We start from the raw sequence: 40,533 nt of genomic DNA, 5'->3' as shown, positions 1-40,533 counted from the left end.
AAGTTAAGCTTCTTAGCGCCGATTGTAGTGAGGGGTTGCCCCTTGTGAGAGTAGGACGCCGCCACGCTGGTATTATTATTCCGGCATAGCTCAGTTGGTAGTAGCGCATGACTGTTAATCATGATGTCGTAGGTTCGAGTCCTACTGCCGGAGTACTTAAACACAACAGAATCTGTTGTGTTTTTTTGTTGTCTTGAAAACTTGTAAGCTGTTGAATCTAGGGAAAATAAAAAAGACAACGTCTCAACAACGTTGTCTTACTGAAGCCACTTGACGGGCTTGAACCGTCGACCTCTTCCTTACCATGGAAGCGCTCTACCAGCTGAGCTAAAGCGGCATTTTTACTACTTAAATAGGATAACTAATTTCCATTCATTTGTCAATAAGTTTTCTAGATGGATAGGTGACTTTCAAAAGAAATTGAGCCTTTTCTCACAAATATAAAATAACGATGGTTAATTAGTAATTATTTAGAAAATCATAAAAAAGTATTGCGTTATTTAGTGAAAATTGATATGATATTCATGTAGTTTGATTCCGGCATAGCTCAGTTGGTAGTAGCGCATGACTGTTAATCATGATGTCGTAGGTTCGAGTCCTACTGCCGGAGTAATAGCAAAGATCTAGGAGAGTTCTCCTAGATCTTTTTTGTTTTTCCTTTGGTTTAATGAAGAGAGAATCGCATGATTGTTCTGAATTTTCAGAATAGCACATTGTAATTCAAAGGGTTAAAGAGTAAAATGGAGATATATTTTCAATCGGGAAGGATGATTAAATGAACGCGATTACACCAGATATGACCAAAAAATTTGAAGCTCAATTTCAAACAAATAATAAGCAACAAGCTTTACAAAATGCAGTTGTAAAGAATGGGATCACAGCTTCAGCAGAAAATATTTCTTCACATACAAAAAACACACCGGTATTTTCTGTCGATCTAGCGACAGGAAAAGTGTCAAACCAAAAACAATCTGGACGTTGCTGGATGTTTGCGGCGTTGAACACATTCCGTCACAAACTGTTGAATCAATTCCACTTAAAGGAATTTGAATTGTCTCAAAACTATACTTTCTTCTGGGATAAATACGAAAAAGCAAATTATTTTTATGAAAACATCCTTGCTACGGGGAAAGAAGCATTAGATAGCCGTAAAGTCGCTTTCTTATTGGCTGTGCCACAACAAGATGGTGGACAGTGGGATATGATCGTATCATTATTCCAAAAATATGGTGTCGTGCCTAAATCAGTGATGCCAGAAAGCGCAAATAGTTCAAATTCTCGTGATTTAAATAATTACTTGAACAAATTATTGCGTAAAGACGCGATCAAATTGCGTCAATTAGTGGCAGAAGGAAAAACAAGTGAAGAGATCCAAGTAGAAAAAGAAAAAATGCTAGCTGGCATCTATCAGTTTCTAACGATCTCATTGGGAACACCGCCAACTGAATTTGATTTTGAGTATCGTGATGAAGAAAAAAATTATCATATCGATCAACAATTGACGCCTCAAATGTTTTACGACAAATATATTGGTGTAAATTTGGATGATTATGTAAGTATCATCAATGCACCTACAGCGGACAAACCTTATGATCGTTCTTATACGGTTGAAATGCTAGGGAATGTCGTTGGGGGCAAAGAAGTCAAATATCTAAATGTCGACATGACGACTTTCAAAAACTTGGCGATTGCTCAACTGGAACAAGGAGAGTCTGTGTGGTTTGGTTGTGATGTTGGTCAATCTTCTACAAGAGATAGTGGGATCATGGCAACAGATGTTTATGAGATGGATGAATTATTCGATTTAGATTTTTCTATGACAAAAGCGGAGCGTTTAGATCATGGAGAAAGCTTGATGACTCACGCGATGGTCTTGACTGGCGTGGATTTGGTTGATGGAAAATCGACGAAATGGAAAGTGGAAAACAGTTGGGGAGAAAAAGTCGGAGATAAAGGATTCTTTGTGATGAGCGACGAGTGGATGGATGAATACACGTATCAAATCGTTGTCCGCAAAGACTTATTGACGGAAGAACAACTAGCAGCTTTCAATGCTGAGCCAACTTTATTAGCACCATGGGATCCAATGGGTGCATTAGCTTAATTACGAAATCAGTAAAAACAGATACAGAAGCCTCGATGGTTTTCTGTGTCTGTTTTTATTTGTTTTCTTGATTTCAGGTTTTTATAAATACCTGTGTTATACTTTTAACTAATAAAGGAGTTGTTGTGGGCGTACTTGATCGATGAATGATCGATCTTGCGAAATAGCAAGGAGGAGCGAAAATGGATATTCAAGAAGTGTTGGCAGAGATTCGTTTAAGTGGGAAAGTTATACCAATTACTGGGGGAGATGTAAATCAAAACTATCGAATTGAAGAACAACAGAAATCTTATTTTTTAAAAATCCATCCCCATGTGACGAAACGCTTTTTTGAAGCAGAAGTGGATGGCTTAAAAGAGTTGGCACCACATGTACGCGTACCTGAAACGTATATGTTAGGGGAAACAAATGAAGGTGCATATCTATTGATGGAATGGATCGAACCAGGAAAAGGTGATCCACGTGAACTTGCAAAAGACTTAGTGAAGATCCACCGTTCGACTGCACCACAGTTTGGGTTTCGCAAAGATAATTATTTAGGCAGTTTACCACAAATCAATACGTTCGAAGAAGATTGGTGGACGTTCTTTTTTAAAAATCGTTTGGAAGCTCAAATTGATGTGGCTGAGAAAAATAATCGGTGGAATGACACCCGCCAAAAAGAGTATCGGCGGTTGAAAGAAGAAGTATTGAGTCGTGAAGTTCATCAAAAGATCACTCCTAGCCTCTTGCATGGAGATTTATGGAGTGGTAATGTTTTCTATGATAGACAAGGAAGACCAGTGTTTATCGATCCAGCAGTTTCTTATGGGAATCGTGAACAAGATATTGCGATGAGTCAGTTATTCGGCGGATTTCGCCCAGAATTCTTGGAAGCTTATCAAGAAAGCTGGCCATTGGACGAAGGGTGGGAGACTCGCTTGCCACTGTACCAACTCTATTACTTGTTAGCCCATCTCAACATGTTTGGCGAGAGTTATGGCACACAGGTCGATCATATATTAATGAAGAAGTAACTGGAGGTTTTTTCTTTTGGCACAAAAATATACAAAAAAACATGAAGTATCTTACTATGAATGTGATATCAATCAAACAATGACGTTTCCGTCGATGTTAGGAGTTGTTATCAAAACTTCGGAAGATCAAAGTGATCATTTAAACCGAGGAACCGATTTTGTTAGCGGATTTGGTTTGACTTGGGTGATCACAAACTATTCAATGAAAATCAATCGCTTGCCTCATGTAGGTGAAAATATCGCTATCACTACACAAGCGATGCAGTACAACAAATTCTTCTGTTATCGTAATTTTTGGATCCATGATGAGGAAGGCAATGAATTAGTTGAGATCGAATCAGTATTTGTCTTGATGGATCTAGTGAATCGTAAGATGAGCAGCGTTAATGAAGAGATCATTGCACCTTTTGAGAGTGAAAAAATCAAGAAAATCAAACGTCAAGAAAAAATTGAGCCAATCGAATCAGGTTTAATGTTACCTTATCGCGTGCGGTTTTACGATATTGATAGTAATCAACACGTGAACAATGCGATGTATTTCAACTGGATCATTGATGTTCTTGGGTATGATTTTCTTACTACGCACACACCTAAACATGTGTTGATCCGTTTTGATAAAGAAGTTGAATATGGCAATGAGATTGAAAGCCATTATGAACAAGTCGTTTCTGGAACAGAGGTAAAAACAAGGCATGAAATCAGAATGCAAGGACAACTGTATTGTGCTGCGAATATCTTGTGGGAGAAAAAAGAGGTAACAAAATAAATCGAGTAGTACAAGTTTATGACAGAAGTGTTTCATCCTTTTCTAATAGGATGAAACACTGGCTGCTATCATCTTGTACTACTCGATTCGTCTTTTATTGGGTCATAAATTGAATGAGATTTTCTTCTGCTAAGCCACCATTGATGGCGATCAAAAGTTTTAGTCTGGCTTTTTGACTATTGATACTATTACAAAAAATAACCCCCATGTTTGCGAGGTCTTTTCCGCCACCTTCGTAATCGTAGACGGGTTCAGCGATTCCATTGAAACAACGGGATACTAACACGACTGGGATTTTTTGGACCAAAAGTTTCTTTAGCGCAGTCAATGCCTGTGGGGGAAGATTCCCAGCGCCTAATGCTTCAATGACTAAGCCATCAACTTTCGTGTGTGCAAGTGCTTCGAGTAAATCACCTTGCATACCGGCATAGGCTTTGACGATTGGGATCGTTCCTTCGACTGACGCGATATCTAGTCTTTGTACCTCAAGTAATTCTTGCATAAACAAAATGCGATTTTTAGTGATCAAGCCGATTGGTCCTAAGGTAGGGGTACGAAAGGTAGCGACATTTGTCGTATGGGTTTTAGTGACATAACGTGCGGAGTGGATCTCATCGTTCATCACGACCAAAACGCCTTTGTCTTTTGCCTCATCACAGCTGGCTACACGAATGGCACTTTCAAAATTATACAAACCGTCACTTCCTAGCTCATTGCTTGAACGCATGGCGCCTGTCAAGACGATCGGTAGTTTGTCGCCAATGGTTGAATCCAGGAAAAAAGCTGTTTCTTCTAATGTGTCCGTCCCATGAGTGATCACGACCCCTTGGATGTCAGAAAGAAGTGCTTGGTTGATTCTTTCTTTGAGTTGTAACATATGTTTAGGCATGATGTGGGGAGAAGGAAGATTAAAAATGTCTTCCATGATCAGATCCACATTCTCAGGGATTTTTACTTCTGCATCTAATAGTGGGTTTGCTACGTCTGGACTGACGCCGCCTGTTAAAGAATTTTCTTTCATGGCGATCGTACCGCCTGTGTGTAAGATAAGAATTTTTTTCATTTTCAGAACTTCCTCACGAATAATTTTGCATAGGGTTTCTTGATTATTGTATACTATATAAAAGAGTTTTGCTACGAATGAATCAATTGAAATCGATCGGCTAGGAATATAAAATGAAGATAATGAATTTTAAACGAATGGAAGTGATTCGCCGTGATCAAAATTGGCTTGACTTCATTTAAAGAACATGACAAATTAACAGGAAAAAAGAATAATACGCTTTACGATTATGCGAGTGTGCTTTCATTCGTCGAATTAGATACAGCATATTATGGGATCCCTAGGAAATCATCGGTGGAGAAGTGGGTGAATGAAGTACCCGCATCTTTTCGCTTCGTGATGAAAGCTTATCAAGGTATTAGCGGTCAAGGGGACTGGCAGAAGTACTATCAATCAGAAGAAGAGATGATCGACCGTTTTTTAGACGTGATGGCGCCAATGTATGAAGCAGGGAAACTTTTTTGTTTCCTCGTTCAATTCCCCGCTTCGTTCAAGTGTACGAAAGAGAATGTAGCGTATTTAAGAAAACTAAGAAAATGGTTTGCCGGCTATCCGATAGCGATCGAGTTACGTGATTATTCTTGGTATAGTGAACAGTTTCTATCTCGAACAAGACAATTTATGACTAAAGCAATGTTTTCCTTAGCGGTCATTGATGAACCACAACTATTAAATACGACGATTCCTTTTGATCCTTATGTTACAAATCCGGATTTTACGCTTTTTCGTTTTCATGGAAGAAATGAGCAAGGTTGGCAAGCGAATGATCAGGATTGGCGAAAAAAAAGAACGTTGTATCGATATTCTGAAGAAGAGTTGCAAGAACTAGCAGCGGCAATCAAAAAAGTAGAAGGATCAACAAAACAGATCGGTGTGATTTTCAATAATAACTCTGGCGGAGATGCGGCCGAAAATGCCTTGGCGTTACAAAAAATCTTAGGAATCGAACCAGAGGAGCTTAATCCAAAACAAATCGATTTGTTTTGAATATTCGGTTTCTAGCCGATTATTGTCAATATATGTAAAATATGAACGATGTTTATCAATCAGAAATGATAGTATTGGACCATAAATTTAATCAACGAATAATTGAAAGAGGTGATGGAACTACATGATCAAAGCAGTTTTTTTTGATATCGATGGCACATTAGTCAATAATCAAGCCAAAGCGTTGGCTTCAACTAAAGATGCGATTGGACAATTACAAAAAAAAGGCATATTGTGTGGTGTCGCCACTGGACGTAGCCCCGTTAAAATCAAAGAAGTGATCGATGAACTTGAACTAGATATGTTTGTTGTCTACAATGGGCAATTAGTCTTTGATCGTAATCACACGATCGTCGACCAGCCATTTGACAAAAAAGTATTGAACGATATCGTCCACTTTTCGGATGCGTATCATCGACAAATCATTTTTGGTGGACGGGAACAACTGGATGGTTCAACGACGATGATGTTAGGGCAATCGATCGTCATCAAAAAAATAGTGAATCATTTGCCTAAAAAATTTCCGGTACGTCTATTGAAAAAAATCTTACAAGTCTTCAGTCCACATCGGCAACGAAAACGGTATGAAACATTGGCGATATTGAACGAGCCGATCTATCAATGTATTTTATTGAGCCAAACGTCTGAACAAGAAAAACTTGTCCAACGATTTCCAGAATGCTCGTTCCAACGCTCAAATCCTTATACGGTCGATATTATTCCAAAAGGCGGTTCTAAATTGTTAGGAATCAAACAGTTTGCGGAAAATAAAGGTATCGCATTGACCGATATCATGGCATTCGGCGACCATTACAATGATGTTGAGATGCTAAAAGGTGTGGGGATCGGTGTTGCAATGGGCAATGCCCCAACTGCTGTGAAGCAAGAAGCTGATTTTGTTACGGCGACAAATGAAGATGATGGTATTTATAAAGGATTGAAGCATTTTGGTGTAGTACACTGAACGAGTGTCTGTTAGGAGGAAGAATTTCAGTATGGAACCAGAAACACCTTATCAAAAAGTGGAACGATTTCATCGGACGTTTGATCCGAGAATCCCAGATCGACCAACTGCTTTTACTAAAAAACATGCGGATGATCGAGCAGGTTTCAAAATCGAAGAGTTAGTTGAATTTGTAGCAGCAGCGAGTGGTGGCGATGCAGAAAAATTGCATGATTCCGTCCAATATTTGCATCAAGCACTCGATCAAGCAGAGAAAAAAATGCTTACAAAAAAGGCTTGGGGAGAAGAAAGTTTAGTCGAGCAAGTGGATGCGTTGACAGATTTACTTTATTTTACCTATGGCTCTTTTTCGTTACTTGGCGTTGATCCTACCAAGATTTTTGACATCGTCCATCAAGCGAATATGGGAAAACTGTTTCCAGATGGCAAACCTCATTATGATCCGATCACGAACAAAGTAATGAAACCGGACAATTGGCAGAGAGATTACGCGCCAGAAGACAGGATCACAAAAGAAATCCAAAAGCAAATAAGTAGGGCGGATCAGCTAAAATCTTTCGCAGAAAAACCGTCAGCAAGCGATTAGTTGCTAAAAATATAGATTATCCACGTGCAAAAAAGATTTTTTACGTAGGTAGTGTATGAGTGAACAGAGTGTGTTATAATATAAAATAGATGTCTTTTTGCACGAAAGACGTATTAACAATGTTATGCAAAATCAGATTCGTCTGATCATAAACAAATATAGACAGTAGATGCATATTGAAAACGGAGGAACCTTAAATGGGAAATAATGTTATCATCGGGATCGTCATTGCAATCATTATAGTCGCCATTCTGGCTTTTTTGGTTAGTTACGTAATGAAGAAAAAAAACCAAGATCGATTGGACGTCTTAGAAAAACGCAAGGAAGAATTATTCGACTTGCCTGTGATTGAAGAAGTTGACGATGTCAAAAAAATGCATCTAGTGGGGCAAAGCCAAAATACCTTTCGTGAATGGAGTCAAAAATGGAATGACATCTCTACCTCATCATTTGCCGAGTTAGAAAGTCAAATCTTTGAAGTCGAAAATCTCAATGAGAGCTTTAGATTCTTAAAAGGGAAAAAAGCAGTCGAAGAAGCCGAAGCAACAATGAACCAAATGGAAAAAGAAGTTGCTGAGATTCGTGATGGTCTGAAAGAGTTGCGTGAAACAGAAGAACGTAATTCCTTGGCTGTTCAACAAGCTTTAGACGTTTATGAGGAATTAAAAGCAACGATTCGTGAGGAAGAACAACAATACGGACCAGCTTTACCTGAGTTACAAAAACAAGTGAAAACTATTGAGAATGAGTTCACACAATTTGTTACTCTAAATACTTCTGGTGATCCAGTTGAAGCGCGTGAAGTGCTAGATAAAGCAGAAAAACACACGTATGAAGTAGATGCTTTAATGAAAAAAATTCCTCCATTATTCGAAGATTTGAATACGACTTTCCCAGCGCAAGTTGAGGAGATCCAAGAGACGTATGACCGCTTGATCAAAGAGGAGTATGTTTTTCCAGAAGAAAACCTAGTTGGCGATATCGAAACGATCAATCGTCGAATCGAACGTTCGTTGATCAATATTGAGAAAACGGAAGTTGAAACTGTAGAATTTGAAAATCGTGAAACGGCCAATCTGATCGATGCACTATATGATATATTAGAGCGTGAGATGGAAGCACAGGCTTTTGTCGCTAAAAACCAAGCAACGATCGAACAATATATCAAACATGCGACGAAAAACAATCGTCAATTGTTGATCGAATTAGATCATACCGCTCAAAGTTATACATTGAACCATAATGAGATCGGGCGTGTCCGTGGTTTCCAAACAGAAGTGGAAGAGATTGAACGTCAAAACGAGCAGATCAAACCACAGCTGCAACAACACGAAGTTCCTTACTCAGAAGTGAGAACGTTCTACAAAAAAGTTTTCAAAGTGTTAGAAGATATTGAAAACCAACAGGTTGAAATCAGCGATTCTTTACACGAACTAAGAAAAGGTGAAAAAGAAGCGCAAGAAAAAATCGATACATTCGAATTTAAATTGCGTAGTCTTAAACGGTTTGTTGAAAAACAACGATTACCAGGTTTGCCAAATGATTATCTAGAGTTTTTCTTTGTGGCAACAGAACGCATTGAAGAATTGAGTACTGTGTTGAATAAAATCAGAGTCAACATGGATGAAGTCGAACGTCTTGTCGCATTATGCGAAGAAGACTTAGAGTTACTAGATAAGAAAACTCACGATCTAGTGGATGCAGCAGCATTGACCGAACAAATGTTGCAATATGCGAACCGTTATCGCCACACACACGAAGAAGTGAAAGAAGCGATTGAAAAGAGTTATTACTTATTCAATAAAGAATATCACTATCAAGAAGCTTTGGATGAGATCGGCACAGCATTAGAGCGCACAGAACCAGGTGCATTCAAACGAATTGAAGATTTTTACTTCAATCATCCTGATTTAGTATGATCGCGTGATCAAAAAAGACAACACAGGCAATTGCCAAGTGTTGTCTTTTTTTCAGGAACTGAGCCATCATGACCGATCAGTGAGGAGTGTTCAATTGTTTTTATCTTGTCTCAAACAAACGCCTCTTGAAAGCGTAATGGACAACCGTTATAATAGAAAAGAATTTCAAAAAAGAAGGGTTTTATATGATATATTTCGATAATAGTGCGACAACACCGATCTATCCTCAAAGCTTGGATGCGTATGTCAAAACAAGTCAGCGGATCATCGGCAATCCATCAAGTCTACACGATTTAGGGAATCAGGCAAATCGCTTGTTACAGCAAGCAAGAAAACAAATCGCTGAATTAGTTTCTGCCTCTCCTGAAGAAATTTATTTTACATCAGGAGGAACAGAAGGAAACAACTGGGTACTGAAAGGAACGATGCTGGAAAAACTTGGCTATGGCAACCATATGATCATTTCAGGCGTTGAACATCCAGCAGTCAGTGAAACAGCTGAACAATTAACGAAGCTCGGTATCGAAGTGAGTATTGCGCCTGTCGATAAAAGAGGGATCGTACGCGTAGATGAGCTGAAAAAATTAGTACGTAAAGAAACGATTTTGGTTTCAGTTATGGCGGTCAATAATGAAGTCGGTGCGATCCAGCCAATCAAAGAAATCAGTACCTTTTTGAATGATCATCCTAAGATTCATTTTCATGTGGATGCAGTACAGGCAATCGGTAAAGTACCTTTGGCGGAGTGGTTGACTGAACGAGTGGATTTTGCCACTTTTTCTGCACATAAATTCCATGGGCCTCGTGGTGTTGGCTTTATTTATTGGAAAAAAGGTCGTCGTTTATCGCCGCTATTGACCGGTGGTGGGCAAGAAAAGAATCAACGTAGCGGAACAGAAAATGTGCCAGGAATCGTCGCGATGGCTAAAGCTTTACGATTAGCATTAGATATCAAAGCACAAAAACCAAACCAAACAGCGTATCTTAAACAAGCATTGATTGAAGCTTTACATACGTATGATAAAGTAACGATTTTTTCTGAGGGTGACGATTATGCACCACACATTTTGTGTTTCTCACTAAAAGGAATCCGCGGTGAAGTACTGGTCCATGCACTGGAAGAAAAACAAATATTTGTTTCTACGACTAGCGCTTGTTCTTCTCGCAAGCACATGGCAAGTAGCACACTACATGCGATGCAAGTTCCCAATGATCTAGCTACTTCCGCTATTCGTGTCAGCTTGGACGAAAGTAATACGATGGCAGAAGTTGAGCAATTCATGATTATTTTCAAGCAGTTGTATAAGAAATTTTCAGTCATCAATTAAGAATCAGAGGAGTGTTTTTTTGAAGTACAGTGAAATTATGGTTCGCTATGGTGAACTTTCAACAAAAGGAAAAAATCGTAGAAGTTTTATTATGCAGTTGGCACAAAATGTCAGACAAGCATTGAGCGATTTTCCTGAAATCAAGATTCATGCAGAGCGCGATCGTATGCATCTCCTTTTAAATGGAGTAGACGGTCAGCTAGTCATCCCTAAGTTAGCAAAAATCTTCGGGATCCAAAACTTTTCACCGAGCGTGCAAGTGGAAAAAGACGTACAAAGTTTAAAACAAGCAGTTCAGGAGATCATGCAAGAAATCTATACAGGAAAAGAAACATTTAAGATCATTGCAAAGCGTAGTGATCATAGTTTTGAATTGAATAGTAATGAACTGAATCAAGCCTTAGGAGATGCAGTCATCGATGTTTTTCCTGATATCCAAGTACAAATGAGAAAGCCAGATATTGCCTTACGTGTGGAGATACGCCGAGATGGTGCTTATCTTTCCTATGAAACGATCAAAGGTGCCGGTGGTCTGCCGGTTGGTACAAGCGGTAAAGGCATGTTGATGCTTTCAGGAGGGATCGACTCACCTGTTGCCGGTTATTATGCTATGAAACGTGGGGTTGAGATCGAAGCGGTCCATTTTGCTAGTCCGCCTTATACAAGTGAACAAGCGTTGCAAAAAGCCAAAGATCTAACAGTCAAACTAACGCCTTATGTAGGAAAAATCGAGTTCATCGAAGTACCATTTACAGAAGTGCAAGAAGAAATCAAACGAGTGGTACCACAAGGTTACTGGATGACGATCACTCGTCGTATGATGCTTCGCTTAACAGACGAGATCCGCCGTATTCGTCATGGCTTGGTGATTTTAAATGGGGAATCTTTAGGACAGGTGGCTTCGCAAACACTTCAAAGTATGGTAGCTATCAATGAGGTTACGAATACACCGATCATTCGCCCTGTAGCGACGATGGATAAACTAGAGATCATCGAAGTAGCGGAACAAATCGATACGTTTGATTTGTCCATCCAACCATTTGAAGATTGCTGTACGATTTTTGCTCCACCGCAACCCAAGACACGTCCGCGACTTGAAAAAGTCCATCAATATGAAGAACGATTGGATATCGATGGCATGATCGAACGTGCATTGGCAGGATTGAAGATCGAAACGATCCACACGGAAACAACGAAGCAACAAGCAGAAGAGTTTTCTGACTTACTCTAAACGCTGGTAGCAGGCAAAAAAGTCCAACTTCAAGAAATAAGTAAGAAAATCAAAAAATAACTTTTTATATTTTTGATTTTCTTGCTTATTTTATTTGTTTTTAAAAGGAGTTGAGCGTCCGCCTATTGCGAGGTTCCTCGTTCCATGCTAAACTGAGATTATGTGAAATGATTAACAAGGAGAAGCGATATGCGAGAAAAATCAGAAACGTTACCCAAAGCAACAGCCAAACGGTTGCCTTTATATTTACGCTATTTGAATATGTTGAATGATTCTGGTGTTCAACGGATCAAATCAAATGAATTCAGTGAAATCACGCAAGTACCTTCCGCAACGATCCGCAGAGATTTTTCTCATTTAGGGGAATTGGGACGAAGCGGTTATGGGTACGATGTTCCCTATTTGATTGAAGTGTTTGATCGGATCTTGAATACAGAAGAAGAAAAAAGAATCGCCTTAGTTGGTTTTGGTAATTTAGGAAAAGCATTAAAGCATAATAATTTCAGAAGAAATGCGAATTTGAATATTGTTTGTGTCTTTGATAATGATCCAGCCATTGCAGGGAAAGAAATCGAAGGCGTGATGGTATACCCTATGGATCGTTTTAGTGAAATCGTTGAAAAAGAAGGCATCAAAGTGGCGATATCAACTGTGCCGAGTAAGTATTCACAATCAGCCATCGATGAGATCGTCAAAGGTGGAATCACTGCGATCTTGAATTTTGCGCCTGATCGTGTCAGTGTCCCGCCACATGTCCATATGCAATACATCGATTTGACTACTGAATTACAGACATTGATTTATTTTGATGAGAATTATTCACAAGTCTTTTCTTCTAAATAACAGCACAGAGAGCGAACAATGAACGTTCCAAGGGTTTGTTTTTCAGCAAATCGATCAGTGATTCATTAAGAGCTTTTATTGACTTTAGATTCTAACCATTGTAAAATGAGTCAAGATGTTGATCAAGAGGAGTAACTAGTCCGACGTTTAGAGAGAGAGAACGAATGGTGGAACGTTCTTAACGAAAGCTAGTGAAGGTAGCTTGGGAGTTTTTATCTTGAATCGAGTAGAGATGAACGAGTAGTGATCGTTAACTCACTTTGAGAGGTAATAGGCAGCTATTACAAATTAGGTGGTACCGCGTAATCTATACGTCCTAAATACGAAAGTATTTTAGGGCGTTTTTTTATTTTAAAGGAGGAACACAGTATGACGGAAGAAAAGAATCTCTCCACAAAGTACAATCCGCAAGAAGTTGAAGCGGGACGTTATCAAAACTGGTTAGACGAAGATTTGTTCAAACCTAGTGGCGACAAGAAAGCAAAACCTTATTCGATCGTTATCCCCCCTCCCAACGTGACTGGTAAACTCCATTTAGGTCATGCTTGGGATACAACATTACAAGATATGTTGATTCGCCAAAAAAGAATGCAAGGGTACGATACGTTATGGTTACCCGGAATGGACCATGCGGGGATCGCGACACAAGCAAAAGTAGAAGAAAAACTACGTGAGCAAGGCGTTTCTCGTTATGATCTTGGTCGTGAAAAATTCATTGATCAAGTATGGGAATGGAAAGAAGAATATGCGGGTCATATCCGTGAACAATGGGCAAAAATGGGCTTATCTTTAGATTATAGCCGTGAACGTTTCACTTTAGACGATGGCTTATCTGAAGCGGTTCGTAAAGTATTCGTTAGCTTGTACGAAAAAGAGTTGATCTACCGTGGCGAATACATCATCAACTGGGACCCGCAAGCACGGACAGCCCTTTCTGACATTGAGGTGATCCACAAAGAAATCGAAGGCGCCTTTTATCATATGAGCTATGAATTAGCTGACGGTTCAGGTGTGGTTGAAATCGCAACGACACGTCCGGAAACGATGCTTGGTGATACAGCGATTGCGGTTCATCCAGAGGACGAGCGATACCAAGCACTGATTGGGAAAAAAGTTATTTTACCTTTAGTTAACAAAGAGATCCCGATCGTAGCCGATGAATATGTCGACATGGAATTTGGAACAGGTGTTGTAAAAATCACACCAGCCCATGATCCAAATGACTTTGAGGTTGGTAATCGTCATGATCTTCCACGAGTGAATGTCATGAACGAAGATGGCACGATGAATGAATTAGCAGGGAAATATCAAGGGATGGATCGTTTTGCAGCACGTAAAGCGATTGTCGCTGATCTAAAAGAGATCGGTCGTTTGATCAAGATCGAAACGATGATCCACAATGTTGGTCACTCTGAGCGTACAGGGGTAGTTGTTGAACCTCGTTTATCGACACAATGGTTTGTAAAAATGGCGCCTTTAGCTGAAAAGGCAATTCAAAACCAAGAAACAGAGGATGCTGTGGAATTCTTCCCACCACGCTTCAACCAAACGTTCTTACGTTGGATGGAAAATGTTCATGACTGGGTCATCTCACGTCAATTATGGTGGGGACATCAAATTCCTGCGTGGTACCACAAGGAAACTGGTGAAATGTATGTCGGTATGGAAGCACCAGCTGATAGTGAAAACTGGATACAAGATCCTGATGTCTTGGATACTTGGTTTAGTTCAGCGTTATGGCCTTTCTCAACGATGGGATGGCCTGACGAAAACAATGAAGATTACCAACGTTACTTCCCAACAAGTACATTGGTAACAGGATACGATATTATCTTTTTCTGGGTAAGCCGAATGATTTTCCAAAGCTTGGAATTTACAGAACGTCGCCCATTTGAAAACGTCTTGATCCACGGATTGATCCGTGATGAACAAGGACGCAAGATGAGTAAATCCCTTGGAAATGGGATCGATCCAATGGAAGTCATTGAAAAATACGGTGCCGATGCGTTACGTTGGTTCTTATCGAATGGTTCAGCACCAGGACAAGACGTACGTTTCAGTTACGAAAAAATGGATGCTTCTTGGAACTTTATCAATAAAATCTGGAATGCTTCGCGTTTTGTTATTATGAACGTAGAAGGGATGACAGTAGAAGATATTGATCTTTCCGGTGAAAAAACAGTAGCTGATCGCTGGATCTTGACTCGTTTGAATGAAACGATCGCTAAAGTGACTGACTTGTTTGAACAATTTGAGTTCGGTGAGGCAGGTCGTCAATTGTATAACTTTATCTGGGATGATTTCTGTGACTGGTATATTGAGATGAGTAAAGAAACACTTTATGGTGAGGACGAAGCAGCAAAACAAACCAACCGTAGTATTCTTGTCCATACACTCGATCAGATCTTACGCTTATTGCACCCAATCATGCCATTTGTAACAGAAGAAATTTGGCAACACATTCCTCATAAAGGAACTTCTTTAGTGGTTGCTGACTATCCAGTCGTTCAACCGGAATATGATGATGAAGCAGCTTCAAAAGGGATGGAAGTACTGAAAGAACTGATCCGTTCTGTTCGTAACATCCGTTCTGAAGTAAATACACCATTATCAAAACCGATCACGTTATTGATCAAAACAAATGATCCGAAGATCGATCAATTCTTGATCGAGAACACTAATTATATCGAACGCTTCTGTAATCCAGAAGAGCTAACGATCTCTAGTGAAGTGACAGCACCGGATCTAGCAATGTCTGCTGTCTTGACTGGCGCGGAAATCTTCTTACCTTTAGCGGGATTGATCAACATTGAAGAGGAAATCCAACGCTTAGAAAAAGAATTAGCGAAATGGACAGGTGAAGTCAAACGTGTACAAGGGAAATTGAACAACGAACGATTTGTTTCCAATGCACCTGATGACGTCGTTGAGGCAGAGCGTGCCAAAGAAAAAGATTATTTAGAAAAACAAGCAGCTGTAAATGAACGTATCGAACAATTAAAATCGATCAATTAGATAAATTAAGAGAGGTGACGAAAGTTGCCTCTTTTTTTTTTTGAGAAAAAAACTCTTCTGGATTTCATTGTTTCTTACGTGGGCTTTTTTGTTATAATGAAGAGGAATGGGGGAATGGAAACGTGAAAATCGAAGAAGCAATCAATTGGATCCATAGCCGATTACCATTTGGCTCACGTCCTGGGTTAGACAGAGTAGAAGCCTTATTAGAGGTAGTCGGGCATCCAGAAGACAAAGTCAAAACGATCCATATTGCAGGAACGAATGGCAAAGGTTCAACAGTAACTTATTTAAGATATTTATTGGAAGAAGCCGGTTTAACAGTCGGAACATTTACATCCCCATACATTGAATCATTCAATGAACGCATTTCCATCAATGGTCAAGGCATCCCTGATGAATCATTGATCCGACTGGTAAAGAAATATCAACCGCTAGTCGAGCAAATGGATCAATTTGAAGCGGTAGCCGGCATTACTGAATTTGAAACATTGACTGCGATGGCGTTTGATTATTTTCTGGAAGAACAAGTCGACGTTGCGATCATCGAAGTTGGCTTAGGAGGTTTACTCGATTCGACAAATGTTGCAAAACCTTTGTTGACGGGCATCACGACGATCGGCATGGATCATACGGATATCTTAGGCGATACGATCGAAGAGATTGCCGCTCAAAAAGCGGGCATCATCAAACAAAATGTGCCACTAGTCACTGGGAAGATCGTACCAGAAGCGATGGCAGTGATCGAAAAGCAAGCCAAACTAAAAAATGCGCCACATCACGCATGTGGAGAGGATTATACGGTTACCTACAAACATCCGGCAGAAGAATGGGGCGAGATTTTTTCATTCCAAAATGAGTATGGTAAGATCCCCAAGTTGATGATCCATATGATCGGGCAACACCAAGTAGAAAATGCCGGTATGGCAGTTGAAATGTATCAAGTGTATTGCAAATTGATGAATCTCCCATTCCGCGAAAAAGACGTGATGAATGGCTTGAAAAAGGCGCAATGGCCTGGACGAATGGAACGATTAAGTGAAGAACCATTAGTGATTTTAGATGGGGCGCATAATACGCATGCCATGGCACGTTTAGTCCAAAATCTAAAAGAAGAATTCAAAGGGGATCATATCCATCTTTTGTTCTCTGCTTTACGAACAAAAGAGGTTGATAAAATGTTACACCAATTACAAGACATACCAAACGCAACGATCTATGTCACCACTTTTGATTATCCTAAAGCCATCGAGCTGACGGATATCGAAGCAAGCACGGAAGATCAAGTCACCATTGTTTCAATGTGGCAATTTGGACTTGCGGAGATTTTGGAGAAGATGACGGATGAAGATGTTCTTGTAGTAACAGGTTCACTCTATTTTATTTCTGAAGTGCGACATTTACTTGTACAGTTGGGAGGAAAAAATGAAAGTTAATGCAGTGATTTTCGATATGGATGGCTTATTATTTGATACAGAGATCGTATACTATGAGGCATCTCAGACAGTAGCGGATCGAATGGGATTTCCCTACGATAAAGACCTTTATTTACGATTTTTAGGGGTATCTGATGAAGAGGTTTGGGCGAACTACCATACTATTTTTGCAAGTTTTGGTCGAGAAACTGTCCAAAAATTTATTGACGATTCCTATCAAGAAACACTTGACCGTTTTGCTTCAGGGCAAGTGGAATTAAAGCCAGGAGTGTTGGAATTTTTGAACTTTTTGGAAGAACAGGATATTCCAAAAGTGGTAGCATCAAGCAATCAGCGCCATGTGATTGAGCTGTTACTAGAAAAAAATGATCTACGCCATCGTTTTGACACGATCGTCTCCGCTGAAAATGTCAAACGTGCAAAACCAGATCCGGAAATTTTTTTACGTGCCCATGCTTATTTGGGAACAGAAAAAGCAGAGACTTTGATATTGGAAGACTCTCAAAATGGCGTACTAGCCGCTCATGGTGCTGGCATCCCAGTTATCATGGTGCCAGATCTATTAGCACCTTCTGATGAATTAGCTGCAAAAACAACAGCGATTGTGTCTTCACTTCATGAAGTTCCGTCATTGATCGCAAATAAATAAAATAAATGACCTCTTTTTCCGTATCTTATTTTGAGCGCACGGGAAAGGAGGATTTTTTATGGAAACAAATTTACTTCATACAGTTCCATCGACTTCTCTGCCTAGAGAAAGAATGGAGATTTATGGCGAAGATGCATTATCAGACCAAGAGCTTTTAGCAATCTTATTGCGAACCGGTCAGCATCCTTATAATGTATTAGAAATAGCAGGTACGTTATTGAAGAAATTTGGTGGGTTAGCGCTCTTGAGACAAGCAACGTTAGCAGAATTAGAGGCTGTTCGTGGGATCGGTCGCGTCAAAGCTTTGGAAATCAAAGCGTTGATCGAGCTTGGTCGGCGCATCCAAGTCGATCAACTAAGACAAACGAAGACGGTCCATGCCAGTTACGCATTGGCAAAAGAATTGATTTTAGAACTAAAAGATCAAAAACAAGAACATTTAGTTTGTATTTATTTAGATACAAAAAATCAAATCTTGCTAAAAAAAACACTATTTATTGGTTCGCTGGATCAGACGATCGCACATCCGCGGGAAGTGTTCCATTACGCGGTCCGCTATTCGGCTGCACGGCTTGTGATTGCACACAATCATCCAAGCGGCAACGTTCTTCCGTCTAAGCAGGACATGCGATTGACTCGACGCATCCAGGAATGTGGAGAGATGATGGGGATCGAAGTGCTTGATCATCTGATCATTGGGCGCAAACAATATTTTAGTTTGAGAGAAGAAGGATTAATGGAAAAAGAATGATGTAGCTTTCTTGCAAAAAAAAACAACCAAGTGTACAATTATAATGTAATTTTGTTTGGGAATAGAAGTTGAAACATCTGTTGCACCTCTATCGTACACGAGCAATGTTACAATCAAATTAGTGCTTTGGCACGAGGAGGGTATTATTAATGGAAAAAGGAACAGTAAAATGGTTCAACGCTGAAAAAGGATTTGGTTTTATTTCACGTGAAGACGGCAGCGACGTATTCGTACACTTTTCAGCTATCCAAGGTGAAGGATTCAAAACATTAGAAGAAGGTCAACCAGTTACTTTTGACGTAGAAGATTCAGATCGTGGCCCACAAGCTACAAATGTTGAAAAAGCATAATCCATACGAAAATATACTGACATGACGCTTGCTTTCTCATGGAGCGAATCAATTAGTTGATAAAAGGGACTGTGATTACACAGTCTCTTTTTTTTCATCACAAAAAAACCACCAGACGATCGATTTCGTTTGGTGGTTTTGAGTTAGTCTTGATCCGGAGTCATCACCATAGGGATGATCATTGGATGTCTTTCTGTGCGGTCGAACAAGAAAGGTTGCAGTGCGCCGACCATCGCTTCTTTTAGTTTGTGTTCCGAACAATCGGGTGCATTTAGCACATCACGTAATGCGTGGAACAAGATACGTTGCGCTTCATTGATCATATCACCTGATTCTCGCATATAAACGAAGCCGCGAGAAAGGATATCTGGACCAGCAAGGATCTCTTTTTTCTTGATATCGACTGTCGTCACAGCAAGGACAAGTCCTTCTTCAGAGAGCAAATGACGATCTCGTAAAACAACGTTACCGATGTCGCCGATTCCACTACCGTCGATATACACATCACCAGCCACGAATTTACCTGCTAAACGAGCAGAATCACTTGTCAAAGCTAAGACATCACCATTTTCCATGATGAAACAATTCTCCGCTGGGACTCCTGTATCTTGTGCAAGAGAAGCGTGGATCTTCAACATCCGAAACTCACCGTGGACCGGAACAAAATATTTTGGCTTCATCAAACGAAGCATCAGTTTTTGTTCTTCTTGTCCACCATGACCAGAGGTATGGATATTATTGATTTTTCCATGGATCACTTCAGCACCAGCTTCAGACAACAAGTTGATCAAGTGGTTCACGCTTGTTGTGTTACCTGGGATCGGAGAACTAGAGAAAATCACTGTATCATCTGGTTGGATCTGGATTTGACGATGGGTCCCATTCGCAATACGGCTCAAGGCAGCCATTGGCTCTCCTTGAGAACCTGTACATAAAATCATTGTTTCGTTTGCCGGTAAGCGATTGATCTCATGCGCATCAACAAATGTACCATCTGGTACTTTGATGTAGCCAAGACGTTGTCCGTTGACGATCGCATTTTCCATGCTACGACCAAAAACAGCGATTTTTCTGCCAGTTGCTACAGCTGCTTCTGCTGCTTGTTGCAGACGGAAGATATTGGAAGCAAAGCTGGCAAAGATGATACGTCCTTCGATTTTTTCGAAAATCTTCAAAATTGAAAGGCCGATCGTTTTTTCTGATTTTGTGAACGTTGGGATCTCTGCATTGGTACTATCTGAGAGTAGGCAAAGCACGCCTTCTTCTCCGATACGAGCCATTTTATGCAAATTAGCTGGTTCTCCTACAGGTGTGAAATCAAATTTGAAATCTCCAGTGGCAACCACGTTACCAGAAGGCGTTTTGACAACGACACCCAAAGCATCAGGAATACTATGAGTTGTTCGGAAAAAGCTGACTGATGTTTTTCTGAAACGGATCACGGTATCTTCATTGATCTCATTGAGTACAGCATCACGAAGCAGACCATGTTCATCCAGTTTGTTTGTGATCAGTGCTAAAGCTAAAGGCCCAGCATAGATCGGGATATTTGCTTGTTTCAATAAGTAAGGAATCCCACCGATATGGTCTTCGTGTCCGTGAGTGATCACTAATGCTTTTATTTTGTGTATGTTTTGTACGATATAGTTGTAATCAGGAATGACGTAGTCAATGCCAAGCAGTTCATCTTCTGGAAATTTGATTCCAGCATCGATGATGATGATCTCATCTTGGAATTGTACCCCATACGTATTTTTCCCGATTTCACCTAATCCACCAATCGCAAAGACGCCTGTCTCATTATTTTTGATGGAAAGTTTCATCTTAAAACTCCACTAATGTGAATGCTGGGTTTTCTTTTTCGTAGTCTAGATGGTTGCCTTCTAGAAGTTGTACGAATTCGATATTGTATGGGGTATTTTCTTCCACTCGTTGACGTGCTTCAACATCGCTATTTGCCTCGATGTATAGCGACTGTGTTTCTTCACGTTTTGGGTTACGGATTTTTGACTCTTGATAATAAACTTTGTAAATCATTATATATGTCTCCTTTATCTGCATCATGCAGTAATTTAGCGTAGTATTTTTGGACAACACAAAACGAGGGGACTAGCCACCTGTATTTTTTATACTTTAAGAAAAATACTTGATTCTCCTTAAAGAGACAAGCCTCGCATTTGCTTATCCAATTGGAATATTTTTTACTCGGATCCTCTGTATGAAACATACAATAGTTAATTGCTATTCTAGCATAAATCAAGAGATAAGTATAGAAAACGGTCACCGTAAAATGAAAAAAGGTAGCAAAGAAAAATATTTTTCAGAAAAGTTTCTTTTAAAAAAATAGAAGTGTTCTCTAATGGAGGAGAGTGTGCTACTATTGAAAGTAATGGCAAGATAGTTAGAATATTCAAAGGAGATGATAAAGTGAAGTTAATGTGGCATTACACCATGCGCTACAAGAAATATTTGGTGTTGAATTTTATATGTGTATTCGGTTTTATTTTGATCGAGTTAGGTTTACCAACTATTTTAGCACGCATGATCGACGTCGGGATCCTCAATGATGATTTTGACTATGTGAAACAACAAGGGATATTAATGATCGTGATCACGGTGATCGGGATCATTATGAATATATTTTTAGGATATTTTGGTTCTAGGATCACAACGAATATCGTGGCTGACATTCGTGACGATCTATTCAAACATATCCAAACTTACTCACATCAAGAGTATGAAACATTAGGTGTGTCGTCATTGATCACTCGTACGACCAATGATGCGTACCAGATCATGTTGTTTCTACAAAATATTTTGAGAATCGGTTTTATGGCACCGATGATGTTTGTTGTTAGTTTGTATATGGTTATGCGTACCAGTCCATCTCTTGGGCTGTATGTTATTGGCGCGTTGCCATTCTTATTGTTGGCTGTTATTGGGATTGCTAAGTTCTCTGAACCTTTATCAAAAATCCAACAAAAGAATCTAGACAGGATCAATAGTATCTTACGTGAAAATCTATCAGGTTTGCGAGTGATCCGTGCGTTTGTAAATGAAAAATTCGAAGAAAAAAGATTTGAAAAAGTCAATGAGAATTATGCATCAAGTTCTAAGAGTCTCTTTCGTTTGATGGCGGTTGCGCAACCCGGCTTTTTCTTCTTATTCAATATCGTGATGATCTTGATCATTTGGAGTGGTACGCTGCAAATCGCAGATGGTCAATTGCAAGTAGGGAATTTGATTGCTTTTATTGAATATATTTTCCACGCATTGTTTTCATTTATGTTGTTTGCCAGTGTGTTCATGATGTATCCACGGGCAGCAGTATCTGCTAGTCGTATCCAAGAAGCTTTAGATGCTTCACCTGCTATTGTTGAAGATGCCACTGGGGTATCAGAAACAAAAACAAAAGGATACATTGAATTTAAAAATGTAACGTTTGCTTATCCTGGCCATTCGCAAGAACCAGTGATCCGTAATGTGAGTTTCACCGCTTCACCTGGCGAAACCGTAGCATTTATCGGTAGTACCGGTAGTGGTAAATCGACGTTGATCCAATTGATTCCTCGTTTTTATGATGTTACACATGGGGAGATTTTGATTGATGGTGTCGATGTACGTAAGTATCAGTTGAGTAAGTTGAGACAAAAAATCGGTTTTATTCCACAAAAAGCATTATTGTTTACGGGCACGATCGCTGAAAATTTGAGATACGGTAAGGAAGATGCAACACAAGAGGAAATGGAGCGTGCGGCTGATATTGCGCAGGCAACTGATTTTATTTCCAAAAAAGCAGATGGATATGATGAACATCTTTCTGAAGGTGGGGCAAACTTCTCCGGTGGACAAAAGCAACGGTTAGCGATTGCTCGAGCAATTATCCGCCGTCCAGAAATCTATATTTTTGATGATAGCTTTTCTGCACTTGATTATCAAACAGATGCAAAACTTCGCGCAAGGTTGAAAAAAGAAACCACTGACTCAACCGTACTGATCGTGGCGCAACGTGTGGGTACGATCATGCACGCGGATAAAATCATCGTAATGAATGAAGGAGAAGTAGTGGGCATGGGAACACATCGTGAGCTATTGGAAAATTGTCCGATTTATTACGATATCGCCGCTTCTCAATTATCGAAGGAGGAATTAGCATGAAAAAAACCTTCGCTTCTTTTAAACGTTTAGCCCGCTATATCCGTCCGTATCGTTTGACGTTTATCTTAGTACTGTTATTTACATTTTTGACGGTGGCATTCAACGCAGCGCTTCCTTACGTCGTAGGTCTTCCAACGACAGAAATCAGTAAAAACCTAGCAAATAATGAATCCATCAATTTTTCTTATATCATTAACTGTTTGATTTGGATCGCAGTAGTTGGTACAGGGTACTGTATCTCTCAATTACTTTCGGGTGTATTAATGACAAATGTTGTTCAAAGCGCAATGAAAGACTTGCGTAGAGATATTGAAGAAAAAATCAATCGCTTGCCGGTTTCTTATTTTGATAAAAACCAACAAGGAAATATTTTATCTCGTGTAACAAATGACGTAGATGCAGTCAGCGGTGCTTTACAACAAGCATTTATCGGTGTCGTGAATGCGATCTTAGGAATTACGATGGCAGCGGCGATGATGTTTTATATCCAACCAATCATGGCGTTGATCTCAATGATCATGATCCCAGCATCGATTTGGATCTCTAAACGAGTGATCAATGCTTCTCAAAAGTATTTCCAAGAAATGCAAAACTCTTTAGGAGAATTAAACGGCTATGTTCAAGAAAACATGACTGGTTTTAGCGTGTTAAAAGTATATGGCCGTGAGAAAGAAACGTTTGAAGGCTTTCATAAAGTCAATCATAAGTTAAAACATTTTGGATTTAGAGCGGCCTTCATTTCTGGATTGATGATGCCTTTAGTGCAGTTGACGGCGTACGCTACTTACATTGGTATGGCGATTTTAGGAAGCTTTTACGTTATCTCGGGCGTCATCGTTGTTGGGCAACTACAAGCGTTTATCCAATACATTTGGCAAATCAGCCAACCAATGGGAAATGTAACGCAATTATCATCTGTGTTACAAAGTGCCTCAGCAGCGACAAAACGGGTCTTTGAGATTTTAGATGAACCTGAGGAAAAAGAAAACAAAGTCGATGTTCCTTTGCCAGAAACGATTCAAGGAAATGTGTCGTTTGAACATGTCGATTTTGCTTATGATCCGAAGAAACCATTGATCCAAGATCTTAATTTTGAAGTAGCTGCAGGGCAGATGGTGGCAGTTGTTGGACCGACAGGAGCTGGGAAAACAACATTGATCAACTTATTGATGCGTTTTTATGATGTCACACATGGCGCGATCAAGATCGATGGAATCGATACGAAAGCGATGAGTCGTAGTGATGTCCGTTCATTATTTGGCATGGTGCTACAAGATGCTTGGTTATATGAAGGGACAATCGCAGATAATATTCGTTTTGGTAAGCTGGATGCAACGGATTATGAAATCGTTGATGCAGCAAAAACAGCGAACGTCGATCATTTTATCCGGACGATGCCTGACGGATATGATATGGAAATCAACTCAGAGGGAGAAAATGTTTCTCTCGGACAAAAACAATTATTGACGATTGCTCGTGCGGTCGTATCAGATCCGAAGATATTGATTTTAGATGAGGCGACTAGTTCCGTTGATACGAGACTAGAGGCGTTGATCCAAAAAGCCATGGATAAAGTCATGGAAGGACGAACGAGTTTTGTGATCGCTCACCGTCTATCAACTATTCGTGAGGCTGATTTGATCTTGGTCATGGATCAAGGACAAATCATTGAAAAAGGAACACATGAAAGTTTATTAGCAAAAGGCGGTTTCTACGAGAAACTTTATAATAGCCAGTTTGCTGAATCTGCGGAATAACGGAAAGAGGTTTCTAGGGGCAGACAGCCTTCTAGAACCTTTTTTCTTCAATAAAAATGAAAAGAGGGAACGAGATGGCAAGGTTTATAGCAGAAAATGCGACAGTGATCGGTGATGTAGAATTAGGAGAAGATGTCACGATTTGGTACCAAGCAGTGGTTCGTGGTGATAGCAATTGGATCAAGATCGGCAATGGAACCAATATTCAAGACGGAACAGTCATCCATGTTGATCATGATGCACCAGTCGAAATCGCTGAAAATGTCACAGTTGGTCACCAATGTATGCTCCATGGTTGTAAAATCGAAAAGGGTGCGTTGATCGGTATGGGAGCGACCGTGTTGAATCATGCAGTCATCGGTGAAAACAGCTTGATCGGTGCCGGGTCACTTGTGACCGAAGGAAAAATCATCCCGCCGAATGTTTTAGCTTTTGGCCGACCAGCCAAGGTGATCCGTCCTTTAACAGAAGAAGAAATCCGCAAAAATAAACAGAATATCGCGCATTATATCGAGATGGGACAAAAACATGCGGACGGATTTTTCAAAGAATGGCAAAACTAGGTTGATCGCCTGTTTGTATAGCGAAAAAAGAAGGACTGTCATGTGAATATGACGGTCCTTCTTTCATTGGTCTTATCGGTTGATTAGCTTAATGAAGCACTGTTTTCCATGACTTCATCGATCAAACCGTATGCTTTTGCTTGTTCAGCAGTCATATAGTTATCACGATCTGTGTCTTTTTCGATCACTTCGATTGGTTGACCAGTACGTTCAGCCAAGATTTTATTCAGGCGTTCGCGCGTTTGTAAGATGTGACGTGCAGCGATCTCGATCTCTGTTGCTTGACCTTGAGCGCCACCCAATGGTTGGTGGATCATGATTTCAGCATTTGGTAAAGCAAATCGTTTGCCTTTTGTTCCGGCAGTCAATAAGAAGCTTCCCATTGAAGCAGCCATCCCCATAACGATTGTTTGAACATCTGCTTTCACAAAATTCATTGTGTCGTAAATCGCCATTCCGGCAGTTACAGAACCACCAGGTGAGTTGATGTAGATGTAGATGTCTTTTTCAGAATCTTGCGCATCAAGAAATAGTAATTGCGCGATGATCGAGTTTGCAAGATCATCTGTTACTTGTCCGCTCAACATGATGATGCGGTCTTTCAATAAACGTGAGTAAATATCATAGGCTCTTTCCCCACGTGAGGATTGTTCAATAACTGTAGGAATTAAATTCATAATAAGGTTCCTCCTTGATTTGTTTAGAAATAGTGTAACATAAATTGATTTTGATTACCTACAAAGTAGTATACATTTTTGGTCAATAAAGGTCAAATGAAAAAACTTTCCGATAGCTAGTCTCATAAAGTCAGTTTATGTTATGATAAAAAAAGAAATCAATAAGAAGGAGGAACCATAATTGGTAATTGCTATCACAGGTTTTATCGGTGTATTAGTAGGAGCGATCTTAGTGTATTTTGGGATGGCGATCCAGATGCGTCATTTAGAGAATAAAGAGCAACGTAGACGCGAATTGGAACTAAAAGTCAAAGAAATCGAAACGTTGAATCAATTGAATAAAAAAATCAATGAGATCCTCCAAAAGCGCGCAAGCTTGTTAGAAGAATATGTCAGCTTTGATGCTTTTGACGATTGTTATATCACAATCGATGATTTTGCGTATCTGCAATCATTTTCTGCACAAAATAATTTTTATTTACCCAATTATATTTTAGACGAATTATTCCAAAATATCGCACATCGCAAAGTGATTCTTTCACCGGATGAAACAATGAAGATCGGTGGTTATGCTTACAAAGGTGGTCGTGTGATTTTAGAAAACTTTACAGACAACTTGACCGCAATGATCAATGAGAAAAAATCCCAGTTGAAAAATACGACTAGACAACCGATCGGCTTTTTCTCAAAAGATGATGTATGGAGCTAAGTAAATGCTTAAATATCGCTTGTTCAACTAAATAGCAAGCAGATACTAACGATAATAGAAAAAGTTTGGACATTCATAATGAGTCCGAGCTTTTTCTTTTTTGTTCCTGTGGTAAAATAGGGATGATCGGAGTGAGGACTATGGTACAGATTTATGCACATCGAGGAAGTAAGGGAACGCATCCAGAAAACACCTTACCAGCTTTTTCTGAAGCAGTAAGAGTAGGGGCTGATGGAATCGAGCTTGATGTTCATCTGAGTAAAGACGGACAGTTGATCGTGATCCATGATGAAACAGTCGATCGAACCACGAATGGTAAAGGTCTGGTGCGAGAAAAGACCCTTGAAGAATTAAAGAAGTTGAATGCAGGAAGTTGGTTCAGTAAAGAATTTCCAGCAGCGAAGATCCCAACCTTGAAAGAAGTACTCTCGTTGCTTCTCCAAAAAAACTATCGAGGCACATTGATGATCGAAATCAAAACAGATAAGTATGAATATGAAGGAATCGAAGCGCGAGTATCTGAACTAATGACGAAAAACGAATGGCCGTTTCGTCATGCGTATTGCAGTTTCAATCTTCGTTCATTAGAACGCTTATCCGTCATCGAACCTGATGCACAGTTGGACCTTTTGATGAGTGATTCAATGGAGAAATTCGAATTAGCTAAGACATTGCCTTTTATCGAAGGGCTTCATCCTAAAGCGGCTTGGGCATTTAAACACTCTCAGGAACTACAAGAGTTTCCAAAACGTATTCGCCTTTGGACAGTCAATACGACCGAAGATCTTGAAAGAGGCTTCAATGAACCTGTTGATGCGCTCATCACAGATTTTCCTGAACGTGCCTGGTATGTGAAACAATTAAAGAAAAAGTAGGAGTCATATGGAAAAAGTATTAGTGATCGTAGGACCCACAGCAGTTGGTAAAACAGCATTGAGTGTGACACTTGCCCAAAAATTCAATGGCGAGATCATCAGTGGGGATTCCTTACAAATTTATAAACAACTTGATATCGGTACAGCAAAAATCAAGCCGAGTGAAATGATGGGAATCCCACATCATTTGATTGATGTGATCGAACCGGATCAACAGTATTCGGCAGCGGATTTTCAGCGAACAGGTAGACGACTGATCACTGAGATCACCAACAGGGGCAAGTTGCCGATCATCGTTGGTGGTACAGGTTTATATATTCAATCGTTATTGTACGACTTTCAATTAGGAGCAAATGAAGATACAGACCCAGACGTTCGAGCGAAATATGAACAAATGGCGGAACGACTAGGAAAAGAAAAGCTATGGGCTTATTTGAACGATCGTGATCCGCTTGCAGCAGAAAAAATCCATTGGAACAATCAACGAAAAGTGATTCGAGCGTTGGAAGTATTCGAGACAACTGGCTACAGTATCATGGCACCAAAAGAAACGCCAGTGTGCTTATATGATTACTATATGATCGGTCTGGATACCGAGCGTGAGTTCCTTTATAGCAGGATCAATCAACGAGTGGATCAAATGTTGGCGGAAGGACTGATTGCAGAAGCAAGAAAAGTCTATGAGCTTGGAACAGTTCAAGCAAGTCAAGGAATCGGCTACAAAGAATTATTTCCTTATTTTGAAGAAAAGATCACTTTAGATGAAGCAGTCGAACAAATCAAACTGAACTCGCGGCGGTACGCGAAACGTCAACTGACTTGGTTTCGTAATCGCTTGACGGCGAATTGGTTTGATCTATTAAAAGAACCGACAGATCTTGCAAATATCGAAAGTGCCATCGAAGGTTGGCTGAAAGAGGTGAGCGCGTGAAAGAAGCAAAAGAAAAAGTGATCATCGTTGGTGTAGAAACAGAAGAAAATCAACGGTATTTTGCTGAATCAATGAAAGAATTAGCACAATTGACAGATACGGCGGCGGGTGAGGTTGTTTATACCCTTACGCAAAAGCGCCCTCAAGTAGATCGGCAAACGCTGATCGGTAAAGGAAAACTCCAAGAATTGACACAATTAGCGGATGCTTATGAAGCAGAGCTAGTCATTTTCAATCATGAACTGACTCCGCGTCAAAGCCAACTGATCACAGATGCGGTAGGCGCCCCAGTGATTGATCGAGTCCAATTGATTTTAGACATCTTTGCCATGCGTGCGCGTTCGAAAGAAGGAAAGCTTCAAGTCGAGTTGGCACAATTGGAATACTTATTACCTCGTCTAGCTGGGCAAGGAAAGTCGCTTTCTCGTCTTGGTGGAGGAATCGGTACAAGAGGTCCAGGGGAAACAAAATTGGAAACAGATCGTCGCCATATCCGTAATAAGATCTTAGGCATAAAAAGAGAATTAAAAACAGTAGAAGCGCATCGAGAACGCAACCGCCAGAAAAGACAAAGCAGTGATGTGTTTCAAATTGGGTTGATTGGTTATACGAATGCCGGTAAATCGACGATCCTCAATTTATTGACGCAAGCAGAATCATATGCAAAAGATCAATTGTTTGCCACGCTAGATCCACTCACTAAAAAATGGCGTTTTGCGGAAGGGCTTGAGCTGACTGTGACGGATACAGTTGGATTTATCCAAGATTTGCCCACACAGTTGATCGATGCGTTCCATTCGACCCTTGAAGAAAGTCAAGGCATGGATCTGTTATTACATGTCGTTGACGTGAGTTCTTCTGATCGGATCTTGCAAGAACAGACGGTTTTAAAATTAATGGATGAGCTAGAGATGAAAGAAATGCCTGTTTTGACGGTCTATAATAAATCTGATTTGATCGATCCAGCTACCTTCACGCCAACGCTATTCCCGAATGTCTTGGTTTCGACTCAAACACAAGAAGGGAAAGAACGCTTGATTGAAGCAATCAAACGACAGTTGATGGAGCTGATGGTCCCATATACAAAACTGGTACCTAGTGATCAAGGACAACTGCTAAGTGAGTTGAGAAGACAGACGCTTGTACTAGATGAGCATTTTATTGAAGACGAAAATAGCTATGAAGTACGAGGGTTTGCGAATAAAAACTCTAAATGGATAAAAAAAGATGAGTTATTTTAAAAAGTAAATAGTAAGAATAAATATACTTGGTTGGCTTCATTTAGGAGTTGACCAAGTTTTTTTATAAAAAAACTTGGTTTCTATGTAAGAAAACCTTACATGAGAGGTTGACAGCATTTTTTGTGATTGGTATACTTTAGTCAATTGATAGGACGAAAGGAGACGTCAGATGGGAGAAAAGGAATTACGTCGTTCAATGTCGGTTTTTCCAATTGGTACAGTTATGAAACTAACAGACTTAACCGCTCGGCAAATCAGGTATTATGAAGAACAGGAATTTGTTCATCCTGAGAGAAGCGAAGGAAATCGGCGCATGTATTCTTTGAATGACATCGATATTTTACTAGAAATCAAAGACTATCTTTCAGAAGGACTGAATATGGCTGGGATCAAACGTGTCTATGAAATGGCACAGGCGAAAAAACAAGAAGAAAAAAGTAAAAAACCGCTGACCGATCACGACGTTCGTCAAATTTTCCGTGATGAGATCTTAGCTCAAGGCGGGTTAGCGAAAACAGGACATTATCAGTCACAAGGGTTGCAACAACGTCAATACTTTGACTGAATGGAATAAAAAATAGAAAGAGGGATACAGATACCATGGTAAAGAAACAAATCACAGGCGAAGAGATTAAACGAATCATTGAGGATGAAAACGTACGATTTTTACGTTTAATGTTCACAGATATTTTAGGAACGATCAAAAATGTTGAGGTTCCAGTGAGTCAAATCGACAAAGTGCTTGAAAATAAAATGATGTTTGATGGTTCTTCGATCGAAGGATTTGTCAGAATCGAAGAAAGTGATATGTACTTGTATCCTGATCTTTCTACTTGGATGATCTTCCCATGGGAAAGCGACCACGGTAAAGTGGCACGCTTGATCTGTGATATTTATAATCCAGACGGTACACCATTTGCTGGGGACCCTCGTGGCAATCTAAAACGTTCATTGAATGACATGAAAAAACTTGGTTTCACCTCATTCAACTTAGGCCCTGAACCAGAGTTTTTCTTATTTAAGTTAGACGAAGATGGCGGGATCACGACGACTTTGAATGATAAAGGTGGCTACTTTGATTTTGCCCCAACTGACTTGGGCGAAAACTGCCGCCGAGATATCGTGTTAGAATTAGAAAGCTTAGGCTTTGAAGTAGAGGCTTCTCACCATGAAGTCGCTCCTGGACAACACGAGATCGACTTCAAATATGCGGATGTCGTAGACGCTTGTGACAATATCCAAACGTTTAAATTAGTAGTAAAAACCATTGCACGTAAACATGGCTTACATGCGACCTTCATGCCAAAACCATTATTCGGAATCAATGGTTCTGGAATGCACTGCAATATGTCTTTGTTCAATGAAGAAGGAAACGCCTTTTATGATAAAGATGGCGATTTAGAGTTAAGCCAAACGGCATACCACTTCTTAGGTGGTTTATTGAAACATGCACGCGCGTATACCGCAGTCTGCAATCCAACAGTCAACTCTTACAAACGTTTAGTTCCAGGTTATGAAGCACCTGTTTATGTAGCATGGAGCGGACGAAACCGTTCACCATTGGTACGTGTGCCTGAATCTCGTGGTCTATCGACTCGTCTAGAATTACGTTCTGTGGACCCGGCGGCGAATCCATACTTAGCGATGGCTGTGTTATTACAAGCAGGATTAGACGGAATCCGTAACGAATTGACACCACCACCAGCGGTTGATCGCAACATTTACGTGATGAATGAAGAAGAACGTGAAGAAGCGCAAATCCAAGATCTCCCATCAACGATCCACAATGCGATCAAAGAATTGCGTAAAGATAAAGTGATGATCGATGCGTTAGGCAATCATATCTTTGCAAACTTTGTCGAAGCGAAACGCCTGGAATGGGCAGCCTTCAGACAAACAGTTTCTGAGTGGGAAAGAGAACAATATTTAGAACTTTATTAAGCAACGATTTCTAATAAAAGTGTACAATGCCGAATCTATGGGGTAATAGCCATGGTTCGGCTTTTTTTAAATTATATTCGTTAGTTTTGCGATGGATTCTAAAGAACTAATTTACTGTCATTGGTTTAATGTAATATGTAAATATCAATTGATTGTATGTGTGTGTTTCACTCGCCATTGTTCTAACTTGATATTTACCCAGAAACCATATATTCCTAAAGTGATGATAGTGAGTAAGAACCATTTGATCCAATGACCGAATAATTGCATTGCTGTACCATCAAAGTAAAGCCTTTTTCCATTGATTACAGTATGTTTGATTTTCCAATTATATAAGAGACAAAATCCCCAAGGTGCGCAGATACCTAACGTTAGAATGGTGATAAGTGAAGCTAAAATCGATGTACCAATATAAGTGGCAAGTCCACCATCAAAATAAGATTCTTTCATAAATGTTCCTCTTTTCTAGATAAATTTTTTTTAGTTCAATATTAATAGTAACATTTTCTTCTTGTATTTTCCTAATAATTTCTCAATATTTCCTATATTCTATTTTACTTCTTATTTTAATCAATCGAATAATAATTAAAGTCTTTTAAGAAAGTGAGCGGATTCAATCACAATTGAACACTTGACTTTCTCCTAGATAGCTTGTAATATACACCTTGGGCACCCTTTTAGAGGGTCAGAAGTTTACAGAAATTACCGCTCCCTATTCTTTTGAAGGATAGGGAGCCTTATTTATTTTCTTAGACTTTTCCTGCAGATAAAACAAGAAGGAGTTTTTGAACATATGACAAAATACATTTTTGTGACAGGCGGCGTTGTTTCATCGATTGGTAAAGGGATTGTCGCAGCATCTTTAGGCCGTTTGTTGAAAAATCGTGGATTGAAAGTAACGATCCAAAAATTTGATCCATACATCAACGTGGACCCAGGAACAATGAGTCCTTACCAACACGGAGAAGTTTTCGTCACAGATGATGGAGCAGAAACGGATTTGGACTTAGGCCACTATGAACGTTTTATTGACATCAACTTGAACAAATACTCCAATGTGACGACAGGAAAAATTTATTCAGAAGTCCTACGTAAAGAGCGTAAAGGGGAGTACTTAGGAGCAACTGTCCAAGTTATTCCACATATTACCAATGAAATCAAAGAAAAAATCATGCGGGCAGCAAAAATGACCGATTCAGATATCATCATCACTGAAGTTGGAGGAACAGTTGGGGATATTGAGTCACTTCCGTTCTTAGAAGCTTTACGTCAGATGAAAGCGGATGTTGGTTCTGATAATGTGATGTATATCCACACAACCTTGATCCCTTATTTGAAAGCGGCTGGTGAAATGAAAACTAAGCCAACACAACACAGCGTAAAAGAATTACGTGGTTTAGGTATCCAACCAAACATTTTAGTTGTTCGAACAGAGCAACCTGTTTCTCAAGATGTTAAAAATAAATTAGCTCAGTTCTGTGATGTGGAACCAGAAGCAGTGATTGAATCGCCAGATGTGGATACATTATATTCAATCCCATTATTATTACAATCACAAGGAATGGATCGAATCGTTTGTGATCATTTGAAACTATCAACCCCAGAAGCAGACATGACAGAATGGAAAGCGTTAGAAAATCGCGTATTGAACTTGAAGAAAAAAGTACGGATCGCTTTGGTCGGAAAATATGTTGAATTACCAGATGCCTACATCTCAGTTGTAGAAGCATTGAAGCATTCTGGCTTTGCGTTTGATGCGGATATCGAATTAGATTGGGTAAAAGCCCATGAGCTAACGAGTGAAAATGTCGACGAACGATTGAAAGATGCCGATGGGATCTTAGTACCAGGCGGATTTGGTGACCGAGGTATCGAAGGAAAGATCGAAGCTATTCGTTATGCACGTGAAAATGATGTGCCTTTCTTAGGAATCTGTTTAGGAATGCAAATGGCTTGTGTTGAGTTTGCACGTAATGTCGTAGGTCTAGAAGACGCAGCTTCAGCAGAAACTATTCCAGGAACAGAACACAACATCATCGACTTGATGGCAGATCAAGAAAACATTGAAAATCTGGGTGGTACGTTGCGTTTAGGTCTTTACCCATGTAAAGTCAAAAAAGGTACGACAACTGCTGCAGCTTACGATAATGCAGAAGTTGTGCAAGAACGTCATCGTCATCGCTATGAATTCAACAATAAATACCGTCAACAATTTGAAGAACATGGCTTAGTGTTCTCTGGTGTCTCTCCAGACAATCGTTTGGTTGAGATCGTCGAGATCACAGAGAAAAAATTCTTTGTAGGATGTCAATTCCATCCAGAATTGATCTCACGTCCAAATCGTCCGCAAAAATTGATCAAAGCATTTGTTGGTGCTTCATTAGCAGAACGCGAAACAAAATAGGCCGATGAAATTATTTGATTCGTCAAAATCGTGCGGTGTCAAATAATTAGAATTGTTATTAATAAATAACTAAAAATGTTCGTGGCGAACCTTTTACCAATGATATTTCAGTAGTGGCTGTTTTTTAAATGAAAAAAGCTTCTTGAAAATTTTCATTTTTATTGATTTTAGTAGAAAACTACTGAAATGTTTGGTAAAATAGGTTCGTTGGTTAAGGAATGTCTTAACAAATTTAGTTATACAAAATTTAGGAGGAATTTATTATGCCAGTAGTATCAGGAGCTGAATTTTTACAAGCTGCTCGTAAAGGCGGTTATGCAGTCGGCGGGTTCAACACAAACAACTTAGAATGGACTCAAGCGATCTTAGAAGCAGCTGAAGCTAAAAAAGCACCAGTACTTATCCAAACTTCAATGGGTGCAGCTAAATACATGGGTGGTTATAAAGTATGTAAAGACATGATCACTAATTTAGTTGAATCAATGAACATCACTGTTCCAGTAGCAATCCATTTAGACCACGGTGACTACGATGCAGCATTAGAATGTATCGAAGTTGGCTATACTTCAGTTATGTTCGATGGTTCTCATTTACCATTCGAAGAAAACTTGAAATTAGCTAAAGACGTTGTTGAAAGAGCTCATGCTAAAGGAATCTCAGTTGAGTGTGAAGTAGGTTCAATCGGTGGAGAAGAAGATGGAATCATCGGATCAGGCGAATTAGCAGACATCGAAGAATGTAAACAAATGGTAGCAACAGGTATTGACTACCTAGCATGTGGTATTGGTAACATCCACGGTCAATATCCAGAAAACTGGAGCGGATTAGCATTTGACCACTTACAAGCAATTGCTGATGCTGTAGGTTCAGACGTACCTTTAGTATTACACGGCGGATCTGGTATTCCTCAAGATCAAATCGAAAAAGCAATCTCAATGGGTATCTCTAAAGTAAATGTTAACACTGAATTCCAATTATCATTTGCTGCAGCAACTCGTGAGTATATCGAAGCTGGTAAAGACCGCGAAGGTAAAGGATTTGACCCTCGTAAATTATTAGCACCAGGTAAAGCAGCAATCGTTAAAGATGCTGAATCTCATATCGACTGGTTCGGTTCTGCTAACAAAGCATAATCGATAAAAACTAGATCGATTCCAAGAATTGAAAGAAGAGAGCAATGTGCCAGTCAGGCGGTTGTTCTCTTCTTTTTTGTTTAAATAAAACGAACGATGCTCGTTTCTTCGTTTCATCTATGATAAAATACAAACATATGTATAAAATTTGAGGAATAAACAAGGTGGGGAACAAATGAAAAAAATAATTATCGAAGGAAATCGTCCATTGACCGGTGAAGTAACGATCAGTGGTGCTAAAAATAGTGCAGTTGCCTTGATACCGGCAGCGATTTTAGCAGATTCTCCGGTGATCTTGGAAGGTGTACCTGATATCCAAGATGTTCATTCATTGATAGAGATTTTAGAGATCATGGGCGCTACTGTCCGTTTTGCAAATAATGTCTTAGAGATCGATCCTCGTGGCGTTGTTTCAGTACCAATGCCAAGTGGAAAGATCAATAGTTTGCGTGCGTCTTACTATTTTATGGGAACATTATTAGGTAAATTCGGTGAAGCAGTTGTCGGTTTACCAGGTGGTTGTTACCTTGGTCCCCGTCCCATCGACCTTCATATCAAAGGATTTGAAGCATTAGGTGCGAAAGTAACCAATGAACACGGTGCGATGTATTTACGAACAGAAAACAAAACACTTAACGGAAACCGTGTATTTATGGACGTGATTTCTGTTGGTGCAACGATCAATATCATGCTAGCCGCAGTAAAAGCAAAAGGACAGACAACGATCGAAAATGCAGCACGTGAACCTGAGATCATTGACGTTGCGACATTATTGAACAATATGGGTGCCAAGATCCGTGGAGCTGGTACGGACGTCATTCGTATCGAAGGGGTAGAAGAACTGCATGGTTGCCGTCATTTTATGATCCCTGACCGTATCGAAGCAGGGACTTATTTAGCTGTGGCTGCTGCGGCAGGAAATGGCATAAAAATCAAGAACGTGATCTATGAGCATCTTGAAAGTTTTATTGCAAAACTTCAAGAAATCGGCGTAAGTATGAAAATCAGTGAAGACGAGATCGAAGTCTATCCTTCAAAGGATTTGAAAGCAGCAAATGTGATGACTTATCCGTATCCAGGTTTTGCCACAGACTTACAACAACCGTTGACACCGTTATTATTGATGACCACAGGAACTGCTGAAATCGTGGATACGATCTATTCGAAACGAGTAAATCATGTTCCTGAGTTGGCACGAATGGGTGCTGATATTTCGGTAGAAGGCAATATGATCATTTTGAATGGCCCAAATAAACTCCATGGCGCTGAAGTCGTTGCTTCAGATTTACGTGCAGGTGCTTGTTTAGTGATCGCAGGATTGATGGCAGAAGGCACGACAACGATTTATAATGTCGAATATATTTTGCGAGGCTACGATCATATCATCGAAAAGTTAACTGCAATTGGAGCAAGTATTAAAATGGTGGAGGAAGTGGAAGCCGAATGAGCGATTATTTGACAATGGCCGAACTGGAAAACAAAACGCTAAAAGATGTTTACAGTTATGCAAAAGAATTCAAGATTCCTTATTACAGTAAAATGAACAAAAAGGAATTATCCTTAGCTGTTATCCGGGCACAGGCTGAGAAACAAGGCTTCTATTATATGGAAGGGATCTTAGATATCGTAGGACAAGATGGCTATGGCTTTTTACGGCCGATCAATTATGGTCCAAGTGTTGAAGATATCTATATCTCTGCTTCTCAGATTCGTCGTTTCAGTTTAAGAAACGGGGATAAAGTAGCTGGTAAAGCAAGACCGCCAAAGGAATCAGAACGTTATTATGGGTTGATGCATGTTGAAAGTGTCAACGGTAAAGATCCAGAAGATGCGAAAGAACGCCCGCATTTCCCAGCACTGACGCCTCTTTATCCTGAGAAACAGCTTCGCTTAGAAACAACGCCACAACAAATAGCAACTCGCATGATCGATATTTTTTCCCCTATTGGATTTGGCCAACGTGGTTTGATCGTTGCACCTCCGAAAGCAGGAAAAACATCCATCCTAAAAGAAATCGCCAATGGCATCACTGAAAATCATCCAGAAGTTGAATTGATCGTCTTACTGATCGATGAACGACCAGAAGAAGTCACTGACCTTGAACGCAGTGTCAAAGGTGATGTGGTTTCTTCTACGTTTGATTTGCAACCGCAAAACCATACTCGGGTTTCTGAATTGGTGTTAGAGCGTGCCATGCGTTTAGTTGAAGACAAACGAGATGTCGTTATCTTGATGGATAGTATCACACGATTAGCACGTGCATATAACTTAGTCGTGCCGCCAAGTGGTCGAACATTAAGTGGAGGGATCGATCCAGCTGCCTTGTACAAACCGAAAAAATTCTTTGGTGCTGCCAGAAATATCGAAGAAGGCGGTAGCTTGACGATTTTAGCAACGGCATTAGTTGATACAGGGAGTCGGATGGATGATGTCATCTATGAAGAGTTCAAAGGAACAGGGAACTTAGAGTTACAATTGTCACGTGAATTATCAGAGCGACGTATTTTCCCAGCAATCGACATCAAAAAATCAGGTACGCGTAAAGAAGAGTTATTGATGGATAGCGAGCAACTAGAAGAAATCTGGAAATTGCGTAAGCATATGATTGGCGACTCATTAGAATATACGGAACAATTGATTCGTTTCTTGCGAAAAACTAAAAATAACCAACAATTTTTTAAAGAATTCCAAGATGTTTCTTTTGGCAAAAAAAATCCCACAAGAAATTTAAAAAGATAATTGCAAGCTCATAGGAAACATGGTAAGATGTAAATGTTGTAAATCGACAAATCAACTCTGGTTCAGCAAATGAAGCAGGGCAAAGGAGCGAATAGCATGAAAGAAAATATCCATCCAGATTACCATCCAGTAGTATTTTTGGATTCTACAACTGGTTTCAAATTCTTGTCAGGTTCAACAAAAACTTCACAAGAAACAGTTGAATGGGAAGACGGTAATACATACCCAGTCATCCGTGTCGAAGTAACTTCTGACTCACATCCATTCTATACTGGACGTCAAAAATTCACACAAGCAGACGGACGTGTGGACCGTTTCAACAAAAAATACGGTCTCAAAGACGCAAACGCTGCGGAATAATAAAAACGTTGTTAAGTCAAGGTTTAGCAGACTATCCCATGAGGATAGTCTGTTTTTTTTATTTTTTGTAAATTTCTATGTAAAGCTCATGAACTGGGTATCTATTAAAAAATAATCTCTAAATAGTATCGTTAGCCGTTTGATGTATATAATTACTGATTTCTTGAGCTTTCGCAAAATAATAATATGCTTCTGGACTAAATTTTTTAATCTTTCCCATCTTTTTAAAGAGGAAAGCACCGGTTAGTTCAGGCAAAGATTTAGATGAGTCGTAGTGTTCGATAGTTGTATGATTAGATTTTATCAGACAAGCTAAATATGCAGCTTTAGAAGCACTCACCACAGCTTCTTCTAATATATAGTTTTTACAAATGATATGAGACTTGATTCTCCGGATTCCATCTTCTAATTTTAAGAATGTCTCTTTATAACTACTACCACGTCCCCCAATAACACATGCAGTTTTTAGGATATCATCTAAGACGTCATCAGGATCCATGTTACTTAATTCGCGATAGATAAGTTCTTGTTTCGCGCATTTGATGAAAGCGGCTCTTATTTTATCTAAACCTTTTGCTTGGTCAAATAAGCTTTCAACGTCAAATAACTGTTTAATAATTTCCATTTCTTTTCCCTTGTTGTAAGGAATACCAGTAGTATTTGGGGCAAATGCAGTTAACTTATCGCCTAGTATGTTTTCGATATCAGGGACGTAAACTGCTTTGTTTGGTGGTGAAGTAACTACGAAAGGACTATTGATCGGCAGTTCTATTACCTGATTGTAGGGAGAGGACTCAAATAAAATATCAAGTAATACATAGGATTCTGTACCATCTAATGGTGATGGATAAAAAAACTTAAAATGCGCCTTGGGAATCTCTGTTTGATAGCGTGATTGTTCTTCAAATCGGGTAAAGAGAGAACAATCAATAATTGTTTGTAACGTATTAGAAAGTTTTTCTTTGGAGATTGTTCTAGTAATAACAATATCGATATCAATAGAGAATCGTTTAATTTCTTCAAGCAATAAAAGTAAACAAGTTCCGCCTTTAAAAATAAACTCTAATTGAGTATCTGTAAGCTTTTCTAGTAAATATAAAGCGTGTGTTACTTTGTCCAATAAATTATGGTCTAATTTTTGATAGTCCTTTTCTACAGATGAATACCAGTCAGCAGTAAAACTAGATTCTTTAATCATTCTTCTTCTCCTTTTTTAGCCAATATTTGTTTTAGTTCTTGGTTTACATTTCTCTTTTTTGCGTAACGGGTAAGCGTTGAATAATTAATATTATACGTATTTAGAATAGTAGAGATAATTGTTTGGATTTCTGCAGAGCTGATTGGGAGAATAATGGGATTGTTTACTAGTAAATCGACAATTAATTTTTCTATTTTAGGAATGTAAAAGTTTCCATCAAACTTATTTAAAGGAGCATCAACATATAAGCGATTGATAATAATATTTTCTTCTGAAGGACTAATATAGTAGTCATACATCTTTTGATCCGGGGACACAAAAGTATTAGGGAACTGATCCTTCAAAAAATGAAAGGAAGCATCTAAGGTATCAATTTCGATTTCGATGATTAGATTGTTTGTCTGGTACACGTGATTAGACAGATTACCAATATATCGTGTGGAATATATGCTAAAGTTCACATAAGGAAATTTAGTTTGTAAAAGGTTAGCTATGTGTAAAATTTTATCATTAGGTGCTGGAGTAAACGTCTCCTTTTCGCTGAGTGCATAGACACCTCTTTTGGGACTATAAATGAGTCCTTGTTGCTTAAGCGTATAAATCCGCCAACGTAATGTATTCATTGGTAAATTAGGAGTGAATTGTCGATAAAACATGTGGAGTTCTTCCGTGGAAATTTCTGATTTATTTTTCAAATAGTTAATTAACTCATTTTTATATAGATTACTAGACATAATAATTCTCCTAGGCAAATAATTGGGTATAAATAATCATAAAACCCGAATGTTTGATTTATTTTAACAAATAATTGGGTGTAAATCAAATTATTACCCTAATAT

Annotated in this window: 36 protein-coding genes, 3 tRNA genes and 1 other annotated feature; of the genes, 31 read left to right on the top strand and 8 right to left on the bottom strand. The window is 39.4% G+C overall.

Going from position 1 to position 40,533, the window contains the following annotated elements:
* Positions 1-79 precede the first annotated feature (79 nt).
* Positions 80-153: transfer RNA gene (locus JZO83_RS11460), tRNA-Asn, on the top strand.
* Between the two features lie 111 nt (positions 154-264).
* Here JZO83_RS11460 and JZO83_RS11455 read toward each other — a convergent pair.
* Positions 265-337 (bottom strand) — tRNA-Thr (locus tag JZO83_RS11455).
* Positions 338-536: 199 nt separating this feature from the next.
* On the opposite strand from JZO83_RS11455, the gene JZO83_RS11450 reads away from it, so the two are divergent.
* The 4 genes from JZO83_RS11450 (at position 537) to JZO83_RS11435 (ending at position 3,886) form a co-directional block, all read left to right on the top strand.
* Positions 537-610: transfer RNA gene (locus tag JZO83_RS11450), tRNA-Asn, on the top strand.
* Positions 611-775: 165 nt separating this feature from the next.
* On the top strand, positions 776-2,104 hold the full coding sequence (locus tag JZO83_RS11445) for a C1 family peptidase (protein WP_206856509.1): 1,329 nt from the start codon (positions 776-778) through the stop codon (positions 2,102-2,104).
* 182 nt (positions 2,105-2,286) lie between these two features.
* Entirely contained in the window at positions 2,287-3,120 is an 834-nt protein-coding gene (locus JZO83_RS11440; protein WP_207115817.1) for a fructosamine kinase family protein, read from the top strand.
* A 16-nt stretch (positions 3,121-3,136) separates the two neighbouring features.
* Positions 3,137-3,886 (top strand): acyl-ACP thioesterase domain-containing protein, encoded by a 750-nt coding sequence (locus tag JZO83_RS11435; RefSeq protein WP_207115816.1) that lies wholly within the window; start codon positions 3,137-3,139, stop codon positions 3,884-3,886.
* 94 nt (positions 3,887-3,980) lie between these two features.
* Here the strand turns inward: JZO83_RS11435 and JZO83_RS11430 are convergent, their stop codons facing one another.
* Complete coding sequence (locus JZO83_RS11430) at positions 3,981-4,949, bottom strand: asparaginase (protein ID WP_206856515.1); 969 nt, start codon at positions 4,947-4,949, stop codon at positions 3,981-3,983.
* Positions 4,950-5,102: 153 nt separating this feature from the next.
* Between JZO83_RS11430 and JZO83_RS11425 the strand changes: the two genes are divergently transcribed.
* From JZO83_RS11425 to JZO83_RS11370, 12 genes are all read left to right on the top strand, one after another.
* Positions 5,103-5,936, top strand: a complete 834-nt coding sequence (locus JZO83_RS11425) for a DUF72 domain-containing protein (RefSeq protein ID WP_207115815.1) — start codon at positions 5,103-5,105, stop codon at positions 5,934-5,936.
* Positions 5,937-6,060: 124 nt separating this feature from the next.
* Complete coding sequence (locus JZO83_RS11420) at positions 6,061-6,900, top strand: Cof-type HAD-IIB family hydrolase (protein WP_207115814.1); 840 nt, start codon at positions 6,061-6,063, stop codon at positions 6,898-6,900.
* 31 nt (positions 6,901-6,931) lie between these two features.
* A complete protein-coding gene (locus JZO83_RS11415) occupies positions 6,932-7,486 on the top strand; it encodes an HAD family hydrolase (protein WP_207115813.1) in 555 nt (184 codons plus the stop codon).
* Positions 7,487-7,683: 197 nt separating this feature from the next.
* Positions 7,684-9,405 carry a septation ring formation regulator EzrA gene (locus JZO83_RS11410; protein ID WP_206856525.1) on the top strand — a complete coding sequence of 574 codons (1,722 nt, stop codon included), beginning with the start codon at positions 7,684-7,686 and terminating at the stop codon, positions 9,403-9,405.
* Between the two features lie 185 nt (positions 9,406-9,590).
* Positions 9,591-10,733 (top strand): cysteine desulfurase family protein, encoded by a 1,143-nt coding sequence (locus JZO83_RS11405; RefSeq protein WP_206856528.1) that lies wholly within the window; start codon positions 9,591-9,593, stop codon positions 10,731-10,733.
* Positions 10,734-10,752: 19 nt separating this feature from the next.
* The gene (thiI, locus tag JZO83_RS11400; RefSeq protein WP_207115812.1) at positions 10,753-11,964 is read left to right on the top strand and encodes a tRNA uracil 4-sulfurtransferase ThiI; all 1,212 of its coding nucleotides are present in this window, start codon (positions 10,753-10,755) and stop codon (positions 11,962-11,964) included.
* A gap of 189 nt (positions 11,965-12,153) precedes the next feature.
* The gene (locus JZO83_RS11395; RefSeq protein ID WP_206856533.1) at positions 12,154-12,807 is read left to right on the top strand and encodes a redox-sensing transcriptional repressor Rex; all 654 of its coding nucleotides are present in this window, start codon (positions 12,154-12,156) and stop codon (positions 12,805-12,807) included.
* 109 nt (positions 12,808-12,916) lie between these two features.
* Positions 12,917-13,129 (top strand) — a binding site (T-box leader).
* A gap of 47 nt (positions 13,130-13,176) precedes the next feature.
* On the top strand, positions 13,177-15,822 hold the full coding sequence (locus JZO83_RS11390; RefSeq protein ID WP_206856538.1) for a valine--tRNA ligase: 2,646 nt from the start codon (positions 13,177-13,179) through the stop codon (positions 15,820-15,822).
* 122 nt (positions 15,823-15,944) lie between these two features.
* Positions 15,945-17,258, top strand: coding sequence for a folylpolyglutamate synthase/dihydrofolate synthase family protein (locus JZO83_RS11385; protein ID WP_207115811.1), 1,314 nt, complete (start codon positions 15,945-15,947; stop codon positions 17,256-17,258).
* The gene (locus tag JZO83_RS11380) at positions 17,248-17,907 is read left to right on the top strand and encodes an HAD family phosphatase (RefSeq protein WP_207115810.1); all 660 of its coding nucleotides are present in this window, start codon (positions 17,248-17,250) and stop codon (positions 17,905-17,907) included. Before JZO83_RS11385 ends, JZO83_RS11380 begins: the two co-directional genes overlap by 11 nt.
* 58 nt (positions 17,908-17,965) lie before the next feature.
* Entirely contained in the window at positions 17,966-18,658 is a 693-nt protein-coding gene (radC, locus tag JZO83_RS11375; RefSeq protein ID WP_206856541.1) for a DNA repair protein RadC, read from the top strand.
* A 149-nt stretch (positions 18,659-18,807) separates the two neighbouring features.
* The gene (locus JZO83_RS11370; protein WP_206856542.1) at positions 18,808-19,008 is read left to right on the top strand and encodes a cold-shock protein; all 201 of its coding nucleotides are present in this window, start codon (positions 18,808-18,810) and stop codon (positions 19,006-19,008) included.
* Positions 19,009-19,151: 143 nt separating this feature from the next.
* Here JZO83_RS11370 and JZO83_RS11365 read toward each other — a convergent pair whose 3' ends face one another.
* Together JZO83_RS11365 and JZO83_RS11360 are read right to left on the bottom strand one after the other, a co-directional pair.
* Positions 19,152-20,831 (bottom strand): ribonuclease J, encoded by a 1,680-nt coding sequence (locus tag JZO83_RS11365; protein WP_206856543.1) that lies wholly within the window; start codon positions 20,829-20,831, stop codon positions 19,152-19,154.
* Between the two features lies 1 nt (position 20,832).
* Positions 20,833-21,045 carry a DNA-directed RNA polymerase subunit epsilon gene (locus tag JZO83_RS11360; RefSeq protein WP_206856544.1) on the bottom strand — a complete coding sequence of 71 codons (213 nt, stop codon included), beginning with the start codon at positions 21,043-21,045 and terminating at the stop codon, positions 20,833-20,835.
* 390 nt (positions 21,046-21,435) lie between these two features.
* On the opposite strand from JZO83_RS11360, the gene JZO83_RS11355 reads away from it, so the two are divergent.
* The 3 genes from JZO83_RS11355 (at position 21,436) to JZO83_RS11345 (ending at position 25,486) form a co-directional block, all read left to right on the top strand.
* Positions 21,436-23,166, top strand: a complete 1,731-nt coding sequence (locus JZO83_RS11355; RefSeq protein ID WP_207115809.1) for an ABC transporter ATP-binding protein — start codon at positions 21,436-21,438, stop codon at positions 23,164-23,166.
* Positions 23,163-24,923: an ABC transporter ATP-binding protein gene (gene efrB, locus JZO83_RS11350; protein ID WP_206856548.1), complete on the top strand. Its 1,761-nt coding sequence runs from the start codon at positions 23,163-23,165 to the stop codon at positions 24,921-24,923. The genes JZO83_RS11355 and efrB overlap by 4 nt, the downstream gene beginning before the upstream one ends.
* Before the next feature lie 74 nt (positions 24,924-24,997).
* On the top strand, positions 24,998-25,486 hold the full coding sequence (locus tag JZO83_RS11345) for a gamma carbonic anhydrase family protein (RefSeq protein ID WP_206856549.1): 489 nt from the start codon (positions 24,998-25,000) through the stop codon (positions 25,484-25,486).
* A gap of 83 nt (positions 25,487-25,569) precedes the next feature.
* Here the strand turns inward: JZO83_RS11345 and clpP are convergent, their stop codons facing one another.
* Entirely contained in the window at positions 25,570-26,163 is a 594-nt protein-coding gene (gene clpP / locus JZO83_RS11340; protein WP_010736070.1) for an ATP-dependent Clp endopeptidase proteolytic subunit ClpP, read from the bottom strand.
* Between the two features lie 181 nt (positions 26,164-26,344).
* On the opposite strand from clpP, the gene JZO83_RS11335 reads away from it, so the two are divergent.
* From JZO83_RS11335 to glnA, 6 genes are all read left to right on the top strand, one after another.
* Complete coding sequence (locus tag JZO83_RS11335; RefSeq protein ID WP_206856550.1) at positions 26,345-26,872, top strand: hypothetical protein; 528 nt, start codon at positions 26,345-26,347, stop codon at positions 26,870-26,872.
* Positions 26,873-27,012: 140 nt separating this feature from the next.
* Entirely contained in the window at positions 27,013-27,747 is a 735-nt protein-coding gene (locus tag JZO83_RS11330; RefSeq protein WP_207115808.1) for a glycerophosphodiester phosphodiesterase, read from the top strand.
* A gap of 7 nt (positions 27,748-27,754) precedes the next feature.
* The gene (gene miaA / locus JZO83_RS11325) at positions 27,755-28,678 is read left to right on the top strand and encodes a tRNA (adenosine(37)-N6)-dimethylallyltransferase MiaA (RefSeq protein ID WP_207115807.1); all 924 of its coding nucleotides are present in this window, start codon (positions 27,755-27,757) and stop codon (positions 28,676-28,678) included.
* Positions 28,675-29,919 (top strand): GTPase HflX, encoded by a 1,245-nt coding sequence (gene hflX / locus JZO83_RS11320; RefSeq protein ID WP_207115806.1) that lies wholly within the window; start codon positions 28,675-28,677, stop codon positions 29,917-29,919. Before miaA ends, hflX begins: the two co-directional genes overlap by 4 nt.
* A 169-nt stretch (positions 29,920-30,088) precedes the next feature.
* Positions 30,089-30,484 carry a MerR family transcriptional regulator gene (locus JZO83_RS11315; RefSeq protein ID WP_010736065.1) on the top strand — a complete coding sequence of 132 codons (396 nt, stop codon included), beginning with the start codon at positions 30,089-30,091 and terminating at the stop codon, positions 30,482-30,484.
* Positions 30,485-30,519: 35 nt separating this feature from the next.
* The gene (gene glnA, locus JZO83_RS11310; protein ID WP_206856554.1) at positions 30,520-31,860 is read left to right on the top strand and encodes a type I glutamate--ammonia ligase; all 1,341 of its coding nucleotides are present in this window, start codon (positions 30,520-30,522) and stop codon (positions 31,858-31,860) included.
* A 144-nt stretch (positions 31,861-32,004) separates the two neighbouring features.
* On the opposite strand, the gene JZO83_RS11305 is transcribed toward glnA, so the two are convergent.
* On the bottom strand, positions 32,005-32,310 hold the full coding sequence (locus JZO83_RS11305) for a DUF898 family protein (RefSeq protein ID WP_206856555.1): 306 nt from the start codon (positions 32,308-32,310) through the stop codon (positions 32,005-32,007).
* 343 nt (positions 32,311-32,653) lie between these two features.
* Here JZO83_RS11305 and JZO83_RS11300 point away from each other — a divergent pair, with 343 nt between their 5' ends.
* The 5 genes from JZO83_RS11300 (at position 32,654) to JZO83_RS11280 (ending at position 38,496) form a co-directional block, all read left to right on the top strand.
* Positions 32,654-34,264, top strand: coding sequence for a CTP synthase (locus JZO83_RS11300; RefSeq protein WP_206856557.1), 1,611 nt, complete (start codon positions 32,654-32,656; stop codon positions 34,262-34,264).
* Between the two features lie 263 nt (positions 34,265-34,527).
* Entirely contained in the window at positions 34,528-35,397 is an 870-nt protein-coding gene (locus JZO83_RS11295; RefSeq protein WP_206856558.1) for a class II fructose-bisphosphate aldolase, read from the top strand.
* Between the two features lie 175 nt (positions 35,398-35,572).
* Positions 35,573-36,844, top strand: coding sequence for a UDP-N-acetylglucosamine 1-carboxyvinyltransferase (locus JZO83_RS11290; protein ID WP_206856559.1), 1,272 nt, complete (start codon positions 35,573-35,575; stop codon positions 36,842-36,844).
* Positions 36,841-38,136 carry a transcription termination factor Rho gene (gene rho / locus JZO83_RS11285; protein ID WP_206856560.1) on the top strand — a complete coding sequence of 432 codons (1,296 nt, stop codon included), beginning with the start codon at positions 36,841-36,843 and terminating at the stop codon, positions 38,134-38,136. The genes JZO83_RS11290 and rho overlap by 4 nt, the downstream gene beginning before the upstream one ends.
* Before the next feature lie 96 nt (positions 38,137-38,232).
* Complete coding sequence (locus JZO83_RS11280) at positions 38,233-38,496, top strand: type B 50S ribosomal protein L31 (RefSeq protein WP_010718705.1); 264 nt, start codon at positions 38,233-38,235, stop codon at positions 38,494-38,496.
* 118 nt (positions 38,497-38,614) lie between these two features.
* On the opposite strand, the gene JZO83_RS11275 is transcribed toward JZO83_RS11280, so the two are convergent.
* On the bottom strand, positions 38,615-39,694 hold the full coding sequence (locus JZO83_RS11275; RefSeq protein ID WP_207115805.1) for a nucleotidyl transferase AbiEii/AbiGii toxin family protein: 1,080 nt from the start codon (positions 39,692-39,694) through the stop codon (positions 38,615-38,617).
* Entirely contained in the window at positions 39,691-40,428 is a 738-nt protein-coding gene (locus JZO83_RS11270; RefSeq protein WP_207115804.1) for a DUF6577 family protein, read from the bottom strand. The genes JZO83_RS11275 and JZO83_RS11270 overlap by 4 nt, the downstream gene beginning before the upstream one ends.
* Between the last annotated feature and the right edge of the window lie 105 nt (positions 40,429-40,533).

It is taken from the genome of Enterococcus sp. DIV1298c, from assembly GCF_017316315.1.
Classification (GTDB): Bacteria; Bacillota; Bacilli; order Lactobacillales; family Enterococcaceae; genus Enterococcus_B; species Enterococcus_B mangumiae.
The sequence above is the reverse complement of the archived record's forward strand: the minus strand, read 5'-3'. Positions and strand labels throughout refer to the sequence as shown.

Bases quoted from the DNA above. Each gene is read 5' to 3' on its own strand.
- JZO83_RS11445 (WP_206856509.1), top strand. From the start codon at position 776: ATGAACGCGATTACACCAGATATGACCAAAAAATTTGAAGCTCAATTT.
- JZO83_RS11440 (WP_207115817.1), top strand. From the start codon at position 2,287: ATGGATATTCAAGAAGTGTTGGCAGAGATTCGTTTAAGTGGGAAAGTT.
- JZO83_RS11430 (WP_206856515.1), bottom strand. From the start codon at position 4,949: ATGAAAAAAATTCTTATCTTACACACAGGCGGTACGATCGCCATGAAA.
- JZO83_RS11420 (WP_207115814.1), top strand. From the start codon at position 6,061: ATGATCAAAGCAGTTTTTTTTGATATCGATGGCACATTAGTCAATAAT.
- JZO83_RS11415 (WP_207115813.1), top strand. From the start codon at position 6,932: ATGGAACCAGAAACACCTTATCAAAAAGTGGAACGATTTCATCGGACG.
- JZO83_RS11410 (WP_206856525.1), top strand. From the start codon at position 7,684: ATGGGAAATAATGTTATCATCGGGATCGTCATTGCAATCATTATAGTC.
- JZO83_RS11405 (WP_206856528.1), top strand. From the start codon at position 9,591: ATGATATATTTCGATAATAGTGCGACAACACCGATCTATCCTCAAAGC.
- JZO83_RS11395 (WP_206856533.1), top strand. From the start codon at position 12,154: ATGCGAGAAAAATCAGAAACGTTACCCAAAGCAACAGCCAAACGGTTG.
- JZO83_RS11390 (WP_206856538.1), top strand. From the start codon at position 13,177: ATGACGGAAGAAAAGAATCTCTCCACAAAGTACAATCCGCAAGAAGTT.
- JZO83_RS11380 (WP_207115810.1), top strand. From the start codon at position 17,248: ATGAAAGTTAATGCAGTGATTTTCGATATGGATGGCTTATTATTTGAT.
- radC (WP_206856541.1), top strand. From the start codon at position 17,966: ATGGAAACAAATTTACTTCATACAGTTCCATCGACTTCTCTGCCTAGA.
- JZO83_RS11370 (WP_206856542.1), top strand. From the start codon at position 18,808: ATGGAAAAAGGAACAGTAAAATGGTTCAACGCTGAAAAAGGATTTGGT.
- JZO83_RS11365 (WP_206856543.1), bottom strand. From the start codon at position 20,831: ATGAAACTTTCCATCAAAAATAATGAGACAGGCGTCTTTGCGATTGGT.
- JZO83_RS11360 (WP_206856544.1), bottom strand. From the start codon at position 21,045: ATGATTTACAAAGTTTATTATCAAGAGTCAAAAATCCGTAACCCAAAA.
- efrB (WP_206856548.1), top strand. From the start codon at position 23,163: ATGAAAAAAACCTTCGCTTCTTTTAAACGTTTAGCCCGCTATATCCGT.
- JZO83_RS11345 (WP_206856549.1), top strand. From the start codon at position 24,998: ATGGCAAGGTTTATAGCAGAAAATGCGACAGTGATCGGTGATGTAGAA.
- clpP (WP_010736070.1), bottom strand. From the start codon at position 26,163: ATGAATTTAATTCCTACAGTTATTGAACAATCCTCACGTGGGGAAAGA.
- JZO83_RS11330 (WP_207115808.1), top strand. From the start codon at position 27,013: ATGGTACAGATTTATGCACATCGAGGAAGTAAGGGAACGCATCCAGAA.
- miaA (WP_207115807.1), top strand. From the start codon at position 27,755: ATGGAAAAAGTATTAGTGATCGTAGGACCCACAGCAGTTGGTAAAACA.
- JZO83_RS11315 (WP_010736065.1), top strand. From the start codon at position 30,089: ATGGGAGAAAAGGAATTACGTCGTTCAATGTCGGTTTTTCCAATTGGT.
- glnA (WP_206856554.1), top strand. From the start codon at position 30,520: ATGGTAAAGAAACAAATCACAGGCGAAGAGATTAAACGAATCATTGAG.
- JZO83_RS11305 (WP_206856555.1), bottom strand. From the start codon at position 32,310: ATGAAAGAATCTTATTTTGATGGTGGACTTGCCACTTATATTGGTACA.
- JZO83_RS11300 (WP_206856557.1), top strand. From the start codon at position 32,654: ATGACAAAATACATTTTTGTGACAGGCGGCGTTGTTTCATCGATTGGT.
- JZO83_RS11295 (WP_206856558.1), top strand. From the start codon at position 34,528: ATGCCAGTAGTATCAGGAGCTGAATTTTTACAAGCTGCTCGTAAAGGC.
- JZO83_RS11290 (WP_206856559.1), top strand. From the start codon at position 35,573: ATGAAAAAAATAATTATCGAAGGAAATCGTCCATTGACCGGTGAAGTA.
- rho (WP_206856560.1), top strand. From the start codon at position 36,841: ATGAGCGATTATTTGACAATGGCCGAACTGGAAAACAAAACGCTAAAA.
- JZO83_RS11280 (WP_010718705.1), top strand. From the start codon at position 38,233: ATGAAAGAAAATATCCATCCAGATTACCATCCAGTAGTATTTTTGGAT.
- JZO83_RS11275 (WP_207115805.1), bottom strand. From the start codon at position 39,694: ATGATTAAAGAATCTAGTTTTACTGCTGACTGGTATTCATCTGTAGAA.
- JZO83_RS11270 (WP_207115804.1), bottom strand. From the start codon at position 40,428: ATGTCTAGTAATCTATATAAAAATGAGTTAATTAACTATTTGAAAAAT.